Raw genomic sequence first — 56525 nt, forward strand, 5'->3', positions numbered from 1 at the left:
ATACGGCCGCTTCGGTGGCAGCCGCAACAAGAACGCCGGCGCCCTGCTGGTGGCCGCGCTGGTGGCGATGGTGATCGGCTACGTGGGACTGTTCTTCGGCCGACTGATCAAGGCAGGGGTCAGCCGCTCGCGCGAGCGGTTGGCCGACGCCAGCGCGGTCCAGTTCACCCGCCAGACCGCGGGGCTGGCCGGGGCGCTGAAGAAGATCGCAGGGGTGGGCGAGGGTTCGCGGCTCAGCCACCGCGGCGACGCCGAAGAGGTCAGCCACATGCTGTTCGGCGACGGGGTGGGTTTTTCCAGCCTGTTCGCCACCCATCCGCCGCTGCTGGAACGCATCCGCGCGCTCGAGCCGGGTTTCCGCGACGAACAACTCGAGCGCCTTCGCGCCGAATGGCGCGCTGTCCCGCCGGATGGACTGCAGGAAGACATCGCACTGGGTCTGGTCGATGCCGGGGCCGCGGCGTTGCCGGGTTTGCGCGAACGGGTACGGGTGTCGCCCCCGCGCGTGGCCGCGCAGGTGGCCACGCCGGCGTCCGATGACTACCGCCGCGCCGATGCGATCGTCGATGCGGTCCCCGAGGCGCTGCGCGACCTGGCTCGCGATCGCGAGACGGTGATGGCGCTGCTGCTGGCGCTGCTGCTGGCGGAAGCCGACGACGTGATGGACGCGCAGCGCAAGGTGATCGCCGAGCGACTCGGCGACGGAGCTGCCGATCACGCCCTGCGCATCCACCAGCAGCTGACCGCCGACCTGCACCCGGCCCTGCGGTTGCCGCTGGCGGCGCTGGCCTTCCCGGTGTTGCGGCTGCGTCCGCGCCCGCAGCTGGAGCGATTCCTCGATACCGTGCGGGCCGTTATCGATGCCGACGGCCAGGTCTCGCTGTTCGAATACTGCCTGGCGCAGCTGCTGCAGGTGCAGGTGCGCGAATCACTGGATCCCGCACGCTATGCCCGCTTCGGCCGACGCAAGCCCGGCAACGTGCGCAATGAATTCGCCACCCTGCTGGCGGTGGTGGCGCGCAGCGGCCACGACGATGAGGCAGCCGCGCGCCGCGCCTATCTCGCCGGGCTGCAGCGCGTGCTGCCGCGCGACCACCTGGCCTATGCGCCGCCCGCGGCAGGCGTGCAGGCGCTGGACGCGGTTTGGGAGCCGCTGGACGCGCTGGACCCGCTGGCCAAGCAGGCGCTGGTGGAGGCGGTCACCGATGCGATCAGCAGCGACGGCCGCGTCAGCGTGGCCGAAGCCGAGCTGCTGCGCACGATCTGCGGCGTGCTCCACTGCCCGCTGCCGCCGATGCTGGGTGAGTGAGGGTTGCCACTGCGCACTGTCGCAGGGGGTGCAGCGCGGGGTTGATCAGGTTGCCTTGATCAGGTCCGCCGCCCGCTCCGCAATCATGATCGTCGGCGCGTTGGTGTTGCCACCCGGCAGGTCCGGCATCACCGAGGCGTCAACCACGCGCAGGCCGTCCACGCCGCGCACGCGCAGCTGCGGGTCGACCACCGCGGTGTCGTCGCTGCCCATCCGGCAGGTTCCGATGGGGTGGTAGACGGTTTCGGCGCGGTTGCGCACGAACTCGAGGAACTCGGCGTCGGTACGCGGGGGCGTGGCGGGGAAGATCGGCGCGCCGCGATAGGGATCGAATGCCTTCTGCGCCAGGATTTCCAGCGACAGTTTTGCGCATTCCACCAGCATGCGGCGGTCGAAACCTTCCGCATCGCCAAGGTAGTTGGGGTCGATGATCGGCTTGTCGGCGGCGCGGTTGCTGGCCAGCCGCACGCTGCCGCGGCTGCGCGGGCGCAGGAAGCAGGCGTGCAGGGTGTATCCGTCGCCGCGCAGGCGGTTGCGGCCGTGGTCGTCGATCATTGCCGGGATGAAGTGCAGCTGGATGTCGGCGCGCGCATCCTGCGCCAGGCGGGAGCGCACGAAGCCCGCGCCCTCCGCCACGTTGCTGGTGCCCGGACCCTGATGTCCGCCGAGGTAATACTGCAGCGCGGTCTTGACCTCGCTGATGCGGTCGTAGCTGATCGGCTGGGTGCAGTGCTGCAGGGTGGTGACGTCGAGGTGGTCCTGCAGGTTGGCGCCGACGCCGGGCGCATCGTGCAGGACCTCGATGCCCATCCGGCGCAGTTCGTCGGCGGGGCCGATGCCGGACAGCATCAGCAGCTGCGGTGAATTGATCGCGCCGCCGCTGAGGATCACTTCGCGCGCGGCCTCGAAATGGAAACCCTGGCCCTTGATCGAGCAGACCACGCCGTTGGCGCGGCCGCGTTCGAAGGTGATCCGGCTGACCTCGGCGTGTGTGCGGATGGTCAGGTTGGGGCGCGCTTTCGCCGGGTCGAGGTAGGCCACCGCCGCCGAGCAGCGCGCGCCGTCGCGCTGGGTGACCTGGTACAGGCCCACGCCTTCCTGCCGGGCGCCGTTGAAGTCGTCGTTGAGGCCCAGCCCGGCCTGCCGGCCGGCTTCGACGAAGACGCGGGTGAGCGGGTTGACGTGGCGCAGATCGGACACGCACAGCGGGCCATCGGCGCCATGCCATGCGTCTTCGCCGCGGGCATTGCCTTCGGATCTGCGGAAGTAGGGCAGCACGTTGTCCCAGTGCCAGCCGCTGGCGCCGCCGGCCGCCCAGGCGTCGTAGTCGGCGGCGACGCCGCGGATGTAGCACATCGCGTTGATCGAGCTGGAGCCGCCCAGCAGCTTGCCGCGCGGGCACCACAGCACCCGCCCGCCCAGCTGTGGCTGCGGCACGGTGGCGTAGTCCCAGTTGATCGATTTCAGCCCGGCGATGCGGGCAAGGCCGGCGGGCATGTGCACGAACGGGTGCCAGTCGCGGCCGCCCGCTTCCAGCAGCAGCACCTTGGCCGCCGGGTCCTCGCTCAGGCGGTTGGCCAGGACGCAGCCGGCAGAACCGGCGCCGATGATGATGTAGTCGTACACGTGCGCCCCCTGCGATGACCGACCGAACGTATGCGCCGCTGCTAGAGCAAATGCTCTTTGGCGGGGTGGCGCGGACGGGCCTCCAGCGGTTACCGTTGCGCACCGTTCCGCCTTCCGGCAGCCATGTCCCAACGCCCCGCCGTCGCAGGCAGTTTCGGTCGCTTCAAAGCAGCACTCGGCGATTCGCCGCCGCTGCTGTGGTCGTTCCTGTACTTCTTCTGCCTGCTCACCGGCTATTACGTGCTGCGCCCGGTGCGCGAGGCGATGGGCGCGTCCAGCGACGTGGCCGCGCTGTTCCCGCCGTCGATGATCGCGTTCTTTGCCGAGCGCGGCGTGGTACTGAAAGACCTGCAGCTGCAGGTGCTGTTCACCTGCACCTTCCTGATCATGCTGGCGCTGCAGCCGGTGTACGGCTGGCTGGTCAGCCGCTGGCCGCGGCGGGTGTTTCTGCCGACGGTGTACGGCTTCTTCATCGCCACCCTGCTGCTGTTCTACGTCGCCTTCGACAGCGGCATGCCCGGGCGCGGGATGGCGTTCTTCCTGTGGATCACGGTATTCAACCTGTTCGCGGTGGCGGTGTTCTGGAGCTTCATGGCCGATGTCTTCAGCGATGCCGAAGCGCGCCGCAGCTACGGCTACATCGGCGCCGCCGGCACCGTGGGCGCGATCCTCGGCCCGACGTTGACCCGTATGCTGGTCGAGCGCGTGGGCATCGCCAACCTGATGCTGGTGTCGGCCGCGTTCCTGGTGCTGTGCGTGGTCTGCCTGCTGCGGTTGCGCCATTACGCGGTGCAGCGCGAGGCCAGCCGCCGGCTGGCCAGCGGCGAGGTGCCGATGGGCGGGGCGGTATGGGCCGGCCTGAAACTGGTGGCCAGCGAGCCGCTGCTGCGCTGGCTGGCGCTGCTGTGCGTGCTGGGGGTGGGAGTGGGGACGCTGCTGTACAACGAGCAGGCCGCGATCGTGCGCCAGTTCTATCCCGACCCGAAGGCGGCGACCGCCTACTACGCCAGCATCGACTTGGCGGTGAACGGGGTGACCCTGCTGGTGCAGCTGTTCGTCACCCGCGCGCTGCTGTCGCGCTTCGGCATCACCCCGGCGCTGCTGATCCCGGGTTTCGCCATTGTGCTCGGCTACGCCGCACTGGCGGCATCGCCGCTGCCGCTGCTGGTGGCGGTGGTGCAGGTGATGACCCGCAGTGGCGAGTTCGCGCTGGGCAAGCCGGCGCGCGAAACCATCTACACCCGGGTGGCGCGCGAGTGGCGCTACAAGGCCGGCGCGGCGATCGACACGGTGATCTACCGGGGCGGCGACCTGACCTTCGTGTGGACGCACAAGCTGCTGGCGGGATTCGGTTCCACCGCGGTATTCGGCGTCGGCCTGCTGGTGGCGTGCGGGTTCACGTTCAGCGCGTGGCGGGTCTCGGCCGAGGCGAAGAAGCTGCCCGACGCACGCGCACCGGACGGCGGCTGAGCGCGCTGCCGGCTCAACCCTTCGGCGAGATCCACATCGCGATGGTGGCCTTGAACACCGCCTCGCCCGCCGGATTCTCCACCACGACCTCGAACGGAAGTTCGTAGCCCCCGGCGGCTTCGCGCGGCGGGAACGCCGGGGTGGCGGTGGCGCGCATCGTACCCACCGCCTTCTTCAGGTAGGCCACGGTCATGCCCTTGGGTATCCAGCGCATCGACGTCGGGATGCTGGCGTCGCAGGCCAGTCCGCCGGTGAATTCGGCGAGGTTGCACAGGGCGATCGCGTGCACCGTGCCGATGTGGTTGGTCACCGCGCGCCGGTGCCTGAGGGTGGCGATGCAGCGGCCCGGTTCCAGCACTTCGATCCGCGGCGCGATGCTGGAAAAGTACGGCGCCTTCCAGCACACCAGGCGCGAAAACAGCCAGCGGCCCGCGGGCCAGTGGGCAAGGGATCGATAGCTCGAGAGGACGGACACGGCAGCGTGCGCAGCGCCGCCCCGGCCTTTGGCCGGGACGGCTGCGAGGTCAGGCGACTGCCCGCCGGCTGTCGGCGTGATGGTCGTAATAGCTCGCCGCGCGCAGTTCGTGGGCGTCGAAGTCGTCCACCGTGATGGTGTCCAGGGTGATCGCGTGCAGCTCTTCCAGCTGCTTGCGCTCCTCGGCGGAGATCCAGCCTTCGCGCACGCCCTCGTCCAGCTGCGAGGCGAACTCCAGTGCCTCGATGCCCTTGGCCTTCAGCGCCTTCTGGAACTTGCGCTCCACCGGTTCGGCCAGGATCGCCTTGGCCAGGTAGCTGTTGATGCGCCCGCCCGGGTTGTGCTCGCCCGGGGTCAGGAACACGCCGTTGGCCAGCCGCTCGCGCGCCTCGTTCGGCGCCATCAGCAGCATCGCCACGCGATGGCACAGGCGGTCGCCCGGGGCCACCGCACGACGGCCCAGCGGGAACACCAGCGGCCACAGCAGCCAGCCCAGCGGTTTGATCGGGAAGTTGCGCAGCGCCTGCGACAGTGCAAGCTCGATCTCGTAGGCGCTGTTGTGGAAGGCCCAGGCCAGCAGCGGCTTGTCGGCCTCCGGGCAGCCTTCGTCATGGTGCCGCTTGAGCACCGCGCCCATCATGTAGAGGTGGCTGAGCACGTCGCCGAGGCGGCCGGACAGCGATTCCTTGAACTTCAGCCGGCCACCCAGCGCGCCCAGCGACACGTCCGTGAGCAGTGCCAGGTTGGCGGCGTAGCGGTTGAGCTTGCGGAAGAACTTCCTGGTGTAGGCATCGCCCGCGGTCGCCTGCAGGCGCGAGCCGGTCAGGCCCAGCCAGAACGAGCGCACCGCGTTCGAGATCGCGCCGCCGACGTGCGCATACAGCGCGCCGTCCAGCGCCTCCAGCCCGGCCTTCGCGTCCGGGTCCTGCGCTGCGCGCATTTCCTTGAGGATGTACGGATGGCAGAGGATCGAGCCCTGGCCGAAGATCAGCAGGCTGCGGGTCATGATGTTGGCGCCTTCCACCGTGATGGCGATGGGCGCGGCCTGCCACGAACGGCCGGCGAAGTTGCGCGGGCCGAGGATGATGCCCTTGCCGCCGATCACATCCATGATGTCCTTGGCGATGTCGCGGCCGGCATTGGTGCAGTGGTACTTGGCGATCGCCGACGGCACCGACGGCACGTCGCCGCGATCCACCGCCGCCGCGGTGGCCTGCGACAGCGCACTGATCGCATAGGCCTTGCCGCCGATCCGCGCCAGTGCTTCCTCCACGCCCTCGAAGCGGCCCACCGGCAGGCCGAACTGCTTGCGGATGCGCGCGTAGGCGCCGGTCACCACCGCGCCGGCCTTGGCGCCGCCGCTGGCGGTGGAGGGCAGGGTGATCGAGCGGCCCACGGCCAGGCACTCGTTGAGCATGTTCCAGCCCTTGCCGGCCATGTCCACGCCGCCGATCAGCTGGCTGAGCGGGATGAACACTTCCTTGCCGCGCACCGGGCCGTTCTGGAACGGCGAATTCAGCGGGAAGTGGCGGCGGCCGACGTCGACACCCTCGGTGTCGCGCGGCAGCAGCGCCAGGGTGATGCCGATGTCGCGGGTATCGCCGATCAGGCCGTCCGGGTCGTACATGCGGAAGGCCAGGCCGATCAGGGTGGAGACCGGTGCCAGGGTGATGTAGCGCTTGTCGAAGGTCAGGCGCAGGCCCAGCACGTTGGCGCCGTTCCATTCGCCCTTGCAGACGATGCCGAAGTCGGGGATCGAGGTCGCATCCGAGCCGGCGAACGGTCCGGTCAGGCCGAAGCAGGGCACTTCCTGACCGATCGCCAGCCGCGGCAGGTAGTAGTCCTTCTGCTCCTGGGTGCCGTAGTGGTTGATCAGTTCACCGGGGCCCAGCGAGTTGGGCACGCCGACGGTGGCGCTGACCACGCTGGAAATCGAGGCGAGTTTCTGGATCACCTTGTGGTGGGCCAGGGCGGAGAAACCCAGGCCACCGTACTGCTTGGGAATGATCATCCCGAAGAACTTGTTGCGCTTGATGAAGTCCCACAGCTCCGGCGGCAGGTCGGCGTGGACGTGGGTGATCTCCCAGTCGTTGATCTGCTTGCACAGCTCCTCCACCGGGCCGTCCAGGAAGGCCTGTTCCTCGGCGGTCAGCTGGGGCTTGGGATAGGCCAGCAGCTTGGTCCAGTCGGGCTTGCCGGAGAACAGGTCGCCTTCGAAGCCGACCGAGCCGGTTTCCAGCGCGATCTTCTCGGTCTGCGACAACGGCGGCAGCGCCTTGCGCAGGAAGCCCAGCGCCGGTGCCGTCAGCAGCGGTTTGCGGATCGCCGGCACCAGCAGCGGCACGGCGACCAGCGCCACCAGCACTGCGGCGACGGCGGTGGCGGTCGCATTGGCGCCCAGCAGCCAGCAGGCCACCAGCAGAGTGACGGTCAGCGCGGCCCAGACCGCAAGCCGCAGCCGATGGTAGGCGGCGAACGCGCCCGCGGCGAAGATGACGATGAAAGGCAGGACGAAGCTCATGGCGGGGCTCCCGGTAGCACGGCGGTCATGGGGCGGCAGGCATTGCGCGCGGGGCGCATCCTGCCTACCATACGGGCTAGTATGGCGCTTGCGGCGAGACTGTCAACGCGCAAAACCGAGTGAAAACTCAGCATACTGCCCCCGTCGACAGCGTATGGAACGAGCGTCACGATGACCGGAACCGCACCACGCAGCGGGCGCCTGAGCGCCGACGACTGGGCCCGCGAGGCACTGGACCAGATCGCCGAACAGGGCGTGGCGTCGGTGGCGGTGGAGCCGCTGGCGCGCCGGCTGGGGGTCACCAAGGGCAGTTTCTACTGGCATTTCCCCTCCCGCGACGCGCTGCTGCAGGCGGCACTGGAACGATGGGAACGCGACGAACAGAATGCCTACGGCGCGCTGGAATCGATCGGCGATGCCACCGAGCGCCTGCGCACGCTGTTCCGCCTGATCGCACAGCACAACAAGACCCACATCATCTATTCCGAGCTGCTCAAGGCCGGCGGTCATCCCGCGGTGGATGCGGTACTGGGGCACGTGCTGGAGCGCCGCATCGGGTTCCTGTTCACCTCGTTCCGCCAGGCCGGCCTGAGCCAGAAGGACGCGCTCAACCGCGCGCGCATGACCTACGCGATGTACGTGGGGGTGCTGCAGCTGGAGCTGCCCAGGTTCCAGGCCCGCCAGCCCATCGAAGGCTTCGACGGCTACGTCGAACACATGATGGCGACACTGGTGCCACAGAAGAAGTGATCGCCGCCGCGCGGCGCGACGGGCGCTGCACGGCGTTTTCTGCAAACGATTTCAATGACTGCCCGTGACCGGCGAAGGATTCCGACTTCATGACCAGCAAACTTGACCGCTTGAACCAATGGGTTGCCGAGGTGGCGCGCCTCACCCGCCCGGACGCCATCCACTGGTGCGACGGCAGCGACGCCGAGAACGCGGCGCTGATCGACAAGATGCTGGCCGATGGCACGCTGCACCGGCTCAACGAAGAGACCCATCCCGGCAGCTACCTGCACCGCTCGCACCCCGACGACGTCGCCCGCGTCGAGCACCTGACCTACGTGTGCACCACCCATCACGAAGACGCCGGCCCGAACAACCACTGGATGGCCCCGGACGAGGCCCACGCCGAGATCGACGCGCTGTTCGACGGCTGCATGCAGGGCCGCACGATGTACGTGATCCCCTATTGCATGGGGCCGATCGATTCGCCGCTGTCGCGCTGCGGCGTGGAAATCACCGACTCGCCCTACGTGGTCGCCAACATGCGGATCATGACCCGCATGGGCGCGGCGGCGCTGGCCCGCATCGAGCGCGACGGGACCTTCGTGAAGGGCCTGCACTCGATCGGCGAGCTCGACCCCAACCGCCGCTACATCATGCATTTCCCCGAGGAACTGACGATCAAGTCCTACGGCTCCGGCTACGGCGGCAACGCCCTGCTGGGCAAGAAGTGCCACGCGCTGCGCATCGCCAGCCATCAGGCGCGCAGCGAGGGCTGGCTGGCCGAGCACATGCTGATCCTCGGCGTGGAGAACCCGCAGGGGCAGACCCATTACGTCGCCGCCGCGTTCCCGTCCGCCTGCGGCAAGACCAACCTCGCCATGCTGATCCCGCCGGAAGGCTATCGCCGCGACGGCTGGAAGATCTGGACCATCGGCGACGATATCTGCTGGATGCGTCCGGGCCCGGATGGCCGCCTGTACGCGATCAACCCGGAAGCCGGCTTCTTCGGCGTGGCGCCCGGGACCTCGAACAAGTCCAACCCGAACGCACTGGCCTCGGTCCAGACCAACACCATCTTCACCAACGTCGGCGTCACCGCCGACAACCAGCCGTGGTGGGAAGGCATCGACAACGGCCAGGTCCCGGCCACCGACTGGCAGGGCCAGCCGTACGACCCCAGCGTGCGTCCGGCCGCGCATCCCAATTCCCGCTTCACCGTCAGCGCGAAGCAGTGCCCGTCGTATTCGGAGATGGCCGAAGACCCGCAGGGGGTGCCGATCAGCGCCATCGTCTTCGGTGGCCGCCGCGCCTCGCTGGTGCCGCTGGTGTTCGAGGCCCGCGACTGGACCCACGGCGTGCTGGTCGGCGCCGCGATGGGGTCCGAAACCACCGCGGCGGCCACGGGCGCCGTCGGCGTGATGCGCCGCGACCCGATGGCGATGAAGCCGTTCTGCGGCTACAACTTCGCCGACTACTTCGCCCACTGGCTGAGCTTCGACCAGGACGGCGCGAAGCTGCCCAAGGTCTTCCACGTCAACTGGTTCCGCAAGGGCGACGACGGCAGGTTCCTGTGGCCCGGCTTCGGCGACAACCTGCGCGTGCTGGAGTGGATGATCCGCCGCGTCGAAGGCAGCGTGGCCGCCACCGAGACGCCGATCGGCCACCTGCCGGCGGCGGGCGACCTCAACCTTGATGGCGTCGCCCTGTCCGACGAGGCCCGCGCCAAGCTGTTCGGCCTGGACCGCGCCGGTTGGCAGGCCGAGTTCGCAAACCTCGGCGAATATCTGGCGGAGTACGGCCCGCGCCTGCCGCAGGCGCTGCTTCAGGAACAGCGGCGGATTGCCGAGGCGCTGGCCTGAAACAGCCTGCGCGGCGGTTCCGCCACGCGAAGCCCCGCTTGTGCGGGGCTTCTTTTTTGTCAATTGGGCGAACAGAACCATTACTGAACGCCGGATCGTTGCCCGCGAAACTGAATGCGTGTTTCGCAAGCTGAATGCGGACTAAGGGGGTTGTTAAATAAATGTTGACTGCTCTATAGTCGGGAAGTCAGGCCGTCTGAGGTCGGGCGTACTTGATCTCCTTTGTCACTTCGTCCCTATGGGGGTTACAACAAAATGGCTTCTAACTACCTTGCGAAAGGCCTGAAGCGGAGCGCGCTCACCGTCGCTCTGGGGCTGTGCTTCGTCGGCGGCGTGCAGGCGCAGACCAACACCGCTGGTGCGGTCGTTGGCCGTGCGGTTGCTGGCGACACCATTACCGTCACCAACCCGTCGACCGGCTTCAGCCGCACCATCACTGTGGATGCGACCGGCTCCTACCGCTTCTCGCAGCTGCCGACCGGCCAGTACCAGGTCAGCCGCAATGGCGGTTCGCCGCGCACCGCGAACGTCAACGTGGGCGGTGCCGTCAACGTCGATTTCGTCTCCGCTGATGCGACCACTCTGGATGCCGTGACCGTGATCGGTTCCGGTGCGATCAACCCGATCGACGTGTCTTCTGTCGAATCGACCACCATCCTGACCGCCGAGCAGATCGCCAAGATCCCGGTGTCGCGCGACACCACCTCCGTGGCCCTGCTGGCCCCGGGCACCGTCCGCGGCGACAGCGCGTTCGGCAACCTGGCGTCGTTCGGTGGTTCGTCGGTCGCGGAGAACCAGTACTTCTTCAACGGCTTCAACATCACCAACAGCTTCAACAACCTGAACTTCGCGCAGATCCCGTTCGAGGCGATCGCCGAGCAGCAGACCAAGACCGGCGGCTACGGCGCCGAGTTCGGTCGCTCCACCGGTGGCGTGGTCAACCAGATCTCCAAGCGCGGCTCCAATGATTTCAAGGCCGGCGCCAATGTGTTCTGGTCGCCCAGCAGCCTGAACGAAACCCCGGACAGCTACTACCTGAACGACGGCACGCTTTCGGCTGACCGCAGCAACAACACCGTCGGTACCGAAATGACGGCGTCGGTCTGGGCCAGCGGTGCGCTGGTGCAGGACCGCCTGTTCGCCTACGGCCTGGTGCAGTACACCGACATCGGCGAGGGCAAGTCGATGTCCTCGTCGGGCGGCTTCAGCACCGTCGGCACCAACACGCAGCCGAAGTGGCTGTTGAAGATGGACTGGAACATCAACGATAACAATATCCTTGAGTTCACCGGCATCTCCGACAAGCGCAAGTACGAGACCGACTACTACGCGACCACCTACTCCGATCCGGTCAAGCCGCTGAATCCGCAGCTTGGTCAGTTCAAGGGCACTGCGTTCGACGAGCGCGGCGGCGACACCTACATCGCCAAGTACACCGGCTACCTGAGCGACAGCTTCACCCTGACCGTGCTGGCCGGTACCAGCGAGTCCTCGCGCAGCAACTATTCCGTTACTGCCAACGGCACAGTCAACAGCTACGGTGGCAACGTGGGCGTGCCGGCCAACGGCTGCCCTGTGATCACCGACGCTCGCCCGTCCGCGGTCAACAAGCTGGTCCCGTCGATCACCGGTTGCGCCCTGGACAGCTTCCTGGGCCGCCCGGACGCCAAGGACACCCGCGACCAGTTCCGCATCGACGCCGAATGGCAGCTGGGCAACCACCTGCTGCGTGGCGGCGTGGACATCGACAACTTCGAGTCGGTGGCGGGTGAGTCCTATTCCGGCGGCGTCGTGTGGCGCTATGGTCGCTATACCCGCACTGGTTTTACCGGTGAGAACCAAGTCGTGCGCAAGCGCGTGTTCCAGTCCGGCTCCACCGTGGCCGTGGACCAGACCGCGTTCTATCTGGAAGACAGCTGGAGCATCACCCCCAACTTCATCGCCTACCTCGGTGCGCGTTGGGATACCTTCGACAACCAGAACGGCGACGGCGAGACCTTCGCCAAGATCAAGAACCAGTTCGCTCCGCGCCTGGGCTTCTCCTGGGACGTGAACGGCGATTCCAGCTTCAAGGTCTACGGCAACGCCGGCCGCTATGCGCTGCCGCTGACCGCCACCGTGGCGGTGCGCGGTGCGTCCAAGTCGCTGTACAGCGAAGAGTTCTTCACCTACACCGGCGTTGATCCGACTACGGGTGCGCCGACCGGTCTGGTCAAGATCCCGAACTACAACAATGGCCGTCCGATCAAGTACCTGAACAACGAGTTCGGCGTCGGCAAGAACCCCGAGACCATTGCCGATCAGGGTCTGAAGCCGATGTACCAGGACGAGTACATTCTGGGCTTCCAGAAAGAGCTGACCGACAACCTGTCGCTGGGCGCCCGCCTGATCCGCCGCGACCTTAAGGCCGCGATCGACGACCAGTGCGACTACCGCCCGATCATCGAGTGGGCTCTGGCCAACGGCTTCACCGACAACGGCAGCGGCGGCTTCCAGGAAGTGGCAGACAAGACCCAGAACAGCGACATCGCGGTGTACAACCCCGGTTTCGCCTTCTGCCACCTGTACAACCCGGGTCGCGATGCCACCTTCAAGATGGACATCAACGGCGACGGCACGCTGGAAGAGGTCAAGCTGACCGCCGATCAGCTGGGCCCGAAGGCCAAGCGCAAGTACACGGCGTTTGAAGTCTTCTTCGAAGGCAGCTGGGACCGCGCGTTCCTGCAGGGTTCGTACACCTTCGCCAAGAGCATCGGCAACACCGAGGGCGGCGTGAAGTCGGATATCGGCCAGGACGATACCGGCACCACCCAGGACTTCGACTATCCGGAGCTGACCGAAGGTTCCTACGGCTACCTGCCGAACGATCGCCGCCACAGCTTCAAGCTGTTCGGCAGCTACGACATCACGGATACCGTGACCGTTGGCGGCAACCTGATCGTCCAGTCCGGGCGTCCGATCAACTGCTTCGGCTTCCACCCGATCAACCCGGCCTATGCCAACGGCTACTTCTACTGCCAGGGTCAGCTGACCCCGCGTGGTACCTCGGGTCGCCTGCCGTGGTCGAAGAAGCTGGATCTGAACGTGGCCTGGACCCCGGCGTTTGCCGACAAGCACCTGACCTTCAAGGTCGACGTGTTCAACGTCCTCAACAGCCAGGAAGCGATCAACGTGGTCGAGCAGGGCGAAGATGGCAGCGGCAACTGGCAGCCGAACGTCTGGAAGTCGGTCAACGGCTACCAGGCGCCGCGCTCGGTCCGCTTCATGGTCCAGTACGACTTCTGATATTGATCCACTGTGGTAATTCGGACGGCCGCCTAGTGCGGCCGTCCTTTTTTGTTGATCGTCGCGTGAGCGACTAAAGTTCGGCAGCAAGATGCGGCAAGGAGTTGCAGTAATGGAGATGGATGCATCCCGGCGGTGGCAACAGGCCGAACAGTTGAGTGCGGCGGGCGAGGAGGCGGAGGCGCGGACGCTCTATGCGGGGTTGACCAGCGATCCTGCGATCGCGCCCTATGCCCACCTCCGCCTGAGCGTGGCCGACCAGCGCGCGGGTGACGTACGCGGTGCGGTTGCGCATGCGCTGGAAGCCTTCCGGAAGGCGCAGGCGGATGCCACGCTGCTGGAAATGCTCTGCAAGTTGCTGTTGCGGTTGGGAGAAACGCACGCCGCGCTGGCTTGCGCAAATGCCTTGACCGAGACCCAGCCCATGCCGGGGGCGCTGGCGGAGGTCGGCAAGATGTTGTCCGACCATATGCTGCCCGAAGCCGCTTTGCCCCTGCTGCAGCGAGCGATGGCGACGGGCATGGCAGGCGCTCCGGCGATGCAGTACCTGCTGGGACTGAACCTGATGTATGCAGGCGATCTGCGAGCGGCCGAACATGCGCTGGAGGCGAGCGTACGTGGCAACCCGGAACTGGTTCCGGCGCACTGGGCGTTGGCCAAGCTGGGTGTAGATGACAGTCGTGGCGCGCGGATTGATCGTCTCAAGCGGCTGCTAGCGGCCGCCCCTGGGCGGGGGCCGGAGGCTGCGTTGCTGTGGTACAGCCTGTTTCATGAGTTGGACCGGGATGGCCAGCCGAGATCCGCGTGGGATGCCCTGGATACGGCAATGCGCTTGCGGCGGGCACAGGTGCACTACGACGAAGCGGCGCAGGACACATTGTTCGAAGCGGCCACCCACGCCCTGCGGCATCCGCGTCGCGAAACCCGAGAACCGCTGGGACCTACGCCAGTGTTCGTTGTGGGACTGCCGCGCAGCGGTACCACCGTGATCGAACAGGCACTTTGTATGCAAGCGGACGTAGCCAGTGCCGGCGAGCTGCGCGACCTCGTTACCCAGATGCGATGGGTGACCCAGCGGGCAGGTTCGTTCAACGTCGATGCGGGGTTGATGCAGGCCATGTCATCGGCGCCAGCGGACCTTCTGGGCGATCGCTATCTGGAACACACCCGGTGGCGGGCACGCCGACAGGCGTTCTATGCCGACAAATGGCCGGAGAACTATCTGGCCATCGGCCACATCCTGGCTTCGTTGCCGGAAGCCAGGATTGTCTGCGTACGCCGCGCGCCAGCCGACGCATGTTTTTCCAACCTCAAGGAGTGGTTTGCCGCCTCCTACCCTTACAGCTATAGCCAGGAGGAGGTGGCGCGACAGTACGCCCGCTATGATCGATTGCTGCAGGACGTGAGGGCGGTGGCCAGTCCGCGCGTGGCATTCGTGGAATACGAGGCATTTGCGCGCCAGCCGGATGCCGCCATTGCTGGACTCAAGCTGCTGCTTGACCTGCCGGATCGGACGATCCCCGGCGCGCGGGAGAGCGTTCCCACGGCCAGCGCCGTCCAGGTGCGTAGCGCCGTCAGCACGCGCCACGTCGGTGCGTGGCGGCGGTATGCCGAATGGCTTGGTCCGATGCTGGATGAGCTGGCCCGCTGTGGTTATCCGCAGGACGCGGAGGCCGGCGCGTGAGCAATATCGATGCACCCATGCGGGCGATGCTGGAATACGCCGCGCAACTTGCGGAAGAAAATGATTTCACGGCCCTGCGTGGACTGCTGGATGGCATCCGGGTGGATACGGAAGTCAAGGCCAAGCACCTCGTGGAGGCGTCCTACTCGGAGTCACTGGCGGGCCGTTACCGGAATGCGCGCACCGCCGCGCTGATGGCATACACGTTGCGGCCCACCAAACCGGAAACCCGACAGCAACTGGCTGCCCGATTGCGAACAATCAACGAGGCCGGTCCGCTGCTGGAGTTGATCCGGAGTTCCGGTCCGCTGCACAGCATTCCGATCCCGCTGCTATTGGGTTATGCCGCGCAGCTGTCCTACCTCAACATGCAGGAAGCTGCATTGATCCATCTGGACGAGGCGCGCAGGGCGGATCCGCGTTACCCGCCCACGTTGCTTTCGCGCGGCCAGGTGTTGACCTATCTCGGCCGCATCGACGAGGCCGCCGCCGAGTTCGAACGCTGCATCACTATCGCGCCGCAGATCGGCCAGGCGCACTGGTTCCTTGCGCACGTGCGCAAGGCGACTGCGGACAGCAACCACGTGCCACGCCTGCGCGCCCAGCTTGCGCGTCCAGGCCTGCCGCCGCAGGAGGAGGTTTCCTTGGCTTTTGCGCTGCACAAGGAGCTGGACGACCTGGGGGAACACGAATCCGCATGGCAGGCGCTGCAGCGTGCGTGTGTGGCGAAACGCGCCACCCTGCGTTACGACCCCGACGACAGTGTCCGTCTGGTCGATGCGCTGGTGGCGATGCCCCCGGCCGTTCCGGTCGCCGCACAGGCCAGCCTGGGGCCGACCCCGGTATTCATCGTGGGCATGCATCGTTCCGGAACCACGCTGCTCGAACAGCTGTTGGACGCCAGTCCGGCAGTGCGCGGCGTGGGCGAGCTTTACGATTTCACCAGCGCCATGCGCTATGCAACGGATCGCCATTGCCGCGGCGTGATCGATGCCGGCCTCGTGGCGCGGGCAACCGGGATCGACTTCGGCGCGGTTGGTCGCCGCTACCTCGCTGGCATGTCCTGGCGCCTGGGCGAGGAACGCTTCTTCACCGACAAGCTGCCGTCCAACTTCCTCAATATCGGGTTCATCTGCCAGGCGCTGCCGCAGGCCCGGATCCTGCACATGGTGCGGGACCCCATGGAGACCTGCTTTTCCAATCTCCGGGAGTTGTTCTCGGACGCCAACCCCTATTCGTACGACCAGCTGGAGTTGGCCGGCTACTTCGTGCAGTACCGGCGCTTGATGGCGCACTGGCATGCGCGATTCCCGGGCCGGATCCTGGACGTGGAGTACGCGCAACTCACCCGTGACCCTGAGGCGACGATGCGTGGCGTCGCTGCTTTCTGCGGCATGGAGTACCTGCCGGCCATGAGTGATCCACGGAACAGCGGGCGCGCAGTGGCTACCGCCAGCGCAGTCCAGGTGCGGCAGGGCGTAGTCCGGCGGGACGTCCCCAAGTGGATGGTCTACGCCGATCACTTGCGCCCCTTGTCTGCGGCGTTGCAAGCAGCTGATGCCGGACTCCCCGCGGGCAATCGATAGGCCGGCCCGCAGAACCTGCCGCCGCGACTCAACCAGAATGGCCGTTGCGTGCGCCGTGCCAGCGCGGCCGCGAGGCTAGGCAAGCGCTCGGACGGGAAATTTCCGGGCCCTTACACCAGTCACAAGTCAGAATTATTTTTCTGTTGTTAAGAATTGGTTCACTCTTGAAGAACGCCATCGACGACATCTGCCCCACCGAGTGCTTCATCTTCAACGCAGGCACGAACAAGGCGACCTTCTGGGAGGACGACGGTACCGGCAACCTGGTCCAGGTGACGCACGACTTCGCCCAGGACTTCGGCACCGCGTTCCCCAAGCTGAAGCGCAAGTACGCGGCCCTGGACATGTACGCCCAGTACCGCGAAGGCAACTTCTTCGGTCGCGTCGACTACACCCTGTCGCACAACTGGGGCAACGCCGAAGGCCAGCTGAACTCTTCGGTGGATACCGGCAACGGCGGCCAGGGTGACGTGTCGGTGACCCAGGACTGGGATCTGCCCGAACTGATGTACGGCGTGAGCGGCAGCCTGCCGAACAACCGTACCCATCAGATCAAGGCCATCGGCTCCTATCGCTTCACCGACGAGTGGCGCGTGGGCGGTTCGGCCATCGTCCAGAGTGGTCGTCCGCGTAGCTGCTACAGCTACTGGCCGTATGCCAAGCCCGGTATCTATAACGGCGCGTACTACTCCTACTGCGGTGTCCCGGGCGCGCAGACTGCGGTGAACAATCCCAATGTCACCCCGGATCCGAGCTACGTGTTCTCGCCGCGCGGTAGCGCCGGCGAAACCCCGTGGACGGCGACGTTCAACGTCAACCTGACCTACACCCCGAACTGGATGAAGGGTCTCAGCCTGGCGATGGACGTGCTGAACCTGTTCGACAGCCAGACCCCGACCGGCTACTACGAGCGTTCGGCCAGCAGCCGCACGACGGTGAACCCGCGTTACGGCCAGGTGCTGTACTACAGCAGCCCGCGTAGCTTCCGCTTCACTGCGCGTTACGACTTCTGATTCCGGTCAGTAGTTCGCCGTAACCTGAGGCCGGCCCCGCAAGGGGCCGGCTTTTTTTTGACGATTGCAAGTGCACAAGGCTCCCGGCCAAGAGGGTGCCCCTTTGGTCGGTCATCCAGCGTCTCGCGTGGTTTAAACCATCGGTCGTTTTCCTGCATCACAATCCCCATGCTGATGCAGACCATGCCGCTACCGCAGGCCACTGAATCCGACGACGACGCCGGATTGGCGCGGCGTGCGGCCTGCGCCGACGTGTCTGCATTCGAGCAGCTCTACCGCCGCCACCACCGCCGCGTGCATGGGGTGATCGTGCGGCTGGTGGGGCAGGCGGGGACGCGTGCGGAGGACCTCACCCAGGAGGCCTTCGTGCGCGCCTGGCAGGCGCTGCCGGCCTTCCGCTTCGAGAGCGCGGTATCGACCTGGCTGCATCGCCTGGCGGTCAATACCGCGCTGATGGAGATGCGGGCGCGTCGCAGCCGGCCGTGGCCAGAGGATGACGATTACGCGCTGGAATCGGTGGCTACCCCGGATACCGCCGGCCGTGCCGTGCTCGGCCGCGACCTGGAGCGCGCGGTCGCGAGCCTGCCGCCGCGCGCGCGCGCGGTGCTGGTGTTGCACGACGTAGAAGGCTGGAAGCACGAGGAAATCGCGGGCGAGCTTGGCATGGCGGTGGGAAGTTCGAAGGCGCAGTTGCATCGCGCGCGCGGACTGCTGCGCGCGAGGATCGGAGAAATGGCATGAGTGGACAACACGACATCGGCGAGGCCTCGCTGCGAATGGCGCTGCAGGCGCTGCGCCGGGATATCGAGCCAGAGCGGGATCTGTGGCCGGGCATCGCGGCAAGGCTGTCCCCGCAGGTGGCGCCGGCGCGGCCGCCCCGGCGCATCTGGCCGTTCGCGATGGCGGCTTCGATGCTGCTGGCGCTGGGCCTGGCCCGGCAGGAGGCACCGGAGCTGGCGCGGCCGGTGGCGGTGGAGGCGCCGGCGCCCGTCGGGATCATGCCGGGCGCCAGCGAGGCGGAGGCGCTGACCCTGCATTACCAGGCGGCGCTGCGCGAGCTCGACGCCCGCGCGACGCCGGCCAGCTGGCAGCCGGGGCTGGAGGCGCTGGACCAGGGCGCCCAACAGGTGCTGGCGGCCCTGCGCCACAGTCCGCAATCCCCGCAGCTGCTGGAGCGGCTGCGCCAGATCTATGCCCGCCGGCTCGCCCTGTCGCGCCGCGCTCTTTTTGCCTGAGGACCCGACGATGCAAATCCTTTCCAGAATGCTGTGGGCCGCGCTGGCCGCCACGATCGCGCTGCCGGGCATGGCGGCGACGCCGATCAACCAGACCCGCCCGCTGGACACGCGTGGCCGGGTGGAAATCGAGAATCTCAAGGGGAAAGTGGAGGTGGTGGCGTGGGACCGCCCCGAGGTCAAGCTGTCCGGCACCCTGGGTGACGGGGTGGAGCGGCTTGCAGTCGAAGGCGATGGCCGCGTGCTTCGCATCAAGGTCCAGTACCCGTCACGCAACCGCGACGCCGAGCCGAGCCAGCTGGTCGTGCAGATGCCGCTGCTGGCCGACCTGGAGGTTGAAACCGTCTCGGCCGACATCGACGTCACCGGCATGGCTTCACGGGAGCTGGAGCTGGAATCCGTCAGTGGCGACATCGTCGCCAACGGCGCACCGCGACGCGGCGGGATCAGTTCGGTGAGCGGTGACATCCGGCTGGCGATGAACAGCCCCAGCCTGCGGGCGGAGACGGTCAGCGGCCAGCTGACGGTGCAGGGGCGGCTGGACGGGACCATCGCGCTGGAAAGCGTGTCCGGCGACATCCGCCTGGACACACTGGGCGAACGAGCGCGCAAACTCTCCGCCAGCTCCGTGTCCGGCGACATGGACCTGAAGCTGGGGCTGGCCGAGGACGGCGAGATCCGCATGGAGAGCGTGAGCGGCGACCTGCGCCTGCGCCTGCCGGCGAACCTGTCGGCGCAGGTCTCGGGCGAAACCTTCAGCGGAGACCTGGCCGCGCCGGGCGCGAAGATCCGAAAAGAGGAATTCGGCCCCGGCTCGAGTTTCCGGATGCGTTACGGTGCAGGCAAAGGTGATGTGCGCCTGCAGACTTTCTCCGGCGACGCACGCCTGATCATGCCGTAACGGTCGCGGCGGGTGCCGCCGATGAAAAAAGGCCGCATCTTCCGATGCGGCCTTTTTGCGATGCGTGACGCGCGTGCCCGAGGCTGGCTGGGGTGGTCGCGCGGCCGCGACCGGGGCGTTTCAGAGGTCCTGCTGGTAGCGCACGTAGGGCACGGTGCCTTCGTCGCCCGGATTGCCCTTGATCGGGAACGGATTCTTGCCGCGGGTGACGACATTGTCGGCGCCAACGCTGAGCTGGCCGTTCCAGGGCGTGCGCCAGGTCAGGCCCAGGCCCAGGCCTTTCCAGACCTCGCTTTCGCCCGGGACGTTGACCACCCGGCCGATAATGTTGGCGCCGAACGCACCATAGCCGCCGCCCACGCTCAGGCTGCGGGTATTCCACTGATCGGCTAGCTGCGGCACGTCCGCCGCCGGGACCAGGCGGGCACGGGCAACGGTGCCGCCGACGCTGACGAAGCCTTCGCGGCTGATCGCCTTTTCCGCGAACAGCGAGAAGTCGTTCTGGCTGTAACGCGCACCGCCGATCTGGCCGGGTGACAGCCAGGCGGGCAGGGTGTCGCGGCCATTGCCGAAGCTCACGCCAACCTTGCCGCCATTGCGGGCCAGACTGACTCCGGCACTGGCGTGGCGGCTGTTCGAGCCTGGCTTGTCATCCAGCGACGCTAGCACGCAGTTGCTCGCCAGCTGGCCGATGGCGGGCGCCATGCCGCTGCGGCGATCGCACAGCAACGCCAGCGAATCGCCGGTCTGCAGGCCATAGGTTGCTTCCAGCGTGGTCTTGCCGAAGCGCCAGCGGGAGCCGGCGCCGGTCCCTCCGGTGGCGGGTTCCAGCAGCAGCACCGCTTCCAGCTTGCCGCTGTCGCGGTTGAGCACCGGCACGACCCGGGAATCGCTGCGCTTGGCCTTTTTCGCCTGCGCATCGACGTTGCCGCTGGCAAACACCAGGGCAAGCGCGGCGGCGGCAAGTGGCAGGAATCGCAGGGTCATGCTGGTGTGACCGGCTTGTTAAGCCGAAGTTCCCCGGTGAAACGACAGGACTGCAGGAAAATCCTAGCCCGTTTATGTTTATTTAACAATAGCGAAGGCCGTGGGTGCCGGGGCACTGAAGGATCCCCTGTGGCGGGGCTGCAGCGCTACTGCAACCCCGGCGCAGCCGGCTGGGTGCTGGCCTCGCGACTGAACAGGGCCGCGATCTCCCCGGCGTCGAAGCCGTAGCCCTGGCCGCAGAACTCGCACAGGATCGAGGCGGTGCCGTCGCCGGCGGCCACCGCGGCATCGGCTTCCTCGCGCCCCAGCGACACCAGCATGCCCTCCACCCGCTCGCGCGAGCACGAGCAGGCGAAGCGCAGCGGCCTCTCCCCGACCAGCTCCGGGGCCTCTTCGTGGAACAGGCGGTGGATCACTTCGGACGGCGGCAGCGCCAGCAGTTCGTCGCTGCCGAGGGTGTCGAACAACGCGCTGGCGCGGCGGAAGCCGTCCTCGTCGCCTTCCTCGCCCGGCAGTTTCTGCAGCAGCAGGCCGGCGGCGCGCTGGCCGTCGCAGGCCAGCAGCAGGCGGGTGGGCAGCTGCTCCGACTGGCGGAAGTAGTCTTCGAAGGCCGCATCCAGCCGATCCGCTTCCAGCGCCACCAGGCCCTGGTAGCGCATCGGCTCGCCGTTGCCCAGCGGCGGATTCTCGATGGTGATGGCCAGTAGCGCGTCGGCCCCGAGTGCGCGCAGGTCGCGCGAAGGCGCGCCGGCGGACTCGTTCAGGCGGACGATACCGCGCAGGGTGCCGGCGGCGGTGCATTCGGCGAACAGGGTGCCGATGGCACCGGCGCTGCGCAGCTGGACCGACAGCCGGCCGTCGACCTTGGCATGGCCGGTGAACAGGGCGGCAGCGGCCGACGCCTCCCCCAGCAGTTCGGCGGCGGCCTGCGGGTAGTCGGCGCGCGCGGCGATGCTACGCCAGGTTTCGCCAAGGTGGACGGCGACGCCGCGCACGCCGGCAGCGGGAAGCAGGAAGCGCAGCTGCGCGTCGGGGATCATGTTCATGTGGATACCGTGGAAGAGCCCGGATGCGGATAATGCGCGGGCAGCAGGGGGATGATGATGAATCGAAATGGGGCGTCTGGGCGCCGTTCGCAAGGCGGCTCCGCATGAGTGGCGGAACCCGCAAGCGCCGGCTGCGTGGATGGTGGTGGAAGCTGCCGTTGCTGTTCGTCGCCTTCAGTGTGCTGCAGGTGCTGGCGCTGCGCTTCGTGGACCCGCCGCTGTCCGCGTTCATGGCGGCGCGCTGGGTGGACGCGGCGCTGGCCGGCAACCCCGGTTTCCGCATTTCCCATGACTGGCGCGACCTGCGGGCCATCTCGCCGAACCTGCCGCTGGCTCTGGTGGCGGCGGAAGACCAGAACTTCGCCCGCCACCACGGCTTCGATTTCGCCGCCATCGAGAAGGCGCAGGCGCACAACGAAAAGATGCGCGCGCGCGCGGAGAAGCGTGGCAGGCCGGTCAAGCGCATCCGCGGCGCCAGCACCATCAGCCAGCAGACCGCCAAGAACCTGTTCCTGTGGCAGGGCACCGGGCCGACCCGGTGGCTGCGCAAGGGACTGGAAGTCTGGTACACGGCGCTGATCGAAGCGCTGTGGCCGAAGCGGCGGATCCTCGAGGTCTACGCCAACATCGCCGAATTCGGCGACGGCGTGTACGGCGCCCAGGCTGCCTCGCGCAGCTTCTTCCGCAAGGACGCGTCCAGGCTGTCCGCTTCCGAGGCGGCGCGGCTGGCGGCGGTGTTGCCGAGTCCGAAGCGCTACAGCGCAGCCAGGCCGGGACCCTACGTGCAGCGCCGCGCGGCGACGATCCAGCGGCAGATGGGCGCGATCGGCGGTACCGGATACCTGCGCGCGCTGGACTGAGCGGGCCATGGGGCGCGGTGCTGCAGGGTGCGGCTGGCATACTTCCCCGATGGATGGGATCGTGCCGGAACACCGCTGCCTGACGCTCGTGGTCGCCGCCTTCAACGAGGAGGATGCCCTGCCGCGCCTGCACCCGCGCATCCGCGTGGCCTTGGACATGGCCGAGGCCGAAGGCCTGCAGGCGCGCGTGCTGTATGTCGACGACGGCAGCCGCGACGGCACCTGGGCGCTGCTGCAGCGGTTCGCGCGCGAGGACGCACGGGTGGCGTTGCTGCGGCTGTCGCGCAACTTCGGCAAGGAAGCGGCCCTGACCGCGGGGCTGGACCGGGTCGAGCGCGGCGCCGTGCTGATCCTCGATGCAGACGGGCAGGATCCGCCGGAACTGCTGCCGCAGTTCGTGGCGAAGTGGCGCGAGGGCTATGACGACGTGTTCGGCACCCGCGTCGCCCGCGACGGCGAAGGCGTGTTCAAGCGCGCCAGCGCGCATGCCTTCTACCGCGTCATCGGCGCTCTGTCGAAGACGCCGGTGCCGCGCGACACCGGGGATTTCCGGCTGCTGTCGCCGCGGGCGCTGGCGGCGCTGCGGCAGCTGCGTGAACGCCACCGCTTCATGAAGGGGCTGTTCGGCTGGATCGGCTTCAACGCGGTGTCGATCCCCTACCAGCGCGATGCGCGCTCTGCCGGGCGCAGCAAGTTCAATGCGTGGAAGCTGTGGAACTTCGCGCTGGAAGGCATCACCGGTTTTTCCACAGTGCCGCTGCGGCTGGCCACCTACGCCGGCCTGGCCACCGCGCTGTTCGCGTTCGGCTACGGCAGCTGGGTGATCCTGAAAGCGCTGTTGTGGGGCGACCGGGTAGCGGGCTGGCCGTCGATGATGGCGGTGATCCTGTTCCTCGGCGGCGTCCAGCTGATGGCGCTGGGGATGATCGGCGAGTACCTCGGCCGGCTCTACGAGGAATCCAAGCAGCGCCCGCTGTACCTGGTCGACGCCTGGCGGCCTGCGGAGGGAGTATCCTCGGGCTGGCATCCAGATCTTCTTCCCGAAACGAAAGGAGTCCGCCATGCGCACGGTGCGGCAGCTGCTGGAGGCGAAGTCGCCTGAGATCATCGCGATCGGGCCGGAGGCGCCGGTCATCGATGCCATCCGCCTGATGGCGGAGCGCGGCATCGGCGCGTTGCTGGTGATGCAGGGTGCGCGTCTTGCCGGCATCCTTTCCGAACGCGACTACGCCCGCAAGATCGTGCTGCAGGGGCGCTCGTCACGGGACACGCCGGTGCGCGACATCATGACCGCCGAGGTGGTGTCGGTGGCCCCGGGCGACAGCATCGACCACTGCATGCAGCTGGTGACCAACCGCCGCATCCGCCACCTGCCGGTGGTCGACGCCGGCGAGGTGGTTGGCGTGCTGTCGATCGGCGACCTGGTCAAGACGGTCATCGAGCTGCAGCGGCGCGACATCGACCAGTTGCAGCGCTATATCGCTTCCTGAGCGTCGCCGGCCCCACCAGCCGGTGGATCAGCTCTTGTCGATCACGTCCGACAGCAGCTTGAGCAGCTTGTCGTAGTTGTCGGCATGCGTCTTCATCGCGCCCAGATACGGGGCCAGGGCAGGCTGCAGTGACACGGGCATCGGCGGCATCCCCGCCATCACCATCGGCGGCGGCATGCTCAGCATCGCCTTGAAACCGGTGTTGGCTGCGGAAAGCACGCTGAGCTGTGCTTTCAGGGTGGTCTTGGTATTGGTGTCCACGAGGGCCCTCGGAGTGGGCGGCAGGATGCCGCGACTCCCGGTACAACGGCGGCGCCGGTCGCCGCCGGCCATGGCTCAGCGCGCGTAGCGCCCGCCGCAGTCCGAATCCTTGCCCGGGCCGGGTTCGAACGTTGCCAGCAGCGCGGCCGGAGGGGCGATGTTGGCCAGCGCCAGTGCCAGCGCCGCGCGCAGTCCGACGCGGGCGAGATCGGGCCGGAACGAGGGGTCCCTGAAACTGCCGCCCACCAGCAATGGCGCCCGGAACACGAACAGGCTGCGGTCCTTCGGGCGCGGCCGCAGCTTCAGATCCAGGGTTTCGTCGCGCAGGCTGATGCGCCCCTCTCCGACCAGGATGGTGTCGGTGGTATCGAAGGCCAGGCTGCGGGCGGTCATCATCCCGCCGGCCACCGCGAAGTCGCCCCAGGCGCAGCGGATCGGCACGCGTCGATCCTTTGTCAGCAGGAACTTGAGCGCTTCCTGCACGTCCAGTCCCGCCAGTTCCATCACCAGGTTGCTGATCCGGCCGCTGCCCATGCCGATCGCGACTTCGCCGTCCGCGCTGGCCAGCATGCGGGCCACGGAGTTGCCGTTGCCGGTCAGTGCCAGGCTGCCGCCGATGCGTCCGATGGCGTCCTGGGCCGCCGCCGGTGTCGGCAGCAGTTGCGCCAGCGCCAACCCGCGCACGCTCGCGTCCGCGCGCGTGTGGATCGGCGTGCGCCGTGCGTCCATGCGGATGGTCGCGCGGATGTCGCCGCCAGCCACGCCGAAATTGAGCGGTGCCAAGCGCAGCAGGCCATCATCCAGCAGCAGGTGGGCCTCCATGTCGTCCAGGGGTAGCGACGGCGCGTTGATGCGATGCGCCTTCAACCGCACATCCGCATCCATCGCGCGCAGGCGCTCGAGTTCGTAGGGCTTGTCCGGCAGCACCCGTGCACGGGCCGCCTGTTCCGCAGCGCGCGCGGCCAACTCCGGATTGGTGGACTCGTTCGCCTGCGGCGCACCGCCGAGGAAACCGGCGAGATCGTCCAGATCCAGCCGCCGCGACTGCAGGTCGGCCTTCAGCAGCGGGCGCGGGCCGCCGGTGGTGACGGCTGCATCGCCGCGCAGGTCGCTGTCACCGACCTTGCCGCTGAACCCGTCGTAGTGCCAGGTGGTGCGTCCGGCGGTGATGTCGCGGGTCAGCCGTCCATCGAGTGAGAACGGTGGCGTGTCGGGCGTGACCACGCCGATCAGCGGGTACAGGTCGGCCAGATTCTTCCCGCGCAGCGCCAGTTCGAGGTCGAAGTCGCGCAGCCGCAGCGGGTCCAGCAATGTTCCGCGCGCATGGGCGCGGGTGGCCCCCGCGGCTGCGCGCAGGTCGATCCGATAGGGGCGCCGCGCGTTGCGCAGCTCCAGCGGGGACTCCGCGGTGCCGGACAGCGTGAAGGTGTTCCCGCTCCACTGGCCGCCGCCTTCCACCGAGATCGGTGGCTCCCCGTTGCCCTTGCCGCGAGGCTGGCTGTCCAGCGCCAGCCGGATGTCGGTCTTGCGGGCGGGGTCGTAAAAACCGAACTGTCCCTGCGCGATGTGGATATTGCGGAATGCCGGCAGTTCGCCCCCGCCCGGCTTGCCGAAATCCCAGTTGCGCAGGCCTTTCGGGTTGCGCTGCAGATGCAGGACCGGCCGCACCAGCGCGACCCGGGGGATCTGCAGCTCGCCGCGCAGCAACGGCCACAGCCGCAGGTCGAACCGGAGCCTGTCCACGCGCGCCATCTGCGGCTCGCGTGCCCATGCGGCATTGGCCAGCCGCAGGCCGCCGGCGGTGATGGTTGAGGTGCTGCCGAGGTCGACGTCGAGGTCGCCGTCGATCCGGAACTCGCGCCCGGTCTGGGCGCTGACGCGGCGTTCGATCGGTCCCTTGAACCAGTTCCAGTCCCACAGCAGGACCAGCACCACCACGCCCAGCACCAGGGTGCCGAGCGCTATCAGCCACGGGTGGCGCACGCGTGCAGAGCTGCGTGCAGCCCCGGGGCCGGTCTGCCGGGGTGCGGAAGCGTTCACGCCCCGAGCTTGGCCGTCGCGCCATCAACCCATGGTGAAATCGGGCGCGTTTTCACGCGACATCTGCCGATACCCGTAAGGGCATTCGGCCGGAATTCATTCGCGTCTCAGTCTGTTTTGATCGCCTGCGCATGCTCGCGGGTGGCGAGGAACTCCACCCCGGGCGCGCGCTCCTGCGCCAGCTGCAGGTTGACCCGGCTGGGCGCGAGGTAAACCAGTGCGCCGGATGCATCGATGGCGAGGTTCAGCGCGTTCTTCTCGCGGAACTCCTCGAGCTTCTTCGCATCACTGCAGCGGATCCAGCGTGCGGTGGCCACCTGCACCTGTTCGAAGATCGCCTCGACGCCGTATTCGTCCTTGAGACGGTACGCCGCCACGTCGAACTGCAGCACGCCGACCGCACCCAGCACCAGGTCGTTGCTCATCAGCGGCTTGAAGAACTGGGTGGCGCCTTCCTCGCTCAGCTGGGCCAGGCCCTTCTGCAGCTGCTTGAGCTTGAGCGGGTCGCGCAGGCGTGCGCGCCGGAACAGCTCCGGGGCGAAGCTGGGGATGCCGGTGAACGAAAGTTTCTCGCCTTCGGTGAAGGTGTCGCCGATGGAGATGGTGCCGTGGTTGTGGATGCCGATCACATCGCCCGGAAAGGCGCTTTCGGCGATCTCGCGGTCGCTGGCCATGAAGGTCAGCGCGTTGGCCAGCTTCACTTCCTTGCCGCTGCGCACGTGGAACGCCTTCATGCCGGCGCTGAACTTGCCGGAACAAACGCGCATGAACGCCACACGGTCGCGATGCATCGGGTCCATGTTGGCCTGGATCTTGAACACGAAGCCGGTGAGCTTGCCTTCCGAGGCCGCCACCTCGCGGCTGGTGGTGGCGCGGGTGCCGGGCGCGGGCGCGTGCTGCACGAAGAAGTCCAGCAGCGGCTGCACGCCGAAGTTGTTGACGCCGGAGCCGAAGAACACCGGCGACTGCCTGCCGGCCAGGTATTCGGCGTGGTCGAATGCCGCCGACGCACCCTGCACCAGTTCCAGCTGCTCGCGCACTTCGGCCAGCATGGCGGCGCCGATGGCGGCCTCCACGCCCGGATCGTCCAGCGACGGGAAGATGGTGGAGTCCTGGCGGGTGAAGTTGCGCCCGGATTCGTACAGGTGCACTTCGCCGCTGATCAGGTGCACCACGCCCTTCAGGCGCTTGCCCATGCCAATCGGCCAGGTCACAGGCGCGCACTGGATGCCCAGCACCGATTCGATCTCGTCCAGCAGGTCGATCGGGTCCTTGCCTTCGCGGTCGAGCTTGTTGACGAAGGTCATGATCGGCGTGTCGCGCAGGCGGCACACCTCCATCAGCTTGATCGTGCGTTCCTCCACGCCCTTGGCGACGTCGATCACCATCAGCGCGGAGTCCACCGCGGTGAGCACGCGATAGGTGTCCTCGCCGAAGTCGGCGTGGCCGGGCGTGTCCAGCAGGTTGACGATGCGGCCCTCGTAAGGGAACTGCATCACCGAGCTGGTCACGGAAATGCCGCGCTCCTTCTCGAGCGCCATCCAGTCGGATGTCGCGTGGCGGGCGGCCTTGCGGCCCTTCACCGAACCGGCCATCTGGATCGCGCCCCCGAACAGCAGCAGCTTTTCGGTGAGCGTGGTCTTGCCGGCGTCGGGGTGGGAGATGATGGCGAAAGTGCGACGGCGCGCAGCTTCGATAGCGACTTCTGACATTGCCAAATTATACCGGCGGGGGCAGCATGGCCGCAGCGGTGCCGGCCCTGACCGGTTTCCGCGTTTCATGGTGGGCGCGTCCCTGCAAGGCAGGGCGACGCGATGCCAGTCCGCCGCCGCCGCGGCGCGCCCGGGGAAACCTGCTGAAAAGGTGTCGTAGTGCACATAGTCATTGTCGGTGAGGACGCGGCGCGGGCCGCCGAATTCGAAGGCCTGCTGGCTGATTTCGGGCTGGACTGGGACATCGCCTGGCTGCCGGAAGGGGTGCAGGTGGAGGCGGGCATGCCCGCGTTCGACGTGTTCGTCTGCGGGCTGAGTCCGGGTGCGATGAGCGGGCCGGAGATGCTGGCGCGGGTTGCAGCGCTGTACCCGCAGGCGGTCCGCATCCTGCTGCTGGACCAGTCGCCGGACCAGGACAGCGTGGACATCGCGCAGGGCCTGGAATGCGCGCATCGCGTACTCGCCCGTCCGCTGGATCCGGGCGAGCTGGTGGCCGCAGTGGAGAGCGTCATCGAACTGCGTGAGCTGCTCGACAACGAGGCGCTCAAGCAGACGTTGGGCCGGATCAGCTCGCTGCCGCCGCCACCGCGGCTGTATTTGCAGCTGACCCGCCTTCTGCGCGATCCGGATGCGAGCAACCAGGCGATCTCGCAGGCGCTGTCGCAAGACCCGGCGATCGCGGCCAAGGTGCTGCGACTGTGCAATTCCGCCTACTTCTCCGGGGGGCGCGAGATCAGCGACATGCGCGCGGCGGTGCTGCGGCTGGGCCATCAGGCGCTGCTGCGGATGGTGCTGACCATCGAGGCGTTTGGTGGCAGCGGCTTCGGCAGCGGCAAGCAGCGCGAGGAAGTGCAGGACCGCGCGCTGCGCGCGTCCAACCTGGCACGGCGTCTGCTGCCTGGCCCCAGCGCAGAGCTGGCGGCCACCGCCAGCCTGCTGGCCGAGGTGGGCCGGCTGCTGCCGGGCGTGGCCGCCGGCGAGGAGGAGGAAACCAACGACCTGGGCGAGCCGAAGCCGCACTATGCCGAAGCGGGTGCCTATCTGCTCGGCCTGTGGGGCCTGCCGATGCCGATCGTCGAAGCAGTGGCCTACCAGCGCCGGCCGGGGCAGATGCGTTCCGGCGGCTTCTGGGTGACCGGCGCCGTGCACGTGGCCAGCGCACTGGTGGCCGGCAATGAGCCGGACGAGGCCTACCTGCGGTCGGTCGGCATGCTGGACAAGCTGCCGCAGTGGCGCGAACTGGTCGAACCGTCGACGCTCGACGAAGAAGTGGCCTGAGCCGCTCCGGGTGCATCCGCGCCCGGATCTGCGGAGGGCATGCGGAACGCGATTGTTTCCAGTTGCATGCCCCGGTTGACCTGCACCGCGAAATGCAGGTGCGGCGCAGTGCTGTAGCCGGTGTTGCCGGACAGCCCGATGCGCTGCCCGGCTTCCACCCGCTGGCCGATGCTCACCAGTACGCCCCCTTCGGCAAGATGCGCGTACAGCGCCATGCTGCCGTCGTCGTGCAGGATGCGGATGTAGTTGGCGCGGCCGGCATCGCGCGCCCGGTCCAGGCCGTGGTCGCGGAACCCGCCCTGCGTCTGCATCACCACCCCGCCGCGCGCGGCCAGGACGGGCGTGCCCACCGGCACCGCGAAATCCAGCGCATGGCGGTTTTCCGCGTCGTGGTGGCTGAATCCGCCATCGAAGCCCTGGTCGATGCAGGCCTGTGCCTGCGCCACGGGCAGGGCGTAGATCACGTCGCGGGGCCGCGCGTTGGAGCTGCCGGGGATCCCCTGCAGGCGCAGCCGCAGCCAGCCGTTGCGTCCAGGAGGCGCCTGCAGCCGCGCCACCAGAGCGCTGCCTGCCGCGGGCACGCCGGCGCGTGCGGGCAACAGCGGCTGGCTGGGCGGCGGGGTGCCCCCGGCCACATCCAGCCGTACCTCGATCGGTCCGGCCAGCAGATTGTCGGCCCACGCCAGATAGCCATCGTCGCTGGGCTCGATGCGCAGCCTCGCCACGGCTGGCGTATCGGCCGCCGGCGCGGCGGCGTTGGAGGCGCTGCACAGGCAGGCCAGCAGGAGGAGGAGAAGCGGACGCATCGCCGGAGTATGCCGGCCGGGCGGCAACCTGTCCCTGCAGGGTGCGGGCGCGGCAGCGCGGGAGGCTGCCACGCCGGCTCATGATGTTTGGTTATTAACATCGCTTCATCCGAATGAAGAGATTGACACGGTGGCGAGGCACCTCCAGACTGGACGCATCCATCGAGACCGGCGGAGGGACAGGCCCTTTGATGCCGGGGCAACCAGACGGCGCGCGCAGGCGCGTTGGCGAGGTGCCAAATCCTGCGGGGACCTGAGCGTCTGCCGGAAGATGGTTGCGAAGCCGCCCACTGCGGTTCGCGACGCCGACGCGTTCGGCCTTCCCGCATCCCCGCGCGACTCCGATGGGCTGTCCATCGCCGGAGTCCGCCGTGAACCTTGCCAACCGCCTCGCCCCGTCCTGCCATCCCCTTCCCCGGGCGGCGGAGCCGATGCCTGCGGTTCCGGCGGACGCCGCCGATGCTCGCCTTGGAAGCGTGGACGCGGTGCTGGCCAGCCGTCATGCCGGCACCCGCAGGCTGCGCCTGGACTACGAACTGGTGGGTCCCGCCGGTGCGCCGGTGGTGTTCGTGGCCGGCGGGATTTCCGCGCATCGCCACGTCGCCGCCAATGCGCTGGACGCCGCCCCCGGCTGGGCCGAGGGCCTGCTGGGGGCCGGCCGCGCACTGGATCCGTCGCGGCTGCGCATCCTCGCCTTCGACTACGTCGGCGCCGACGGCAGCCTGGACGCGCCCATCGACACCGCCGATCAGGCCGATGCGGTGGCGCTGCTGCTGGACGCATTGGGCATCGACGCGCTGACCGGTTACGTGGGCTATTCCTACGGTGCGCTGGTGGGCCTGCAGCTGGCGGTGCGGCATGCGGCGCGGCTGCGCAAGCTGGTGGCGGTGAGCGGCGTGCATCGCCCGCATCCGTATGCCGCGGCATGGCGCGCGCTGCAGCGCAAGGCGGTGGCGCTGGGGCGGCTGCAGTGCGCCGACGAGCAGGGGCTGTCGCTGGCGCGCCAGTTCGCGATGCTGAGCTACCGCACCCCGGAGGAATTCGCCGAGCGCTTCGACGCGCTGCCGCGGATCTGCAACGGCCAGGTGCGGGTTGCGGCCGAGGATTACCTGGACGCGGCCGGGGCGAAGTTCGTCGCCCGCGTCTCGCCCACCGCCTGGCTGCGGCTGTCCGAGTCCATCGACCTGCACCGCATTGATCCCGCGCAGGTGGGCGTGCCGGTGTCGGTGATCGCGGTCGAAGGCGACCGGCTGGTGCCGATGGCCGACGCGGTGGAGCTGATCGAAGGCCTCGGCGGCCGCGGCCGCCTGCGCGTGCTGCGCTCGCCCTACGGCCACGACGCCTTCCTCAAGGAAACCGACCGCATCGACGCGCTGCTGGCCAGCGAACTGTTCGGCCCTGCCTCCCGCATTCCCCTTCCCGAATCCACCGGAGTTCCTGCATGAGTACTGGCATCCCCGCCGCGGACAGCCGCGCCGCCACCCGCGCGGTGCGCGCCGGCATCGACCGCGACACCGCCTTCGGCGCGGTCACCCCGCCGCTGGTGCTGTCGTCGAACTTCAGCTTCGCTGGCTTCAACGACAAGCGTACCTACGACTACACCCGTAGCGGCAACCCCACCCGCGACCTGCTGGGCGAAGCGCTGGCCGAACTGGAAGGCGGCGCCGGGGGCGTCATCACCGCCACCGGGATGGGCGCGATCACACTGGTCCTGAACGCGCTGCTGCAGCCGGGCGATGTGCTGGTGGTGCCGCACGATTGCTATGGCGGCAGCTGGCGGCTGTTCAACGCACTGGCGAAGAAGGGCGCGTTCGAACTGGTCACCTGCAACCTCACCGATCCGCAGGCGCTGGCCGCGGCGCTGGCGCGCAACCCCCGGCTGGTCTGGATCGAAACCCCGTCCAACCCGCTGCTGCGTATCACCGACCTGCGCCTGGTGATCGAGGCCGCGCACGCCGCCGGTGCGCTGGCGGTGGCGGACAACACCTTCCTGTCGCCGGCGCTGCAGCGGCCGATCGCCGATTTCGGCGCCGACGTGGTGGTGCACTCCACCACCAAGTACATCAACGGCCACAGCGACGTGGTCGGCGGCGCAGCCGTGGCGAAGGACGCCGACGTGCACGCGCAGCTGGCGTGGTGGGCGAACGCGCTGGGCCTGACCGGCTCGCCGTTCGACAGTTTCCTGACCCTGCGCGGCCTGCGCACCCTGGATGCGCGCCTGCGCGTGCACCAGGAAAACACGCAGGCGCTGGTGGCGTTGCTGGATGGCCACCCGGCGGTGCGCGTCGTGCATTACCCGGGACTGGAAAGCCACCCCGGTCACGCCTTGGCGGCGCGGCAGCAGCATGGCTTCGGGGCGATGCTCAGCGTGGAGCTGGACGGCGGCGAGGCGGCGGTGCGCGCATTCGTCGATGGCCTGCGCTACTTCACCCTGGCCGAGTCTCTGGGCGGGGTGGAGAGTCTGGTCGCGCACCCGGCCACCATGACCCACGCGGCGATGAGCGCCGAGGCGCGCGCCGCCGCCGGTATCGGTGATGGGCTGCTGCGGCTGTCGGTGGGCATCGAGCACGTCGACGATCTGCTGGCCGACCTGGCCGATGCATTGGCGCGCGCGCAGGCTGCGGGCGCCGACAAACGCCAGGCCGCGCGGTGAGCGCGCGGATCGCTGCGCTGCGCACGGCGCAGGTCGCACCGGCGCGGCTGGCACTGCTGGGCACCGGTACTGTCGGCAGCGCGGTGTGGGCGCGGTTGGCCGGCTGGCACGGCACCCCGCTGGGGCAGCGGTTGTCGCTGGTGCACGCGGCCAATTCGCGCTACGCGCTCGGCAATCCCGCCGGCATTCCCAGCGACGCCGGCGAATTGCTGCTGCAGCATGCGCCGCAGGCCAGTTCGCTGGCCGCGGTGGAAGACGCGCTGACGGGCACCGGCACCCGAATCGTCATCGACGCGACCGCCTCGGAAGCGGTGGCGGCGCAGCATGCCCACTGGCTGGCGCGCGGCATCCACGTGGTCACCGCCTGCAAGCTGGGGCAAGGCACTGCGCTGTCGCGCTGGCAGGCGATCCAGGCCGCGCAGCGGGCGGGCGGCACCCGCTACGGCGACAGCGCCACGGTCGGCGCCGGGCTGCCGCTACTGCGTTCGCTGCGTGCGCTGCAGGCCGGTGGCGACCGCATCCACGCGATCGCCGGGGTGCTGTCCGGTTCGCTGGCGTGGCTGTTCAACCACTACGACGGCAAGCAGCCGTTTTCCGGCTTCGTCCGGCAGGCGCGTGATGCCGGCTATACCGAGCCGGACCCGCGCGAAGACCTGTCCGGCGAGGACGTGCGGCGCAAGCTGCTGATCCTGGCGCGCGCGTCGGGCTTCCCGCTGGAAGCCGAGGCGGTGCGGGTGCAGTCGCTGGTGCCGCCGGCGCTGGCGGCGCTGCCGCGCGAGGCGCTGGACGCCGCGCTGCCGGCGCTGGACGCACCGCTGCGCGAGCGCTACGCCAGTGCCTACAAGGACGGCGCGAAGCTGCGCTTCGTCGCCCGTCTGGATGTCGACGGGCGCGCCACGGTGGGTCTGGAAGCCCTGCCTGTCGAGCACCCGCTGGTGGGCGGCGGCGGCACCGACAACAGGGTGGCGATCTGGTCCGACCGCTATCGCGAACAGCCATTGCTGATCCAGGGGCCCGGCGCCGGCGCGGCGGTGACCGCGGCTGCGCTGCTGGACGATGCGCTGGCGATCCAGGCCAGCACGGCTCAGCCGTTGGGCAGGCCGAAGAAATCGGCGATCGGCACCGGCCGCTGGAACACGTAACCCTGCGCGTAGTCCACCTGCAGCACCTGCAGCCGGTTTAGCTGCTCCTCGGTTTCCACCTGCTCGCCCACCGCACGCATGTCCAGCAGGTGGGCGATCTCGGTGATCGAACGCACCACCGCCTCCGACAGCCGCGATTCCGCGAGGTCGCGGACGAAGCCGCCGTCGATCTTGAGGTAGTCCACCTGCAGGTCGCGCAGGTAGCCGAACGAACAGAAGCCGGTGCCGAAGTCGTCCAGCGCGAACTGGCAGCCCAGCTCGCGCATGCGGGCAATGAACCGGCGGGTGCGGGTGAGGTCGCGGACCACGCTGGTTTCGGTGATTTCAAGACACAGCTGGCCCGGCCCCAGCGGGCTGTGGCGCAGGCGGCCGGCGGCGTAATCCGCGAACTCGTCGTCGGCCAGGGTGGCGGCGCCGAGGTTGATGTTGCATTGGCCGATCTGCGCCGCCGCGGCGCGGTGTGCATCCAGCCAGTCCAGCACCTCATCCAGCACGTGGCGGTCCAGGCGCGGGCCCAGCCGGTAACGCTCGGCCGCGGCGATCATGTCGGCCGGCGCGCGCAACCGGCCCTCGCCGTCGCGCCAGCGCAGCAGCACTTCGAAATGCGTCTGCACCGCACCGGGTGCGTGCAGGTTCACGATCGGCTGGCACCACAGCTCGAAGCGGCGCTGGTCCAGCGCTTCGCGCGCGTCCAGCGCATTGCGCATCATCCGGCTGCGCGAGCGCAGGCTTTCGACGTTCTGGCCGGCGACCAGCAGGCGGTTTCCGCCCAGCTCCTTGGCCTCGTGGCAGGCGGTGTCCACTTGCGACAGCAGGTCGTCGAAGCTGGCGTGCGGCGGCAGGCTGGCGGCGATGCCGATGCTGGCGGTGGCGCGCAGGGTGCCGCCTTGCCAGACCACCCGCAGCTCTTCAATCGCGGCCAACAGGCGACGCCCGGCGACGGTGGCGGTGGCCACGTCCTGCGGTGCCAGGATGGTGAATTCGTCGCCGCTGCTGTGCGCCACCAGCGCATCGTTGTCGAAAGCGTCCCGCACCAGCGTTGCCACGTGCCGCAACGCCTCGTCGCCGGCGGCATGGCTGGCGGCATCGTTGACCAGCTTGAAGTTGTCCAGGTCGACGTACAGCAGGGTCTGTGCTTCGTTCGACCGTGCCAGTCGCGCGCGCGCCAGCTCCTCGAACGCGTCGCGGTTGAGCAAGCCGGTCAGCGGGTCGGTGGTGGCCCGCAGGCGCAGCGCCTCCATGGTGTCCGCGCGCTCGTTGTACGAGGCCACCAGCAGGATCGGCACCACCGAGTTCACCACCAGCGTGCCCATCATCAGGGCGGTGTCGTGCAGCAGCTCCGGGCGCGCGATGCCGCCCAGGCCCAGGCCCATCACCATTGCCAAGGCCACCGTCACCAGCATGGTCGCGCCGGCGGTGAACAGGGGCGGGTAGCGCGCCGCCGACCACAGCAGCAGCGCCAGCGGCAGGGTGGCCACCGACAGCGGGTACAGGCTGCCGCCGTGGGTGACCCAAATGCCCCCCGCCAGCGCCACCAGCATCGCTGCGGCCCACGCGACGCGTTCGCGGGTGCTGGCACCGGCAGATGCCGGCTGCGGCACCGCCAGCTGGCTGGCAAACAACAGCAGCAGGAAGGGCAGGAAGGCGGTGACGCCCAGCAGGTCGCCGAGCGTCCATTGCAGGAAGACCCGCAGCAAATCGGCAGCCGGCGCCATCTGCGCGGCCAGCATGCCGGCCGCGCCGACCAGGGCACTTCCGGCCGACAGCAGCAGGCCGCCTCGCAGGAGCAGGAAACCATCCGCGACCCGCAGCTGCAGGCGCGGCTGGCGACTGCCCACATAGGCGCAGGCGGCCACGGTGCCTACGTAGTTGCTGGCCAGCGAGAACGGCAGGAATGCTGCGGGCACCGGCGCCAGCAGCAGGTGCACAAGCAGTTGCGCCGCGGGGATCGCCAGTGCGTAGCGCAGCCCGTAGCGCAGCACCATCGCGTAGCCGATGCCGGCCGCGGGCCAAAACAGGCTGACGTCCGCCGGCGTGCGCAGGTACAGCACGGCAAGCGCCGCGCCGGCGAAATACAGCGCACCCAGGAGGATGGCGCGCAGCGCTGGCGTGACGATGTTCTGCATGGATCAGCCCTGGTGCGGGGACTGGTCGGGGGCAGGAGGTGCAGGTCCGCCATCCGTCACGGTGGCGGAGGTTCCGCTGGTCGCACCGAACAGCTCCAGCAGGCCGCTGGCGAGCAGCTGGCGCGGATTGTCGCGGTAGGCCGAGGGGTCCTCGGGCAGCCGTGCCTGGGGCAACGGGCGATAGGCCATCCAGCCATTGCGGCCGGAATTCTTGACCGCGTACATGGCGCGGTCGGCCAGGGTGACCAGTTGTTCCCAGCCCAGCAGATCCGGATGGGTGGGGAACAATGGGCATTCGACCAGCCCGGCCGAGACCGTCAGCCGGTGCTCGGCGCCGTTGCCGAGGTCGAAGCGGTGTGTGGCGATGCGCGAGCACAGGCGCTCGCCGATCTGGCCCAGGCTGCCGCGCGGCAGCGGCCGCAACACCAGCAGGAACTCCTCGCCGCCCCAGCGCGCCACGTAGTCGCCGCTGCGCTTGAGCTCCCCGAGCAACTGCCCGAGCTGCTCCAGCACCCGGTCGCCGGCGGCGTGGCCCCAGGTGTCGTTGATGACCTTGAAATGATCGACATCGAGCAGTGCGATCACCAGTGCGTCGCGGCCCTCGCGATAGGCGGCGTCGCGCTGGTAGAACGACAGGTCGATGGGGATCTGCTGGGTCAGGTAGCGGCGGTTGTGCAGGCCGGTCAGCGGGTCGGTGAAGCTGATTTCCTCGAGCCTGGCGTTGGCCGCCTGCAGGTCGCTGGTGCGCTCCTGCACCAGCTGCTCCAGCACCATCCGCTGGCGCGCATAGCGGCGGCGCAGGCCGAGGTAGCCCAGCCACAACAGTGCCACTGCCAGCACGCCCGCCAGCAGGCGGAAGGCGAGTGTTTCATGCAGGTGCGGCGGCAGCGCGATGTCCAGGTGCGCGCTACCGGCCAGCGGGTCTGCACGGCTGAAGTCGGCCACTTCGAAGCGGTAATCGCCTGGCGGCAGGTTGACGTAGCTGGCCGAGCGTAGCGACGGATTTTCCAGATCCCGCCAGCGCTGGTCCAAGCCGCTGAGCCGGTAGCGCAGTCGGGGCAACTGGGTCGGTTGGAATGCGGGCACGGTGAAGTCGAAGCGCAGGTCGCGCGCATCCATCGGCAGGCGCAGTGCGCCCTTGCCGGGGGCGTAGGCGCTGCCCTGCGCCGCCACGCTTTCGATCCTTACCGGCCTGGGCGTGCCGGTCTCCACGGCGGCCAGCCGCACCAGCAGCGCTCCGTTGCGGGTGGGAAGCCACAGTTGGCCTTCGCGCAGCAGACCACGGCCGTTGCCAGCGCCGTTGCAGCACTTGTCCTGCTGGCCACCGGGCCGGTCGAAGCCGGAATTGATCACCAGCTGTGGATCCAGCTGCAGTACCGGGGACCGCAGCGCGCGCTCGAGCTGTTCCAGCGGCAGGCGATACACGCCCTGCATGCCGGCCACCCACAGGCTGCCGGCGTCCTCGGCGAGGTGGAAGGGGATGTTGATGGGCAGGCCCCGGCCACTGCCGAAGGCGTGCCAGCGCTTGCCGTCGAACACGTGCAGGCTGTCGCCGTTGCTGCTGCCCACCACCCAGTACCCGTTGGCGAGCTCGAGCAGGGCGGTGACGGCGATCTCGTCGTCGAGGCCAGTCTGCCGTCCCAACGGAAGGATGCGGCCATTGCGCCACTCGTACAGGCCGCGGGTGGAGCCGACCAGCAGGCGGCCGTCGCGGGTTTCGTGGACGATCCGGATGCGGGCGTCGGCAAGGCCTTCGGACGGGCCGTAGCGGACCAGACGTTGGCCGCGACCGAGCGCGAACAGCCCGCTGCTGCTGGCGAACCACACCCGCCCGCCGCGATCACGGACGATGCCGTTGATCTGCAGGTTGCGCAGTGGCTCCAGCGCGGCCGGGGTGTCCAGCCGGCCATTGCGCAACAATGCGACGCCCGCGCGGGTGCCGATCCAGACCTGGTCGGGTTCCACCAGCAGGCTGTAGGCCTCCGGGTGCGGCAACCGCATGCCGGCCACGGCCTGCTGGACCCGGCCGCCCCGCCAGACCTCCACGCCATCGGCGGTGCCCAGCCAGACGCTGCCGTCGGGCGCGCCGGAGATCGCCCACAGCAGCGGGTTGGTGAGACCGTGGGACTGGTCGACGCGGCGGGTATAGCCGTTCCAGGCCCGCGCCACGCCTTCGGTCTGGCTGCCCAGCCACAGATTGCCGTCGTGGTCCTCGTAGATCGAACGGATGGCGACGGTCCCGGGCCTGTCCTGGATGCGCTCGACCGGATGCCCGTCGCGCAGCCGCTCCAGGTATTGCGAGGTCGAAATCCACAGGTTGTCGTCACGGTCGCTGGCCATCGCTTCGATGGTGGGCGCGCTGCCGTTGCCCGCGCGCAGCCACGTGCCCCCCTGCTGGCGGTACAGGCCGCGGTTGGTGGCGGCCCACAGGCTGCCGTGGTGCCAGGCCAGCGCGGTGACCGGCTCCCCCTGCGCTGCGGTCAGCGGGAACGCTTCGGTTACGCCCGGACGGATCCGGTAAATCCGTCCGGCGCCGCCGGCCCACAGTCCATCGGGGCGGGGCAGCAGGCTCAGGGCCGGTTGGGGCAGGGCATGCAGGCGACGCAACCGACCACTTTCCGGGGTGTAGACGCCGTCGGCGCCGGCCACCAGCACGCGACCGCCGTCCATCGCCAAGGCTGGCACCGGGAAGGCCAGCGTCGGAGCGCCGCTGCGGTCAACCGGCAATACCCGCCGGAAACGGCCGTTCTCCAGTACCAGCAGGCCCAGCGCAGTGCCGATCCAGAGCCGGCGGCGGTCGTCGGCCAGCAGCGCCTGGATGTTGCTGTTCACGCCGAGGGTGTCGCGCGGGTTGTAGCGATGGAAGCGTACCCCGTCGAAGCGGGCCAGCCCGGCCTGGGTACCGAACCACAGGTAACCATCCGCGTCCTGGGTCATGGCCAGCACGCTGATCTGCGGCAACCCCTGCTTCACGTCCCAGCTGTCGACGACGTAGTCGGCGAACGGCTTGTCGGCTTCCAGGGCGACGGCGGCCATCGGCACGGCCAGCGCCAGCAACAGCAGCCACCGCCGCAGCAGGCCCTCGCAGGCCCGGCGGAGCGCCGAGACATGACCATTGGCGGATGGACAGGCGATCGAGATTTCCCCCTGGAACCCGTGCGGCCGAGATTACCTCTAAACCGATAGCGGCTCGCAGGGGGAAGACTTGACCGCGGTCTCCGCGGTCAGCACTCGATGACGTTGACCGCCAGCCCGCCGCGGCTGGTTTCCTTGTACTTGTCCTGCATGTCGCGGCCGGTGTCGCGCATGGTCCGGATCACCTTGTCCAGCGACACCTTGTGCTGGCCGTCGCCGCGCAGGGCCATGCGGCTGGCGTTGATCGCCTTCACCGAGCCCATCGCGTTGCGTTCGATGCAGGGGATCTGCACCAGCCCGCCGATCGGGTCGCAGGTCAGGCCGAGGTTGTGCTCCATGCCGATCTCGGCGGCATTCTCGATCTGCCCGGGGCTGCCGCCCAGCGCCGCGGTCAGGCCGGCGGCGGCCATCGAGCAGGCCACGCCCACCTCGCCTTGGCAGCCGACTTCGGCGCCGCTGATCGAGGCGTTTTCCTTGTACAGGATGCCGATCGCGGCGGCGGTGAGCAGGAAGGTGAAGATGCCCTGCTCGCGCGCGGCGGCGTCTTTCTCGCTGGCGCAGAAGCGCTCGTAGTAGTGCAGCACCGACGGCAGGATGCCGGCGGCGCCGTTGGTGGGCGCGGTGACCACGCGGCCGCCGGCGGCGTTTTCCTCGTTGACCGCCAGCGCGTACAGGTTGACCCAGTCCAGCACGGTCAGCGGGTCGCGCATTGCGGCTTCTGGCTTCGACGCCAACTCCGCATGCAGGGCCGGCGCCCGCCGCACCACGTGCAGGCCACCGGGGAGCGTGCCGCCAGCGCGCATGCCGCGCGCCACGCAGCCCTGCATCGCCTGCCACAGCTCGCGCAGGCCTTCGCGGATCTGGTCCTCGCTGCGCCAGGCCTTTTCGTTCTCGAACATCATCTGCGCGATCGACAGCCCGCTGCGCTCGCATTCGGCCAGCAGTTCGGCGCCGCTATTGAACGGATGCGGCAGCGGGGTGGTGTCGGCGACGATGCGGTCCTCCGCGGCTTCGTCCTGGTTGACCACGAAGCCACCGCCGACCGAGTAGTAGTCGCGGGTGGCCAGCTCGACGCCATCGGCATCGAAGGCGGTGAAGCGCATGCCGTTGGTGTGGAAGGGCAGCTTCTGGCGCTTGTTCATCACCAGGTCGCGCTTTTCGTCGAAGGCGATCTCGTGCTGCCCGCCCAGGCGCAGGCGCCTGCTGGCGCGGATGCGCTCCAGCGCGGGCGGGATGATGTCGGGGTCGATCTCGTTCGGCCAATGGCCCTCCAGCCCCATCAGCACGGCCTTGTCGGTGCCGTGGCCGCGGCCGGTCAGCGCCAGCGAGCCGAACACCTCGGCGCGGATCCGCGCGGTGCGGGCCAGCACGTCGTTCTCCAGCAGCCAGTGGCTGACGAAGCGCGCGGCGGCGCGCATCGGGCCGACGGTATGGGAGGAGCTGGGACCGATGCCGATCTTGTAGAGGTCGAACGTGGAGACGGCCATGTGCGTGGGGATTGCCGGGCGGGGGGAGGTCGCTATTCTAGGCCGGCAATCCCCGCCATAAGGACGCGAGCGTATGGCCCTGATCCTCTACCAGCGCGACCGCTGCCACCTGTGCGACCTGGCACTGGACGTGCTGGCGGTGGCGCGCACGCCGGAGTTCGACACCGTGTTCGTTGACGACGATGAGGCACTGGAGGCGCGCTATGGGTTGCGCGTGCCGGTGCTGTGCGACGACGACAGCGGCGCCGAGCTGGACTGGCCGTTCGACGCCGAGCGCGTGCGCGCGTTCTGCAGCGGCGCGTAGCCGGGCAAGGGGCGCGTTTACGGCGCCGGCTTCAGCAACACCCGCGTGCTCACCGCGATGGCATTGGGGATCAGCCCGGTGTCCGCCCATTGCCCGCCGCCCACCCCGAAATCCAGCCGCTGCACCGCGGCGCGGCCGAACAGCACCGGGTTCGCGCCCTGCGTCCACTCGAAGGTCAGCGTCACCGGCTTGCTGGCGCCGCGCAGGGTCAGGGTGCCGTCGGCGGCGTATCGGTTGCCGCCGAGTGCGCGGAACTTCGTGGCCACGTAGGTGGCCTGGGGAAACTTCGTCGCGTCGAAGAACGCGGTGCCGCGCATCTCGCCGTCGTAGTCGGCGTTGCGGGTGGTGGCGGTGGCCATCGGGATGGTCACCTCCAGCCGCGAAGCGTCCAGCTTGCGCGGGTCGAACGACAGCCTGGTGGAAAAGCCGGGGAAGCGGCCGACGAAGACTTCGCCCTGGTACTTGCCGGCGAACGCCAGCGTCGAGCCGGGCGCCTGCACGTAATCGGCGGCGACGGCAGGGATGGACAAGGCCAGCAGCGCCGGCAGCAGCAACTTACGCATCGCGGTTCTCCGTTTCGGGGGCGGCGCCGGCGCGCAGCCAGCCGCGCGGCAGCATGCGGGCGAGGGTGGCATCGCCCAGGAACAGGTGATGGTGGAGCGCGGCCGCGGCATGCAGCACCACCAGCCCGGCCAGCGCCCAGAACAGCAGTTCGTGCATTTGCACGGCCAGCGCGTGCATGGCGTCGTCGCGGCCGGCCAGCGCCGGCAGGTTGAACAGGCCGAACCATTGCAGCGGGAAGCCGGCCGCGGAGTTCAGCAGCCAGCCGCTCAGCGGCAGCGCCAGCAGCAGCACGTACAGCGCCACGTGCGTCACGCCGGCGATGCGTGCCTGCCAGCGCGGCGTGCCCGCCAACGGCGCCGGTGCGCCGGCGTACAGGCGCCACAGCAGCCGCAGTGCAACCAGCGCGAGGATGCTCAGGCCGATCGACTTGTGCAGCGCATAGGTGGCGATCTTGTCCGGGCCGTTGGGCAGGTCGCCCATGGTCAGGCCCAGCCAGGCCATCACCAGGATCAGCGCGGCGATCAGCCAGTGCAGCGCCTTGCTCAGGGCGGGCCAATCGCTGCGCGCGGTGGTCTTGGGCATCGGGTTCTCGCCACGGTGTCGGATGGTGCGGGGATTCTAGGCGGCGGCCGGTCGTGCCGGCGTGCTTGCAAGTGCAACGTAGCGTTGCCAGCATCAGTGCCGGGGAGGGGACATGACGCATCGATTCCGGTTCGTGCTGCTACTGCTGTGGCTGGCCTGCGCCTGCGCGCTGGCGGGGGTGCCCGAGCGCCCGCGTTTCCGCGTGGCGGGCCCGGCGCAAGGCCTGCCATCCTCGGAAATCAAGGCGCTGGCGCGCGATGCCGACGGCTATCTTTGGATCGGCACGGTGGATGGACTGGCCCGCTTCGACGGCGTGGACATGCGGGTCTGGCGCTATGCGCCTGGAGTCGATGGCGGCTTGCCGGGCAATCACGTGCAGGCGCTGCTGGTGGACGCGGCGGACCGCGTCTGGGTGGCGGTGGAAGGCGAGGGCGTCAGCGTGCTCGACGCCAGCCGACAGCGGTTCACCCACTATCGCAAGGTCACCCATCCGTCGCTGGCCAGCGATGACGTGTGGGCGCTGGCGCGGCAGGGCGAGGCGGTCTGGCTGGGTACTTACGACGGCGGCCTGACCCGGATCGACGCCAACGGCGCGATGCGGCATTTCTCCGCGGATCGCGATGGCCTGCCCTCGGACACCATCCTGGCGCTGGCCACCGATGCCGACGGCGTGCTGTGGGTGGGCACGACCGCCGGTCTCGCCCGTCGTGGCGGTGACGGTGTGTTCGAGCGGGTGGGGTTGCCTGGTGCCGAAGGCGAGCCGATGGTGTACGCGCTGGCCATTCAGCCCGACGGGCTGTGGGTGGGCACTTCGGCCGGCATCTGGCGGCATGTGCGCGGTGGCTGGGTGCAACCGCCGTGGTCGCCGATGTTCCATCGTCCCAATGCGATGATGGCGCTGGCCACCGATCCGCGCGGCGACCGCTGGATAGGCAGCCAGCGCGGCCTGTGGCACCAGCGCGGCGATGCGCCACCAGTGCCGGTGCCGCTGGGCGGCCCGGACATCCCGCGCGCGGTCAGCGCACTGTCGACCGAGCGCGACGGTGCCCTGTGGGTGCCGCTGATGGGTCTGGGCCTGGGCTACCTGCGCTCGGACTGGCGCCAATTGGCGGAATTCCGGGGCGCCGTGGACGGCTTGCAGGGTGGGATCTACCGCGCGCTGGGCAAGGCTGGCGACGGCGGCGCCTGGCTGGGCGGGCTGGGCGGGATGGTCGAACACATGGACGCGGACGGCGTGGTCACCGCGCTGGATGAGGACGCGCTGACCCGCCTGCGCAACATCAAACTGGCGGCGATCGCCGAGGATGCGGCGCGGCGGCTGTGGGTATCGCATCGTGGTGGCCTGATCCGGATCGGCGCGGACGGTGCCATCGACGAATGGACGGCGGGCGACGCGGAGGCGCCCGCCCCATCCAGCCTGATCACCCGCCTCCTGCCCGGCGCCGACGGCAGCCTGTGGCTGGCGGCGCCCGGTGCCGGGGTGCAGCAGCGCGATACGGCTACCGGGGCGATCCTGCGGGACATACCTGCCGGCGCTGCCAGTGGGCTGGGTGATGCCGACATCGAAGACATGGCGCTGGCCCCCGGCGGCGAGCCTTGGCTCGCCACCAGCGCCGGCCTGCTGCGTTTCGATGCCGCCGGCAGGCGGTTCCAGCCGCAGCCGGGGTTGGGCAGTGAACGCGCGTTCGCGCTCGCCTTCGACGGGGCCGACACCCTGTGGGTGCAGCGCCTCGCCGGCCTGGAACGCTACCGGCGCGGCGCCGCCGGCTGGACGCAGGTGGAGCGCATCGGCGCGCGCTCCGGCATGCCGGCGGTGGCGGCGGCGGCGCTGCTGGTGGATGCCCGCGCGCGGGTCTGGGTCACCACCTCACGTGGCCTGTACCGCTGGGAACCCGCGCGCCGCAACCTGCGGCGCATCGGCACGCACGATGCCGGTGGCAGCGAGGAATACCTGGACCGCGCGGCGCTGCTGCGCGACGACGGCGTGCTGGTCGCGGCCACCGCGGATGGCGGGTTGCGGCTGGTCGACACCGGGGCCGCGGACCCCCTCCCGATGCGTCCGGTTCTGCGCATCGACGGATTCGCGGTACGCCGCGAGGGCGAATGGCAGGCCCTGCCGCCCGGCCCGGGCCTAGCGCTGCGCAGCGATGATCGCGAGTTCCGCATCCGGACGCGCCTGCTGGCCTATGACGACCCGGCCGCGAACCGCTACTGGTCGCGACTGGATGGTTTCGACCACGGGTGGGTGGCGCTGGACGGTAGCGGCGAGCGCGTCCTGACGGGGCTGGCACCCGGTCGCTACGTGCTGCGCATCCGCGGCCAGGACGCCACCGGCAACGCCGCCGCGGAGCAGCAGCTGGCCTTCACCGTGCCGCCGCCGTGGTGGCGCAGCGGCTGGGCGCTGGCGGCGTGGACGCTGCTGGCGCTGTCGCTGCTGGCCGGGGTGGCGCTGGCGTATCGCGAGCGCCTGAAGCGTCGCCATGCCTGGCAGCTGGCCGAGCACAAGCGCACGCTGGCCGAACAGGCGTCGCAGGCCAAGTCGCGCTTCCTTGCCACCCTTGGCCACGAAGTGCGCACGCCGATGACCGGCGTGCTGGGCATGGCCGAGCTGTTGCGGGGCACGCCGCTGGACACGCAGCAACGTGGCCACGTCGATGCCATTCGCCGCGCCGGCGAGCACCTGCTGCGGCTGGTCAACGACGCGCTGGACATGGCGCGCATCGAGGCCGGCAGGTTGGAGCTGGTGGACGCGGCGTTCGCGCTGAAGCCGCTGCTTGGCGAGGTGGCGGAGCTGATGGCGCCGCTGGCCGAGCGCAAGGGGCTGGTGTTCGCCGAGCACGTCGATGCCGACGCGCCGCGCGCGCTGCAGGGCGACCGTACCCGCGTGCAGCAGATCCTGCTCAACCTGATCGGCAATGCGGTCAAATTCACCGAGGCTGGGCACGTATCGCTGGAGGTGGCTGCGCTGCAGCCGCAGGGCGTGCGCTTCGTGGTCGCCGACAGCGGCCCGGGGCTCAATCCGGGGCAGCGCGAGCGGCTGTTCCGCCGCTTCGAGCAGGCCGACGGCGCGCGCACTGCGGCACGCTACGGCGGCAGCGGCCTAGGGCTGGCGATCTCGCAGGAACTGGCGGCAGCGATGGGTGGCCGCATCACGGTGGAAAGCGCGCCGGGGCAGGGCGCCCGCTTCATCGTGGAGCTGCCGTTGCCGGTGGTGGAGCCTCCGGCCGCACGCGCAGCATCGGCCCCGTCGGCATCGACCTCCGCAGGCCGCGCGCTGTTGCTGGTCGAGGACGACGCCATCGTGGCGCAAGCCATCGCCGGCCTGCTGCGGGCGCAGGGCCACGCGGTGACGCACGTCGGTCATGGCCTCGGCGCGCTGACCGAAGCGGCCACCGGTCGCTTCGATGTCGCGCTGCTGGACCTGGACCTGCCGGGGATGGATGGCCTGGCGCTGGCGCGCGCACTTCGCGCTAGCGGATTCTTGGCGCCGCTTCTGGCGGTCACCGCACGCTCCGATGCCGACGCGGAGGCGCAGGCGCGCCTGGCCGGGTTCGATGGCTTCCTGCGCAAGCCGGTGACCGGGGAGATGCTGGGGCAGGCGTTGGAGTCGCTGCTGGCGGCAGCGGTTTAGCGCGTTCGAGGTTCGCTTCGTTGTGACAGCGCACCCGGCGCGGCCGGGACAGCGCAAGTCGCTCCCCGGTACTCGCTTGGTTGCGCTGTCCCGGCCGCGCCGGGTGCTTGTCGCTACTTGCGGCTGCCTTTGTTCCGGAGGCGTCAGCGCGCGCTGTAGGCGTGCACTTCGTCCACCAGCGCGGCGACGTGGTCGGGATTCATGTCCGGCGACATGCCGTGACCGAGGTTGAAGACGTGGCCTTCCCGGCTGCCGCCGTTGCCGTCGCGGTAGCTGTCCAGCACCGCGCGTGCCTGCGCGCGCACCGCGTCGGGGCTGCCGTACAGCATCGCCGGGTCCATGTTGCCCTGCAGCGCCACCCGGCCGCCGTTGCGGCGCGCGGCGTCCTCCAGCGTCACTGTCCAGTCCACGCCGATGGCGTCCGCGCCACTGGTGAATAGCGCATCGAGGTGCGGGGCGTTGCCCTTGCCGAACAGGATCACCGGCACCCCGAGCGGCTTCAGTGCAGCGGCGATACGGGTGAGGTAGGGCAGCGAGAACTCGCGGTACATCGCCGGGCCCAGCGTGCCGCCCCAGGTGTCGAACACCTGCAGCGCCTGCGCGCCCGCCGCGTGCTGCGCGGTGAGATAGGCGATCACCGCGTCGGTGATGGTGCCCAGCAGCTTGTGCATGGCGGACGGCTCGTTCAGCGCCAGCGCCTTGACCTTGCCCCAGTCCTTGCTGCCGCCGCCTTCCACCATGTAGCAGGCCAGCGTCCACGGGCTGCCGGAGAAGCCGATCAGCGGCACGCTGCCGTCCAGCTCGTGGCGGATCAGGCTGACCGCGTCCATCACGTAGCGCAGGCTGCTGCCCATGTCAGGCACGACCAGCGCGTCGATATCGGCCACCCTGCGCAGCGGACGCTCGAACTTCGGGCCTTCGCCTTCGACGAAATACAGGCCCAGGCCCATCGCGTCGGGCACGGTGAGGATGTCGGAAAACAGGATCGCCGCGTCCAGCGGAAACCGGCGCAGCGGCTGCAGGGTGACTTCGCAGGCGATCTCGGGATTCTTGGCCATGCCCAGGAAGCTGCCGGCGGCCTTGCGGGTGGCGCGGTACTCCGGCAGGTAGCGGCCGGCCTGGCGCATCAGCCAGACGGGGGTGCAGTCCACCGGTTCGCGGCGCAGCGCGCGCAGGAAGCGATCGTTCTTCAGGGTCGTGGACAAGGGCGTTGCTCCATGGGGGTGTGCTTGCCGGTGCGCGATGCGGCGGCGGAAACGGTCATGCAGGCCGGCGCTGGCTGGCCACGGCGGCGGTCATCTCGGCGCGTCCGCGCCCTGCGCGAACACCAGCTGGAAACCTTTCCTCAGCTGCGCGTCGCGTTCCTTTTCCAGTGCCGCAAGGGCACTGGGCTGGTCGCTGTACAGGGTCTTGCGCAGGGTGCTGCGGCCACCGGTCTGGCCGGTCTCGCGCAGCAGCTCCCAGCCGCCCAGCAGGTCGGGCTGGAGCTGGAGCTGGACGAAGCGCGGGGCTTCGCGGCCATCGGGGCGTTGTTGCAGCAGCAGGCGCATGGGGCGGCATTGTAAGGTGCGGGACCGGCGCCCGCGCGTCCCGGCGCCCTGCCGGCCCCGCGGAGCGGATGCGGGCTACAACCTTCGGGAGAACGACATGCAGCGCGTGACGGGCATCGGCGGCATTTTCTTCAAGTCACCCGACCCCAAGCGCCTCGGTGCCTGGTACCGGGAGCATCTGGGCCTGGACGTCACCGACTGGGGCGGCGTGGTGTTCCAGTGGGGCGGTCCGGACAGTCCCCCGGGGATGACGCTGTGGAGCCCGTTTGCCGCGGACACCGACTACATGGCGCCCAGCATCGCGCCGTTCATGGTCAATTTCCGGGTAGCGGACCTCGACGCGCTGCTGGCCGCGCTGCGCGAGGAGGGCTGCGAGGTGCTCGACAAGCGCGAGGATTCCGAACACGGCCGGTTCGGCTGGGTGATCGACCCGGACGGCAACAAGATCGAGTTGTGGGAGCCGCCGCCGGGGCAGTGAGTCGCGGCCGTCAGCCGGCGTCGCGCAGCACCGCCAGCACCGCGGCCTCGTCCACGTCGGCAACGATCCGCGCGGCGCCGGGGCCGTCCCACAGGATGAAGCGCAGCCCGCTGGCCTGGACCTTCTTGTCCAGCCGCATCCGCGCCAGCAGCGCTTCCGGCGCCAGCCCGGCGGGCACGTCCACCGGCAGGCCGAAGCGCAGCAGCAGCGCGCGCAGCGCTTCCGCATCGGCCCAGGAGGCCAGCCCCAGCGCGGCCGACAGGCGGGTGGCCAGCAGCATGCCCACCGCCACCGCCTCGCCGTGGTTGAGGCCGTCGGCATAGCCTTGCTCGGCCTCGATCGCGTGGCCGAAGGTGTGGCCGAAGTTGAGCAGCGCGCGCGCGCCGTGTTCCAGCGGGTCGCGCGCGGTGATCGCCGCCTTGTGCGCGCAGCTGCGGGCGATCGCTTCGGCCAGTGCGGCGTCCTCGCCGGCCAGCAGGGCGGCGTGGTGCGCGTCCAGCCAAGCCAGGAAACCGGCGTCCATGATCGCGCCGTACTTGATGACTTCGGCCAGGCCGGCGCGCAGCTCGCGCGGCGGCAGCGTGCGCAGGCTGGCGGTATCGGCCAGCACCGCGCGCGGGACGTGGAAGGCGCCCACCAGGTTCTTGCCCTGCGGGATGTCCACGGCGGTCTTGCCGCCGACCGAGGAATCCACCATCGACAGCAGGGTAGTGGGCAGTTGCACGATGTCGATCCCGCGCATCCAGCAAGCGGCGGCGAAGCCGGCCAGGTCCCCGACCACCCCGCCGCCCAGCGCATACACGCAGGCGTCGCGGGTGGCGCCGAGCGCCGCCAGCGCATCGATGACGCCGGCGAAATTCGCCAGGGTCTTTTCCGCCTCGCCGGCGCGGATGACCTGACGGGCGATGTGCAGGTCCGGCCGCGCGTCGCGCAGCGCGGCTTCCACGCGGTCGGCGTACAGCGGCGCGACGTTGGCGTCGCTGACCAGCAGCGCATGCCGGCCGCGTAGCGGCTGCGCCAGCAGGTCGCCGTGATCCAGCAGGCCGGCGCCGATGTGGATGGGGTAGGGCGCGGCGGCAGCGACGGTCAGCGTCTGCAGGGGCGTATTCATGCCGGTGGTGGCTCCGAAGTCGTCGAGTCGCCCGGCCAGCGCCGCGGCTGCGGCTTCCGGCGCAAGGTTGGCCGCGTCGAACAGCAGGTGCGCCGCGGCACGGTACAGCGGCTCGCGCTGCGCCTGCAGCTGCGCCAGCCGCGGCGCGCGGTCCCCTGCCTGCAGCAGCGGGCGGGTGGCGTCGTCCTGCAGGCGCGCCAGCTGGGTGGCGGCATCGACCTGCAGGTAGACGACGATGCCGGCAGCGCGCATCGCCGCGCGGTTGGCCTGCGCCAGCACGGCGCCGCCGCCGGTGGCGATGACGGCGGCCGGCTCGGCCAGCACCGTTGCCAGCACGCGCGCCTCATGGACGCGGAAGCCGGTCTCGCCTTCCGCCTCGAACAGCGCGGCGATGCTGCAGCCGGCCTCGGCCTCGATGCGTGCGTCCACGTCCACGAACGGCCGCTGCAGCCGCGCGGCCAGCGCACGGCCCAGCGTGCTCTTGCCGGCACCCATCGGGCCGACCAGGACGAGGTGTTCGCGGTTTTGCATCGCAGCATGCTAACAGCGCCGACCGGCGCGCCCATGACTGCGCGGATTTAACGCATGCGCGGCGAAGCTGCGGCACCGGCAATCCGCCGGGACGCCACCGGAGAGCCGCCATGTCCGTCGCCAAGGTCATCGAACTCAACGCCTCGTCCACCACCAGCATGGAGGATGCGGTGAAGCATGGGCTGAAGAAGTGCGCCGAATCGGTCAAGAACATCAAGGGCGCCTGGGTCAACGAGATCAAGGTGGTCACCGACGAGGGGGGCAACGTGCAGGAATGGCGGGTCAACCTGCGGGTCAGCTTCGTCGTCGAGTAGGCGTGCGCGCGGCGCCCATGCGCGCGACAATGCGCGCATGCCTACCGTGCCCGACGACATCCTTGCCACCTTCCAGGCCCTCTTCGACGAGGCCGCCGCTGCCGGCGAACCCGACCGCACCGCGATGACGGTGGCCACGGTCGGCGAAGGCGGACGGCCGTCCGCGCGCGTCGTCCTGCTCAAGGCGTTCGATGCCGACGGCTTCGTCTTCTACAGCCACCTCGACGGCCGCAAGGGCCGCGAGCTGCAGGCCAATCCGCAGGCGGCGCTGCTGTTCCACTGGCCGCGCGTGCGCAACGGCGTGCAGGTGCGGATCGAGGGCGACGTGGAACTGGTGACCGAGGCCGAAGCCGACGCCTATTTCGCCACCCGGCCGCGGGTCAGCCAGCTGGGCGCCTGGGCGTCGCACCAGTCCGAAACGCTGGATGCGCGGGACACCTTCGAGGCTCGCCTGGCGCAGTACGAGGCCGAGTTCGAAGGCCGCGAAGTGCCGCGTCCGCCGCGCTGGACCGGGTTCCGGGTGGTGCCGCGCGCGCTGGAGTTCTGGTACGCCGCCACCTTCCGCCTGCACGAGCGCTGGCTGCACGAACGCGATGCGGACGGCGCGTGGTCGAAGCGGATGCTGTATCCGTGAGTCGCCCTGCGGTGGGCCCGCGGCGCATCGTCTGCCTCACCGAAGAGCCCACCGAAGTCCTGTACGCGCTGGGCGAGCAGGACCGCATCGTCGGCATCAGCGGCTTCACCGTGCGGCCAGCGCAGGCGCGCCGCGAGAAGCCCAAGGTCAGCGCCTTCACCAGCGCGAAGATCGGCGAGATCCTCAAGCTGCAGCCGGACTTCGTGGTCGGCTTCTCCGACATCCAGGCCGACATCGCCCGCGAGCTGGTCAAGGCCGGGGTGGAGGTGTGGATTTCCAATCATCGCAGCGTCGACGGGATCCTCGACTACATCCGCCGGCTGGGCGCGATGGTTGGTGCCGGCGAGCGCGCAGGCGCTTGGGCAGGGGAACTGCGGCGCGGGCTGGATGCGATCGAGGCGCAGGCCGCGACGCTGCCGCGCCGGCCGAAGGTGTATTTCGAGGAATGGGACGAGCCGCCGATCACCGGTATCCGCTGGGTGGCCGAGCTGGTGCGCATCGCCGGCGGCGACGACATCTTCCCCGAACGCGCCGTCGAGCCGCTGGCCAAGGCCCGCATCCTGGAGGATGCCGGCGAAGTGGTGCGGCGCGCGCCGGACATCATCCTGGGATCGTGGTGCGGCAAGAAGTTCCGCCCCGACCGGGTGGCAGCGCGCCCCGGCTGGAACGACATTCCGGCGGTGCGCGACGGCGAGCTGCATGAGGTCAAGTCGCCGATCATTCTGCAGCCGGGGCCGGCCGCATTGACCGACGGGGTGGCACGGATCGCCGCCATCGTGCAGGCGTGGGGCGCGCGCCAGGCGCGTTGAGCCGCCCGTGCCTCAGCGCGGATACAGCTCCGCAGTCGTGTTCATCTCCACGCGGGCGCCGCCGCGGCTTGCAGTGACGTGGAACTGCACGCTGGCCGGCGGTCGGGCCGGGAACACGCCGACGTAATCCACCAGGGTGCCGACCTCGATCCGCTGCAACTCCAGCGGCCTGGGCGGGTCGGGCAGCACGCTGGCGGTGGCGGTCAGCTGCAGGTCGCCGGGCGGCAGGGCGTTGCCGTCGGCATCGCGGAGGGTGACCAGCAGCAGCGCGCCGTCGTGACTTGGATCGAAACCGTAGCGGGCGGCCATTGCCTGGTCCAGGTTGGCGATGGCCACGGACGATGCCTGCAGGGTCGCACCGCCGACCGTCGCGGTGACGGCGGTGGTGTTGGCCAGGGTGGCAGGCGCGGGGGCCGGATCGCCGCGCCCGCAGGCGGTCAGCAGGGCGGCGGGGAGCAGCAGGGACAACAGGACGGTTGGCAGGCGCATGACGGATCTCAGTCGTTGGCGGCGGACAGCGCTGCGCCGCGGACGCGCGCAGCATGGATGGCGGCGGCGACCAGCGTGCGGAAGCCGCCGGCCTCGAAGGTGTCGATGGCAGCCTGGGTGGTCCCGCCGGGCGAGGTCACCCGGCGGCGCAGCTCGGCCGCGTCGACATCGGATTCGGTCAGCATGCGCGCCGCGCCCAGCACGGTCTGCAAGGCCAGTGCGCGGGCCGCTTCGGCGGGCAGCCCTTCCTCCACGCCGGCGGCAACCATCGCCTCGGCCAGCAGGAACACATAGGCCGGGCCGCTGCCGGATACCGCGGTCACCGCGTCCATCCGCGCTTCGTCCTTGATCCAGACGGTGGTGCCGGCGGCGGACAGCAGCGTTTCCGCGAAGTGCCGGCTGGTGGCGTCCACCGCCGCATTGGCGTACAGCCCGGTGGCGCCGGCGCCGAGCAGGGCCGGGGTGTTCGGCATCGTGCGCACTACCGGCAGCCCGGTATCGCCCAGCCAGTGCGCGATCTGCACGGTGGTGATGCCGGCGGCAATCGACACCAGCAGCGGCCGCGCCGCCTGCGCCTGCCCGGCCAGGGCTTCGCAGACTTCGCGCAGCACCTGCGGTTTGGTTGCCAGCACCCAGGTGTCGGCGCCTGCAACCGCGTCCGCGCCGGTCTCGAACACCGCCACGCCGAAGTCGGCCTGCAGCGCGTCGCGCAGGGCGGGTACCGGTTCGGCCACCCGGATGGAGCGGGGAGCGTGGCCCCGTGCCACCAGCCCGCCGATCAGGCTGCGCGCCATGTTGCCGCCACCGATGAAGGCGATATCGCCGTTGTTCATGCCTGGACTCCTGTTCCGTGGGCTAGCGCCCGTTGTCATCTGTGCGGCCGCATGGGGCCGCGGTGCGCGCGCGTCACCCCGTCTGCCTGGCTTCCCGCGCGCCGAACAGCGCGCTGCCGATGCGCACCATGGTGGCGCCTTCCTCGATCGCCTCGACATAGTCTTCGCTCATCCCCATCGACAGCATGTCGAGCCCGGGATGGCGCGCGGCGGTGGCGTCGAACAGCGCCGACATCGCGCGGAAGGCGGCGCGCCGGCGCGCCATGTCGGGTTCGGGCGCGGGGATCGCCATCAAGCCGCGCAGGCGCAGTGCCGGCTGCGCGGCGATGGCGGCGGCCAGCGACTCCACTTCCTCCGGGCGGCATCCGTGCTTGCCGGCCTCGTCGTCGATGTTGACCTGGATGAGCACGTTGAGCGGCGGCAACCCCGCGGGGCGGTGCCTGGCCAGCGCCTCCACCAGCTTGGCGCGGTCCACCGTCTGCACCCAGTCGAAGGCGCGCGCGGCGGCATCGGCCTTGTTGGACTGCAGGTGGCCGATCAGGTGCCACTCCAAGTCCAGGCCGCGCAGCGCCTCGATCTTGGGCAGCGCTTCCTGCACGTAGTTCTCGCCGAAGGCGCGCTGCCCGGCCGCCGCCATCGCGGCGACGGCATCGGCGTCGCGGGTCTTGGATACCGCCAGCAGCCGCGGCGCTGGCCTGTCGGGCAGCCGGGTCGCGTTCTCGATCATGGACAGGGCCGCCCGCAGCGCGGAGGCGGCGGGGACGGTGGCGGGCAGGGTCGGCTGCGGCACGGTGGTTGTACGCTGGCGTCGGTGGCGCTCATACTGCCTGCGGGGTGCGGCCGGTGCCAACCACCGGGTCGTCGCAGCGGGTTTTCATTCAAACGATTAGGCGCAAGGGGAACGCATGGATATCGCCGAACTGTTGGCATTCTCGGTCAAGAACAAGGCCTCGGACCTGCACCTGTCCGCGGGTCTGCCGCCGATGATCCGCGTCGACGGTGACGTCCGCCGGATCAACATCCCGGCACTGGACCACAAACAGGTGCACGCGCTGGTCTACGACATCATGTCGGACAAGCAGCGTCGCGACTTCGAGGAATTCCTCGAAGTCGACTTCAGCTTCGAGATCCCCGGCCTGGCCCGCTTCCGCGTCAACGCGTTCAACCAGAACCGCGGCGCCGGCGCGGTCTTCCGCACCATTCCCTCGGAGGTGCTGACGCTCGAAGACCTGGGCTGCCCGCGCATCTTCAAGGAACTGATCGAGCAGCCGCAGGGCCTGATCCTGGTGACCGGGCCGACCGGCTCGGGCAAGTCGACCACGCTGGCGGCGATGATCGACCACATCAACAAGAGCGAGTACAGCCACATCCTCTCGGTCGAAGACCCGATCGAGTTCGTGCACACCTCGCAGAAGTGCCTGATCAACCAGCGTGAAGTGCACCGCGACACCCACGGCTTCAACGAGGCGCTGCGCAGCGCGCTGCGCGAGGATCCGGACATCATCCTGGTCGGCGAGTTGCGCGACCTCGAGACCATCCGCCTGGCGCTGACTGCGGCGGAAACCGGCCACCTGGTGTTCGCCACCCTGCACACCAGCTCCGCGGCCAAGACCATCGACCGCATCATCGACGTGTTCCCCGCCGGCGAGAAGCCGATGGTCCGCTCGATGCTCTCCGAATCGCTGCGCGCGGTGATCGCGCAGGCGCTGCTGAAGAAGGTCGGCGGCGGCCGCACCGCAGCGTGGGAGATCATGGTCGGCACCCCGGCCATCCGCAACCTGATCCGCGAGGACAAGGTGGCGCAGATGTATTCCTCCATCCAGACCGGCCAGGGCCAGGGCATGCAGACGCTCGACCAGCACCTGCAGGAACTGGTCAAGCGCGGCATGGTCAGCCGCCAGCAGGCCCGCGAGTACGCCAAGGACAAACGTCTGTTCGAATAACCGCCGGTTCGCCGGGCCGGCGCGCCAACGACATCGGAGCATCCAGGATGAGCAGCATCGATTTCACCTCGTTCCTCAAGCTGATGGCGCACCAGAAGGCGTCGGACCTGTTCATCACCGCCGGCATGCCGCCGTCAATGAAGGTCCACGGCAAGATCAGCCCGATCACCCAGAACCCGCTCACGCCGCAGCAGTCGCGCGACCTGGTGCTGAACGTGATGTCGCCCTCGCAGCGCGAGGAGTTCGAGAAGACCCACGAGTGCAACTTCGCCATCGGCGTGGCCGGCGTGGGCCGTTTCCGTGTGAGCTGCTTCTATCAGCGCAACCAGGTCGGCATGGTGCTGCGCCGCATCGAGACGCGCATCCCGACGGTGGAGGAGCTCAGCCTGCCGCCGATCGTCAAGACGCTGGCGATGACGAAGCGCGGGATCATCATCTTCGTCGGCGCCACCGGCACGGGTAAATCGACCTCGCTGGCGGCGATGATCGGCTACCGCAACGCGAACTCCACCGGCCACATCATCACCATCGAGGACCCGATCGAGTTCGTGCACAAGCACGACGGCTGCATCATCACCCAGCGCGAGGTCGGCATCGACACCGACAGCTGGGACAACGCGCTGAAGAACACCCTGCGCCAGGCGCCGGACGTGATCATGATCGGCGAGGTGCGTACCCGCGAAGGTATGGATCACGCCATCGCCTTCGCCGAAACCGGCCACCTTGTGCTGTGCACGCTGCACGCCAACAACGCCAACCAGGCGATGGACCGCATCATCAACTTCTTCCCCGAGGACCGCCGCAGCCAGCTGCTGATGGACCTGTCGCTGAACCTGAAGGGCGTGGTCGCGCAGCAGCTGATCCCGACCCCGGATGGCAAGGCCCGGCGGGTGGCGATGGAAGTCCTGCTGGGTACCCCGCTGGTGCAGGACTACATCCGCGACGGCGAGATCCACAAGCTCAAGGAAGTGATGAAGGAATCGGTCCAGCTGGGCATGAAGACCTTCGACCAGAGCCTGTTCGAGCTCTACCAGGCCGGCGAGATCAGCTACGAGGATGCGCTGCGCTACGCCGACTCGGCCAACGAGGTGCGCCTGCGCATCAAGCTGGCGCAGGGCGGCGATGCCCGCACCCTCTCGCAGGGGCTGGATGGCGTGGAGATCGCCGAGGCGCGCTGACCGTCCCGGCCGGCGGCACGCCCGCCACGCTAGAATGCGCGGCATGGATGAGCACGGCGAACGCTTCGGCAACCACCTGCTGATCGCGCTGCCGTCGCTGCGCGATCCGTACTTCGACCGCAGCGTCACCCTGATCTGCCAGCACGACGGCGACGGGGCGATGGGGGTGATGGTGAACCGTCCCTCCGAGTACACCCTGGGCGAGGTGTTCCGGCAGATGGGCATCGCCAGCGAGGATGCGGCACTGCAGGCCCAGGTGGTGCTGTCCGGCGGCCCGGTGCATCCGGAGCGCGGCTTCGTCCTGCACGATGGCGATCACGCCTTCGATTCCAGCCTGGAAGTCGCCGATGGCCTGTACCTGACCACCTCGCGCGACGTGCTGGAAGCGATGGCGCGCGGCGACGGCCCGCCGCAGGCGCTGGTGGCGCTGGGTTGCGCCGGCTGGGGCGAAGGCCAGCTGGAGCAGGAACTGGTCGACGACAGCTGGCTGCTGGTGCCCAACCGGACCGATGTGCTGTTCCAGCTGCCGATCGCGCAGCGCTGGCAGGCCGCGGCAGGGAGCATCGGCATCGATCTGCTCAACCACGCCAGCCACAGCGGACACGCATGAGCGAAGCCGCCGCCGCGCCGCAGATCCGTTCCGACGGCACCGTGCTGGGCTTCGACGTGGGCATGCGCCGGATCGGGGTGGCGGTGGGCAACGCCATGACCGGCGGCGCGCGCGCGGTGGCGGTGGTGGACGTGCGCGATGCCGGCCCCGAGTGGGCGCAGGTGGAGCGGCTGCTGCGCGAGTGGCGGCCCGATGGCCTGGTGGTCGGCGATCCGATGACCCTGGACGGCGGCGACCAGCCGATC

The 56525-nt window shown here is 69.2% G+C and carries 48 protein-coding genes, 1 pseudogene and 1 riboswitch (2 of these 50 running past the window's edge); of the genes and pseudogenes, 28 read left to right on the forward strand and 21 right to left on the reverse strand.

Going from position 1 to position 56525, the window contains the following annotated elements:
- Positions 1-1309: the 3' portion of a M48 family metallopeptidase gene (locus ICG51_RS10095; RefSeq protein ID WP_190280243.1), read on the forward strand. Its footprint begins 578 nt before the window's first position; 1309 of the gene's 1887 nt are visible here — the last part of the coding sequence; its start codon lies beyond the left edge, outside the window; it ends in the stop codon at positions 1307-1309.
- Between the two features lie 45 nt (positions 1310-1354).
- On the opposite strand, the gene ICG51_RS10100 is transcribed toward ICG51_RS10095, so the two are convergent.
- Entirely contained in the window at positions 1355-2935 is a 1581-nt protein-coding gene (locus ICG51_RS10100) for a choline dehydrogenase (protein WP_190280244.1), read from the reverse strand.
- Positions 2936-3058: 123 nt separating this feature from the next.
- Between ICG51_RS10100 and ICG51_RS10105 the strand changes: the two genes are divergently transcribed.
- Positions 3059-4405: an MFS transporter gene (locus ICG51_RS10105; protein WP_190280245.1), complete on the forward strand. Its 1347-nt coding sequence runs from the start codon at positions 3059-3061 to the stop codon at positions 4403-4405.
- A gap of 13 nt (positions 4406-4418) precedes the next feature.
- On the opposite strand, the gene ICG51_RS10110 is transcribed toward ICG51_RS10105, so the two are convergent.
- Both ICG51_RS10110 and ICG51_RS10115 read right to left on the reverse strand, forming a co-directional pair.
- Positions 4419-4880, reverse strand: coding sequence for a hotdog fold domain-containing protein (locus tag ICG51_RS10110; RefSeq protein ID WP_190280246.1), 462 nt, complete (start codon positions 4878-4880; stop codon positions 4419-4421).
- A gap of 49 nt (positions 4881-4929) precedes the next feature.
- Positions 4930-7401, reverse strand: a complete 2472-nt coding sequence (locus ICG51_RS10115; protein ID WP_190280247.1) for an acyl-CoA dehydrogenase — start codon at positions 7399-7401, stop codon at positions 4930-4932.
- A 171-nt stretch (positions 7402-7572) separates the two neighbouring features.
- Between ICG51_RS10115 and ICG51_RS10120 the strand changes: the two genes are divergently transcribed.
- From ICG51_RS10120 to ICG51_RS10160, 9 genes are all read left to right on the forward strand, one after another.
- Positions 7573-8151, forward strand: a complete 579-nt coding sequence (locus ICG51_RS10120) for a TetR/AcrR family transcriptional regulator (RefSeq protein ID WP_190280248.1) — start codon at positions 7573-7575, stop codon at positions 8149-8151.
- An 89-nt stretch (positions 8152-8240) separates the two neighbouring features.
- The gene (locus tag ICG51_RS10125) at positions 8241-9992 is read left to right on the forward strand and encodes a phosphoenolpyruvate carboxykinase (GTP) (protein WP_190280249.1); all 1752 of its coding nucleotides are present in this window, start codon (positions 8241-8243) and stop codon (positions 9990-9992) included.
- Between the two features lie 255 nt (positions 9993-10247).
- Positions 10248-13277: a TonB-dependent receptor gene (locus ICG51_RS10130; protein ID WP_190280250.1), complete on the forward strand. Its 3030-nt coding sequence runs from the start codon at positions 10248-10250 to the stop codon at positions 13275-13277.
- Positions 13278-13389: 112 nt separating this feature from the next.
- A complete protein-coding gene (locus ICG51_RS10135) occupies positions 13390-14961 on the forward strand; it encodes a sulfotransferase (protein ID WP_190280251.1) in 1572 nt (523 codons plus the stop codon).
- On the forward strand, positions 14958-16547 hold the full coding sequence (locus tag ICG51_RS10140) for a tetratricopeptide repeat-containing sulfotransferase family protein (protein WP_190280252.1): 1590 nt from the start codon (positions 14958-14960) through the stop codon (positions 16545-16547). The genes ICG51_RS10135 and ICG51_RS10140 overlap by 4 nt, the downstream gene beginning before the upstream one ends.
- A gap of 164 nt (positions 16548-16711) precedes the next feature.
- Entirely contained in the window at positions 16712-17560 is an 849-nt protein-coding gene (locus tag ICG51_RS10145) for a hypothetical protein (RefSeq protein WP_190280253.1), read from the forward strand.
- Positions 17561-17728: 168 nt separating this feature from the next.
- Positions 17729-18301 (forward strand): sigma-70 family RNA polymerase sigma factor, encoded by a 573-nt coding sequence (locus tag ICG51_RS10150; protein ID WP_190280254.1) that lies wholly within the window; start codon positions 17729-17731, stop codon positions 18299-18301.
- Positions 18298-18795: a hypothetical protein gene (locus ICG51_RS10155; protein ID WP_190280255.1), complete on the forward strand. Its 498-nt coding sequence runs from the start codon at positions 18298-18300 to the stop codon at positions 18793-18795. The genes ICG51_RS10150 and ICG51_RS10155 overlap by 4 nt, the downstream gene beginning before the upstream one ends.
- A 10-nt stretch (positions 18796-18805) precedes the next feature.
- Positions 18806-19696 (forward strand): DUF4097 family beta strand repeat-containing protein, encoded by an 891-nt coding sequence (locus ICG51_RS10160; RefSeq protein WP_190280256.1) that lies wholly within the window; start codon positions 18806-18808, stop codon positions 19694-19696.
- Between the two features lie 120 nt (positions 19697-19816).
- On the opposite strand, the gene ICG51_RS10165 is transcribed toward ICG51_RS10160, so the two are convergent.
- Positions 19817-20683 carry a hypothetical protein gene (locus ICG51_RS10165; protein ID WP_190280257.1) on the reverse strand — a complete coding sequence of 289 codons (867 nt, stop codon included), beginning with the start codon at positions 20681-20683 and terminating at the stop codon, positions 19817-19819.
- A gap of 146 nt (positions 20684-20829) precedes the next feature.
- Positions 20830-21723: an Hsp33 family molecular chaperone HslO gene (locus tag ICG51_RS10170; RefSeq protein WP_190282443.1), complete on the reverse strand. Its 894-nt coding sequence runs from the start codon at positions 21721-21723 to the stop codon at positions 20830-20832.
- A gap of 110 nt (positions 21724-21833) precedes the next feature.
- Here ICG51_RS10170 and mtgA point away from each other — a divergent pair, with 110 nt between their 5' ends.
- From mtgA to ICG51_RS10185, 3 genes are all read left to right on the forward strand, one after another.
- The gene (gene mtgA, locus ICG51_RS10175) at positions 21834-22589 is read left to right on the forward strand and encodes a monofunctional biosynthetic peptidoglycan transglycosylase (protein ID WP_190280258.1); all 756 of its coding nucleotides are present in this window, start codon (positions 21834-21836) and stop codon (positions 22587-22589) included.
- Between the two features lie 61 nt (positions 22590-22650).
- Complete coding sequence (locus ICG51_RS10180) at positions 22651-23691, forward strand: glycosyltransferase family 2 protein (protein WP_223809428.1); 1041 nt, start codon at positions 22651-22653, stop codon at positions 23689-23691.
- The gene (locus ICG51_RS10185) at positions 23651-24079 is read left to right on the forward strand and encodes a CBS domain-containing protein (protein ID WP_190280260.1); all 429 of its coding nucleotides are present in this window, start codon (positions 23651-23653) and stop codon (positions 24077-24079) included. Before ICG51_RS10180 ends, ICG51_RS10185 begins: the two co-directional genes overlap by 41 nt.
- A gap of 27 nt (positions 24080-24106) precedes the next feature.
- Here the strand turns inward: ICG51_RS10185 and ICG51_RS10190 are convergent, their stop codons facing one another.
- From ICG51_RS10190 to ICG51_RS10200, 3 genes are all read right to left on the reverse strand, one after another.
- Entirely contained in the window at positions 24107-24340 is a 234-nt protein-coding gene (locus ICG51_RS10190) for a hypothetical protein (protein WP_190280261.1), read from the reverse strand.
- A 75-nt stretch (positions 24341-24415) separates the two neighbouring features.
- On the reverse strand, positions 24416-26380 hold the full coding sequence (locus ICG51_RS10195; RefSeq protein ID WP_190280262.1) for an AsmA family protein: 1965 nt from the start codon (positions 26378-26380) through the stop codon (positions 24416-24418).
- A gap of 107 nt (positions 26381-26487) precedes the next feature.
- On the reverse strand, positions 26488-28092 hold the full coding sequence (locus ICG51_RS10200; RefSeq protein ID WP_190280263.1) for a peptide chain release factor 3: 1605 nt from the start codon (positions 28090-28092) through the stop codon (positions 26488-26490).
- A 159-nt stretch (positions 28093-28251) separates the two neighbouring features.
- Here ICG51_RS10200 and ICG51_RS10205 point away from each other — a divergent pair, with 159 nt between their 5' ends.
- Positions 28252-29370 (forward strand): HDOD domain-containing protein, encoded by a 1119-nt coding sequence (locus tag ICG51_RS10205; RefSeq protein WP_190280264.1) that lies wholly within the window; start codon positions 28252-28254, stop codon positions 29368-29370.
- Here the strand turns inward: ICG51_RS10205 and ICG51_RS10210 are convergent.
- The gene (locus ICG51_RS10210) at positions 29283-30176 is read right to left on the reverse strand and encodes a M23 family metallopeptidase (RefSeq protein ID WP_190280265.1); all 894 of its coding nucleotides are present in this window, start codon (positions 30174-30176) and stop codon (positions 29283-29285) included. The two genes, ICG51_RS10205 and ICG51_RS10210, sit on opposite strands and share 88 nt — an antisense overlap.
- A 156-nt stretch (positions 30177-30332) precedes the next feature.
- Positions 30333-30454: riboswitch (SAM riboswitch) on the forward strand.
- A gap of 66 nt (positions 30455-30520) precedes the next feature.
- On the opposite strand from ICG51_RS10210, the gene ICG51_RS10215 reads away from it, so the two are divergent.
- The 3 genes from ICG51_RS10215 to ICG51_RS10225 are packed head-to-tail and all read left to right on the forward strand — an operon-like array spanning position 30521 to position 33971.
- On the forward strand, positions 30521-31621 hold the full coding sequence (locus tag ICG51_RS10215) for a homoserine O-succinyltransferase (RefSeq protein ID WP_190280266.1): 1101 nt from the start codon (positions 30521-30523) through the stop codon (positions 31619-31621).
- Entirely contained in the window at positions 31618-32829 is a 1212-nt protein-coding gene (locus ICG51_RS10220) for an O-succinylhomoserine (thiol)-lyase (RefSeq protein WP_190280267.1), read from the forward strand. The genes ICG51_RS10215 and ICG51_RS10220 overlap by 4 nt, the downstream gene beginning before the upstream one ends.
- Positions 32826-33971 carry a homoserine dehydrogenase gene (locus ICG51_RS10225; protein WP_223809429.1) on the forward strand — a complete coding sequence of 382 codons (1146 nt, stop codon included), beginning with the start codon at positions 32826-32828 and terminating at the stop codon, positions 33969-33971. The genes ICG51_RS10220 and ICG51_RS10225 overlap by 4 nt, the downstream gene beginning before the upstream one ends.
- Here ICG51_RS10225 and ICG51_RS10230 read toward each other — a convergent pair.
- The 3 genes from ICG51_RS10230 to ICG51_RS10240 all read right to left on the reverse strand — a co-directional run bounded on the left by ICG51_RS10230 (position 33914) and on the right by ICG51_RS10240 (position 40719).
- Positions 33914-36097, reverse strand: coding sequence for an EAL domain-containing protein (locus ICG51_RS10230; RefSeq protein WP_190280268.1), 2184 nt, complete (start codon positions 36095-36097; stop codon positions 33914-33916). The genes ICG51_RS10225 and ICG51_RS10230 overlap by 58 nt on opposite strands.
- 3 nt (positions 36098-36100) lie before the next feature.
- Positions 36101-39133 (reverse strand): ligand-binding sensor domain-containing diguanylate cyclase, encoded by a 3033-nt coding sequence (locus tag ICG51_RS10235; RefSeq protein ID WP_190280269.1) that lies wholly within the window; start codon positions 39131-39133, stop codon positions 36101-36103.
- Between the two features lie 188 nt (positions 39134-39321).
- Positions 39322-40719, reverse strand: a complete 1398-nt coding sequence (locus ICG51_RS10240; protein ID WP_190280270.1) for an L-serine ammonia-lyase — start codon at positions 40717-40719, stop codon at positions 39322-39324.
- A gap of 73 nt (positions 40720-40792) precedes the next feature.
- Here ICG51_RS10240 and ICG51_RS10245 point away from each other — a divergent pair, with 73 nt between their 5' ends.
- On the forward strand, positions 40793-41023 hold the full coding sequence (locus tag ICG51_RS10245) for a glutaredoxin family protein (RefSeq protein WP_190280271.1): 231 nt from the start codon (positions 40793-40795) through the stop codon (positions 41021-41023).
- A 17-nt stretch (positions 41024-41040) separates the two neighbouring features.
- Here ICG51_RS10245 and ICG51_RS10250 read toward each other — a convergent pair whose 3' ends face one another.
- Positions 41041-41586: a YceI family protein gene (locus ICG51_RS10250; protein WP_190280272.1), complete on the reverse strand. Its 546-nt coding sequence runs from the start codon at positions 41584-41586 to the stop codon at positions 41041-41043.
- The gene (locus ICG51_RS10255) at positions 41579-42169 is read right to left on the reverse strand and encodes a cytochrome b (RefSeq protein WP_190280273.1); all 591 of its coding nucleotides are present in this window, start codon (positions 42167-42169) and stop codon (positions 41579-41581) included. The genes ICG51_RS10250 and ICG51_RS10255 overlap by 8 nt, the downstream gene beginning before the upstream one ends.
- A gap of 112 nt (positions 42170-42281) precedes the next feature.
- On the opposite strand from ICG51_RS10255, the gene ICG51_RS10260 reads away from it, so the two are divergent.
- Positions 42282-45800: an ATP-binding protein gene (locus tag ICG51_RS10260; protein WP_190280274.1), complete on the forward strand. Its 3519-nt coding sequence runs from the start codon at positions 42282-42284 to the stop codon at positions 45798-45800.
- A gap of 143 nt (positions 45801-45943) precedes the next feature.
- Here the strand turns inward: ICG51_RS10260 and hemE are convergent, their stop codons facing one another.
- Positions 45944-47005 carry a uroporphyrinogen decarboxylase gene (gene hemE / locus ICG51_RS10265; RefSeq protein WP_190280275.1) on the reverse strand — a complete coding sequence of 354 codons (1062 nt, stop codon included), beginning with the start codon at positions 47003-47005 and terminating at the stop codon, positions 45944-45946.
- A 90-nt stretch (positions 47006-47095) separates the two neighbouring features.
- Positions 47096-47350, reverse strand: a complete 255-nt coding sequence (locus ICG51_RS10270; protein ID WP_190280276.1) for a WGR domain-containing protein — start codon at positions 47348-47350, stop codon at positions 47096-47098.
- Positions 47351-47447: 97 nt separating this feature from the next.
- On the opposite strand from ICG51_RS10270, the gene ICG51_RS10275 reads away from it, so the two are divergent.
- Positions 47448-47828, forward strand: a complete 381-nt coding sequence (locus tag ICG51_RS10275) for a VOC family protein (protein ID WP_190280277.1) — start codon at positions 47448-47450, stop codon at positions 47826-47828.
- A 10-nt stretch (positions 47829-47838) separates the two neighbouring features.
- Here the strand turns inward: ICG51_RS10275 and aroB are convergent, their stop codons facing one another.
- Together aroB and ICG51_RS14375 are read right to left on the reverse strand one after the other, a co-directional pair.
- A complete protein-coding gene (gene aroB / locus ICG51_RS10280; protein ID WP_223809586.1) occupies positions 47839-48939 on the reverse strand; it encodes a 3-dehydroquinate synthase in 1101 nt (366 codons plus the stop codon).
- Between the two features lie 51 nt (positions 48940-48990).
- Positions 48991-49470 (reverse strand): annotated as a pseudogene (locus tag ICG51_RS14375) (shikimate kinase); the annotation flags it as partial.
- A 110-nt stretch (positions 49471-49580) separates the two neighbouring features.
- On the opposite strand from ICG51_RS14375, the gene ICG51_RS10285 reads away from it, so the two are divergent.
- Genes ICG51_RS10285 through ICG51_RS10295 form a run of 3 tightly spaced genes read left to right on the forward strand, consistent with a single transcriptional unit; the run spans position 49581 to position 51227 of the window.
- Positions 49581-49784: a dodecin family protein gene (locus tag ICG51_RS10285; protein WP_190280279.1), complete on the forward strand. Its 204-nt coding sequence runs from the start codon at positions 49581-49583 to the stop codon at positions 49782-49784.
- Positions 49785-49821: 37 nt separating this feature from the next.
- Complete coding sequence (gene pdxH, locus ICG51_RS10290) at positions 49822-50418, forward strand: pyridoxamine 5'-phosphate oxidase (protein ID WP_190280280.1); 597 nt, start codon at positions 49822-49824, stop codon at positions 50416-50418.
- 11 nt (positions 50419-50429) lie between these two features.
- Positions 50430-51227: a cobalamin-binding protein gene (locus ICG51_RS10295; RefSeq protein ID WP_190282445.1), complete on the forward strand. Its 798-nt coding sequence runs from the start codon at positions 50430-50432 to the stop codon at positions 51225-51227.
- A gap of 12 nt (positions 51228-51239) precedes the next feature.
- Here the strand turns inward: ICG51_RS10295 and ICG51_RS10300 are convergent, their stop codons facing one another.
- The 3 genes from ICG51_RS10300 to ICG51_RS10310 form a co-directional block, all read right to left on the reverse strand.
- The gene (locus ICG51_RS10300) at positions 51240-51716 is read right to left on the reverse strand and encodes a DUF4426 domain-containing protein (protein ID WP_190280281.1); all 477 of its coding nucleotides are present in this window, start codon (positions 51714-51716) and stop codon (positions 51240-51242) included.
- An 8-nt stretch (positions 51717-51724) separates the two neighbouring features.
- Positions 51725-52549, reverse strand: coding sequence for a pyrroline-5-carboxylate reductase (gene proC, locus ICG51_RS10305; RefSeq protein WP_190280282.1), 825 nt, complete (start codon positions 52547-52549; stop codon positions 51725-51727).
- 73 nt (positions 52550-52622) lie between these two features.
- Positions 52623-53276: a YggS family pyridoxal phosphate-dependent enzyme gene (locus tag ICG51_RS10310; RefSeq protein WP_190282446.1), complete on the reverse strand. Its 654-nt coding sequence runs from the start codon at positions 53274-53276 to the stop codon at positions 52623-52625.
- A gap of 178 nt (positions 53277-53454) precedes the next feature.
- On the opposite strand from ICG51_RS10310, the gene ICG51_RS10315 reads away from it, so the two are divergent.
- The 4 genes in view from ICG51_RS10315 to ruvX are tightly spaced (at most 47 nt apart) and all read left to right on the forward strand, a layout consistent with a single transcriptional unit that may run on beyond the window.
- Complete coding sequence (locus ICG51_RS10315) at positions 53455-54492, forward strand: type IV pilus twitching motility protein PilT (protein WP_190280283.1); 1038 nt, start codon at positions 53455-53457, stop codon at positions 54490-54492.
- 47 nt (positions 54493-54539) lie between these two features.
- Positions 54540-55670 (forward strand): PilT/PilU family type 4a pilus ATPase, encoded by a 1131-nt coding sequence (locus ICG51_RS10320; RefSeq protein ID WP_190280284.1) that lies wholly within the window; start codon positions 54540-54542, stop codon positions 55668-55670.
- A 43-nt stretch (positions 55671-55713) separates the two neighbouring features.
- Entirely contained in the window at positions 55714-56280 is a 567-nt protein-coding gene (locus ICG51_RS10325; RefSeq protein WP_190280285.1) for a YqgE/AlgH family protein, read from the forward strand.
- A protein-coding gene (gene ruvX, locus ICG51_RS10330) for a Holliday junction resolvase RuvX (RefSeq protein ID WP_190280286.1) crosses the window boundary here: on the forward strand, positions 56277-56525 show its 5' portion. It continues 228 nt past the right edge of the window; the window shows 249 of its 477 coding nt (coding positions 1-249); its start codon is at positions 56277-56279; its stop codon lies beyond the right edge, outside the window. Before ICG51_RS10325 ends, ruvX begins: the two co-directional genes overlap by 4 nt.

Origin of the sequence: Thermomonas sp. XSG (assembly GCF_014678725.1) — a bacterium.
In the GTDB taxonomy this organism is placed as follows: domain Bacteria; phylum Pseudomonadota; class Gammaproteobacteria; order Xanthomonadales; family Xanthomonadaceae; genus Thermomonas.

What these genes read in the sequence shown, in the direction of transcription:
- ICG51_RS10105 (WP_190280245.1), top strand. Translation starts at nt 3,059, where the DNA reads ATGTCCCAACGCCCCGCCGTCGCAGGCAGTTTCGGTCGCTTCAAAGCA.
- ICG51_RS10115 (WP_190280247.1), bottom strand. Translation starts at nt 7,401, where the DNA reads ATGAGCTTCGTCCTGCCTTTCATCGTCATCTTCGCCGCGGGCGCGTTC.
- ICG51_RS10120 (WP_190280248.1), top strand. Translation starts at nt 7,573, where the DNA reads ATGACCGGAACCGCACCACGCAGCGGGCGCCTGAGCGCCGACGACTGG.
- ICG51_RS10125 (WP_190280249.1), top strand. Translation starts at nt 8,241, where the DNA reads ATGACCAGCAAACTTGACCGCTTGAACCAATGGGTTGCCGAGGTGGCG.
- ICG51_RS10130 (WP_190280250.1), top strand. Translation starts at nt 10,248, where the DNA reads ATGGCTTCTAACTACCTTGCGAAAGGCCTGAAGCGGAGCGCGCTCACC.
- ICG51_RS10135 (WP_190280251.1), top strand. Translation starts at nt 13,390, where the DNA reads ATGGAGATGGATGCATCCCGGCGGTGGCAACAGGCCGAACAGTTGAGT.
- ICG51_RS10150 (WP_190280254.1), top strand. Translation starts at nt 17,729, where the DNA reads ATGCTGATGCAGACCATGCCGCTACCGCAGGCCACTGAATCCGACGAC.
- ICG51_RS10155 (WP_190280255.1), top strand. Translation starts at nt 18,298, where the DNA reads ATGAGTGGACAACACGACATCGGCGAGGCCTCGCTGCGAATGGCGCTG.
- ICG51_RS10160 (WP_190280256.1), top strand. Translation starts at nt 18,806, where the DNA reads ATGCAAATCCTTTCCAGAATGCTGTGGGCCGCGCTGGCCGCCACGATC.
- ICG51_RS10165 (WP_190280257.1), bottom strand. Translation starts at nt 20,683, where the DNA reads ATGACCCTGCGATTCCTGCCACTTGCCGCCGCCGCGCTTGCCCTGGTG.
- ICG51_RS10170 (WP_190282443.1), bottom strand. Translation starts at nt 21,723, where the DNA reads ATGATCCCCGACGCGCAGCTGCGCTTCCTGCTTCCCGCTGCCGGCGTG.
- mtgA (WP_190280258.1), top strand. Translation starts at nt 21,834, where the DNA reads ATGAGTGGCGGAACCCGCAAGCGCCGGCTGCGTGGATGGTGGTGGAAG.
- ICG51_RS10185 (WP_190280260.1), top strand. Translation starts at nt 23,651, where the DNA reads ATGCGCACGGTGCGGCAGCTGCTGGAGGCGAAGTCGCCTGAGATCATC.
- ICG51_RS10200 (WP_190280263.1), bottom strand. Translation starts at nt 28,092, where the DNA reads ATGTCAGAAGTCGCTATCGAAGCTGCGCGCCGTCGCACTTTCGCCATC.
- ICG51_RS10210 (WP_190280265.1), bottom strand. Translation starts at nt 30,176, where the DNA reads ATGCGTCCGCTTCTCCTCCTCCTGCTGGCCTGCCTGTGCAGCGCCTCC.
- ICG51_RS10215 (WP_190280266.1), top strand. Translation starts at nt 30,521, where the DNA reads ATGGGCTGTCCATCGCCGGAGTCCGCCGTGAACCTTGCCAACCGCCTC.
- ICG51_RS10220 (WP_190280267.1), top strand. Translation starts at nt 31,618, where the DNA reads ATGAGTACTGGCATCCCCGCCGCGGACAGCCGCGCCGCCACCCGCGCG.
- ICG51_RS10230 (WP_190280268.1), bottom strand. Translation starts at nt 36,097, where the DNA reads ATGCAGAACATCGTCACGCCAGCGCTGCGCGCCATCCTCCTGGGTGCG.
- ICG51_RS10235 (WP_190280269.1), bottom strand. Translation starts at nt 39,133, where the DNA reads ATGGCCGCCGTCGCCCTGGAAGCCGACAAGCCGTTCGCCGACTACGTC.
- ICG51_RS10240 (WP_190280270.1), bottom strand. Translation starts at nt 40,719, where the DNA reads ATGGCCGTCTCCACGTTCGACCTCTACAAGATCGGCATCGGTCCCAGC.
- ICG51_RS10245 (WP_190280271.1), top strand. Translation starts at nt 40,793, where the DNA reads ATGGCCCTGATCCTCTACCAGCGCGACCGCTGCCACCTGTGCGACCTG.
- ICG51_RS10250 (WP_190280272.1), bottom strand. Translation starts at nt 41,586, where the DNA reads ATGCGTAAGTTGCTGCTGCCGGCGCTGCTGGCCTTGTCCATCCCTGCC.
- ICG51_RS10255 (WP_190280273.1), bottom strand. Translation starts at nt 42,169, where the DNA reads ATGCCCAAGACCACCGCGCGCAGCGATTGGCCCGCCCTGAGCAAGGCG.
- ICG51_RS10260 (WP_190280274.1), top strand. Translation starts at nt 42,282, where the DNA reads ATGACGCATCGATTCCGGTTCGTGCTGCTACTGCTGTGGCTGGCCTGC.
- ICG51_RS10270 (WP_190280276.1), bottom strand. Translation starts at nt 47,350, where the DNA reads ATGCGCCTGCTGCTGCAACAACGCCCCGATGGCCGCGAAGCCCCGCGC.
- ICG51_RS10275 (WP_190280277.1), top strand. Translation starts at nt 47,448, where the DNA reads ATGCAGCGCGTGACGGGCATCGGCGGCATTTTCTTCAAGTCACCCGAC.
- aroB (WP_223809586.1), bottom strand. Translation starts at nt 48,939, where the DNA reads ATGAATACGCCCCTGCAGACGCTGACCGTCGCTGCCGCCGCGCCCTAC.
- ICG51_RS10285 (WP_190280279.1), top strand. Translation starts at nt 49,581, where the DNA reads ATGTCCGTCGCCAAGGTCATCGAACTCAACGCCTCGTCCACCACCAGC.
- pdxH (WP_190280280.1), top strand. Translation starts at nt 49,822, where the DNA reads ATGCCTACCGTGCCCGACGACATCCTTGCCACCTTCCAGGCCCTCTTC.
- ICG51_RS10300 (WP_190280281.1), bottom strand. Translation starts at nt 51,716, where the DNA reads ATGCGCCTGCCAACCGTCCTGTTGTCCCTGCTGCTCCCCGCCGCCCTG.
- proC (WP_190280282.1), bottom strand. Translation starts at nt 52,549, where the DNA reads ATGAACAACGGCGATATCGCCTTCATCGGTGGCGGCAACATGGCGCGC.
- ICG51_RS10310 (WP_190282446.1), bottom strand. Translation starts at nt 53,276, where the DNA reads ATGATCGAGAACGCGACCCGGCTGCCCGACAGGCCAGCGCCGCGGCTG.
- ICG51_RS10315 (WP_190280283.1), top strand. Translation starts at nt 53,455, where the DNA reads ATGGATATCGCCGAACTGTTGGCATTCTCGGTCAAGAACAAGGCCTCG.
- ICG51_RS10320 (WP_190280284.1), top strand. Translation starts at nt 54,540, where the DNA reads ATGAGCAGCATCGATTTCACCTCGTTCCTCAAGCTGATGGCGCACCAG.
- ICG51_RS10325 (WP_190280285.1), top strand. Translation starts at nt 55,714, where the DNA reads ATGGATGAGCACGGCGAACGCTTCGGCAACCACCTGCTGATCGCGCTG.